This is a genomic window from Oceanobacillus sojae (assembly GCF_900162665.1).
In the GTDB taxonomy this organism is placed as follows: domain Bacteria; phylum Bacillota; class Bacilli; order Bacillales; family Amphibacillaceae; genus Oceanobacillus; species Oceanobacillus sojae_A.
In genome coordinates, this window is the sequence record NZ_LT727813.1 from 179,975 (window position 1) to 237,645 (window position 57,671).

Below are 57,671 nucleotides of genomic sequence, written 5' to 3' on the forward strand. Positions count from 1 at the left end.
AAAGCAGCATCCTGAACAGGAAATTGATTTGCTTCTTTTCTTGCCGCATCCTCCCGGTGATGTGTAATCATATTTAATTGCGGATTAACTTGATGCAGCCGTTTAAAAGCAATATCCATTAATTCAGACGGCTGGATCTCTTTACGTTGAACAAGCTCTGCCAGCCCGGTTGCATCATAGTTTTTATATTCATGAAACTGCACCCTCTCACTCCTTTTTTCCTCTGTAGAAAATACTTTATTTCATCAGCTGCCTGTCTAAGCAGACAGTTGATGGATGACTTCTATACTTCCTTTGTAAGAATTGGTGTTGTCAGCTCATCCACGCCGACAAGACTCAAAATAAATAAGAAATGCTTTTGCACAGCAAGATAAGCATCCGCAGGGTCAAACCATTCTTTTAATGTATGTGTACCGCCTGCTTTTCCTCCTAATCCGGAAGTAACAGCAGGGATGCCGAGACTCATCGGATAGTTCGCGTCTGTACTGACGGGCTCACCATATACTGGTTCCTTCCCTACACCTTTAATTGCTTCAGCAAGTGCCTGAACAATTGGCGCTTCCTTGTCTTGTGATGCCGGAGGACGGTTTCCAAATTTTTCAACCTCAACAGTCATAGAATCCTTGCCCCAGCGCTCATTCTCTTTCTGGCATGCTGCTTCCACAATAGCGAGGAATTTTTTATCAAGTTCTATTAATTCTTCCATGGAGTTAGAACGCAAATCAACCTCCATCGATGCTTTCTCAGAAATTGCATTCACGGAAGAACCGCCTTCAATTGGCCCGACGGAGAAGGTTGTTTTGGGATCTGCCTTTGTTTCTAAATCTGCGATTGCCGCAATTGCTCTGCCCAGGGCATGTGTCGCACTTGGTGTTCCAAAATCACCAAAGCTGTGCCCGCCTTTACCTTGAAAAGTAATACGATACCGGAAGCTGCCTGTCCCCAAATAGATGATTGTCTCTAAATGAGAACCGTCAACAGAAATATAGCCGTCTGCTTTATTTTCTTTAAAATATGCCTTCACACCGCGCAAATCCCCGGCTCCTTCTTCACCGACTGTTCCGCCGATAATTATATCACCGACTGTTTTCAAATCCGAATCCTGCAGTGCCCGGATAACGGCCAACACTTCTGCCAAGCCCCTTGTATCATCTCCGATGCCGGGAGCATGAAGCTTGCCGTCTTTTTCTATTACGGTTGTATCTGTTCCCTCTGGAAAAACCGTATCTAAATGTGCAGAAACAACCAGAACTGGTCCGTCGCCTGTACCGCTTCTTTTTCCAAATACATTTCCCTCTTCATCCATATGTACGTCTTCTAAATCATAATCTTCTAATAACTTTTTAAATGCCTTTGCCCGTTTCTCTTCCTTAAAAGGCGGAGCAGGAATTTCTGTCAGTATTTTCTGCTGATCGATGGTCAGACTGTCTTCCTCCTTAATTTGCTCCAATGCCTTTTGAACTTTTTCATCCGCGAGAATTTTTTTCATCTGTTCTGAAATAGTCATGAGCTTCCCCTCCAATATTTTCATATACTTTTTAATTTATTGAACAAGCCTTATCCAACTTCATTTTAGCGTATTTACAGCATAAACGATACAGTTATAATCTCCTAAGACAGGTTCATATATGGTGCTGCTTCTATTTATAACTTGAAAATCTGTAGACAGCAGCAAAAAATTCAGCCTTACTGGAACGGGCATTTTACTGCCTTCAGATACAGACCTTAATGCCTTAAATAATGTTTTTAATTTGATAAATAGGGCACCCTTTAAACATAACTATGCTTTTTAAACAATCGTTTTTTATCTGCTAAAAGCATGCTTCAATATAGATGAGGAGGTGCATTAATGAATAAGCGTTTAATAGACTGGCCAACTTTTATATTGGCATTAGTTATTTTATTTAGTGTCGTTATTCCGTTAATTTTATTCCCGGAAGCTGGCGCATCTGTCATTAATCAGGCAAATGAATTTGTCACAGGTAATTTTGGGATTTTATACTTATTATTAGGACTTGGTGTCCTTATCTTTTTACTTTATGTGTCATTCAGTAAAAACGGTAACATAAAGCTTGGAGAAAGAAGCACGAAAAAAGAGTTCGGAACATTTTCATGGGCTGCAATGCTTTTCTCAGCGGGGATCGGATCCAGTATTTTATATTGGGGAATGATCGAATGGGCTTACTATTATCAGGGACCGCCATTTGGTATAACACCTGAATCCGAAGAAGCTGTCAATTGGGCTGCGAGCTACGGGATGTTCCATTGGGGACCTGTAGCTTGGGCATTATATACATTACCGGCATTGCCCATCTCCTACTTTTATTATGTCCGGAAGAAACCTGTACTTAAAATTAGTGAAGCTTCCAGACCGGTAATTGGAAAGCATGCGGATGGACCACTTGGTACAATCATTGATGTATTATTTATTTTCGGCTTACTGGGCGGGGCAGGAACAACCCTGGCATTAGGAACACCCATGATTGCGGAAGCTGTTAATCATATCACCGGAATTCCTGTATCGCTTGGAATGCAGGCTGTGATTATGCTTATTTGTACTGCGATTTTTGCAGCCAGCTCTTATTCCGGAATTAATAAAGGGATTAAAGTACTGAGCGATTTGAATATATGGCTTGTCCTGTTTCTATTGACCTTTGTATTTATTTTCGGGCCGACCTTATTTATCAGCGAAATGACCTTCACCAGTATCGGCCGGATTGTCAATAATATTTTCACCATGGCTACCTGGCTTGAACCGCTTGCTTCTATTCCCGGATATGAGGCAACCAAATTCCCGGAAACCTGGACGGTATTTTACTGGGCCTGGTGGGTTGTGTATGCACCATTTGTCGGGCTTTTTGTAGCAAGAATTTCCCGTGGAAGAACGATCAAAGAAATGGTGCTCGGAACATTAATATATGGAACACTCGGCTGTGTGCTGTTTTTTGGAATTTTAGGAAACTACGGGCTTTACCTGCAGCTGTCAACATCCTTTGATGTTATTGGGTTTATGAATGAATATGGAGCTCCAGCTGCGATTATAGCTATTTTGGATCAGCTGCCGATTTCCTGGTTTATTATTCCTATCTTCACCATTCTGGCAATCATATTCCTGGCAACAACCTTTGACTCAGCTTCTTATATCCTGGCAGCCGTTGCTCAAAAAAGACTTGTCGGCGGAGAACCAATGCGCTGGCACCGGATTTTCTGGGCGTTTATATTAATGATTTTACCAATGGCATTAATGTTTATCGGCGGATTGGAGACACTGCAAACTGCCAGTATTGTTGCCGGATTCCCGGTTATCTTTATTATGATTCTGCTGGCATGGTCGTTTATGCGGGCGTCTACAGATGACTTAAAGAAGCAAAGGGATGCAAGAAAACCGACATCTATCACGATTGAAAATGTAAATAGGAAGGATTAATTTTCACTGCCTATAGAGCAGCGTTTATTGAGTATTCAAAAGCAAAAAAAGAAAGTGCAAGGCTGAAGTATTAGGAGCTTCAGCCTTGCACTTTCTTTTTCGTATTTCCGGGGAAATATTACTCACCTCATGAAAACCGTTGGAGCGGTTACTCTCAGCATTTTATACTTTCTTACTCTTTGAAAAAACGCACCTGTGCTTCAGTGAGCTTCTGCTCCACAAGTGCGTTTCGACTATCCATTTATTCTTGCGACTATTTTAATTCTTCTAAAGCGTGCTCTGCCTGAGCCTTTGGCTCTTTCCAGACCATCGCCACAGCAATACCTGCCATGAGCACCATTGCTGCAAAATAATATGGGTAGTTTAAATTTATATCAAATAAAATCCCGCCGACAATTGGTCCAAATACATTTCCGATACTGGTAAACATCGAGTTCATACCGCCTACGAATCCTTGTTCATTTCCTGCCACTCTGGACAAATAGGAAGTAACAGCCGGTCTTAATAAATCAAAACCGATAAAAATAACAATTGTTACAAATAAAATCATTGCATAGCTCTCTACAACTGTCATTGCTGTCACAAGAATAGCAGAGAAAATCAGACAATAACGGATTAGACGGATTTCTCCCCATTTATTTGTCAGCCTGCCAAACAAGGCGACCTGGGCAATTGTTCCAACAATTGCTCCTCCAGTAATAATAATCGCAATATCCTTTGGTGTAAATCCAAATTTATGATCCACAAACAAAGAAAATAACGATTCAAAGGAAGATAAACCGAATGCTGTTATAAATATAACAATGAACGCAATAAAGTACATTGGAACAAAAATTCTTCCTAAGCCGGGCTTTCTCGCTCCAACTTCTTCTTTTTGTTCCTGATGATTTCTTTCTGGTTCGCGTAGTGTAATCGTTGATAGGATCGCAGTAAATAGTGCTAAACCTGCTGCTGCGAAAAATGGAATTCTTGGACCTATTTCTGCCAGTAATCCGCCAAGTCCAGGACCGATAATAAATCCTGTATTAATCGCTGCTGACATATATCCTAACGCTTTCGGTCTGGACTCAAGTGTTGTGATATCTGCAATAAATGCCGTAACTGCGGGCATTATAAAAGCAGCACTCACTCCACCTAAGATTCTGGAAATAAATAAAATTTCTACGGTATTCCCAATAGCGAATAAAAACTCACTAAAACTAAAAATTAATAGTCCGATAACGATCATGCGTTTACGTCCAAACACATCAACCCATCTTCCAGACAGCGGTGAAACAATAAGCTGCGCAACTGCAAAGGCTGCTACCAAATAACCTACAACGGAACCGGATAAATTCATCTCGTTCATAATGGTAGGTAAAACTGGAATAACCAGCCCAATACCTAAAAATGCAATAAACAAATTCATCAGCAAGATAGACAGCGTTATATTTTGTTTTTTCATCATTCATTTCTCCTTAACTATAGATTTCATTTAAAACCTCCCTCAGGAATCTGATACATCATATCATAACTTTTTCATTTCAGATATACTTTTGCTCAAAAATTTTACACCTATTTTTCTATTATTATTTTCTCCTGTATACAAAATGCATATTTCTAAATAAACAGCTGAAAAGCCTTTTGCCATGGCGATATTCCTAATATTTCAAGTTGCATAAAAAAAGATTGCATCGGTTAATCATGCAATCTTTTTCTGAAAATTTTTTTTATAAATACGTGTTAAGAAAAATCAAGAATATCACTTAGTCTTTAAAATACTACTCTTACCCAGCCGCGCAGACTATTCACCAGCCAAACCTCTTCAAAGGATGGAATGTCTTTCTTCCAAATAATTTTTTCTTTTATTTTTCCACGCTCCAGCAGTTCTTCTCTGTAAGTTCCGGCAAGCAATCCCGAAGAAACCGGCGGGGTATAGTATTCTCCTTGCTGTTTAACGACTAAATTGCCGATCGTAAACTCCGTCAGCTGCTCTTCTTCGTTCCATAAAAGAACATCAAATGATGTATTTTCCTGCTCACGAAAAACATTATAAATCTGTCGATTGGTTGTTTTATAATAATAAAATATATCCTTCCGATTAATGGGAGCTGATGCCAAACTAATCTTCCTCACAGAAATCGATTCTTCTGAATGTGGGGTGAACGTTATATCGATCTTTCCATCCTGCTTCAGCAGAAGGCGCACACGGTGTACTCCAGAATATTTTTTCATCTGTTCCTTCAGCTGCTGTTCTATTTTTTTAATCGAATAAGGATATTGAAACTGATTTGCTGCCCGCTCAAGTCTGGCCAGATGCCGGTTCAGACGGGGGATTTGTTTTCCGTCATATTTCATTGTTTCTAAAAGCTGAAATGCGGGGGAAGCTCCTTTTAAAATTGCAGCTTTCGCTAAGACTTCCTCATACTCTGCTTCCGCACTTGAATCCCATGTAATGCCTCCGCCTGCCCCATAGACTGGGGTTTTTCCGTTCCCCATCCAGGCTGTCCGTATGGCAACATTAAATAATGCTTCCTGATCTGGCGTGATAAAACCGATACTTCCGCAGTAAATCTCTCTGGGAGAATCCTCCAGCTGTTTAATAATACGCATTGTACTTTGCTTTGGAGCGCCGGTGATAGAACCACAGGGAAATAATGCTTTAAAAATATCAAAGTCGCTGAGGCTTTCTTTTAATTCTGCCGTAACCGTTGAGGTCATTTGATATACGGTAGGATATTCTTCAATTTCAAACAGCTTTGGAACCTGGACAGAACCCGGTACAGCAATTTTAGATAAATCATTCCGCAGCAGATCGACAATCATTAAATTTTCTGCCCGATCCTTTTCTGATTCAGAAAGCATTCTTTTATTTTGGATATCTTCTTCTGGTGTACGTCCCCGTTTCATAGTTCCTTTCATCGGCTTGGTGCGGATCGACTGCTTTCTACGTTCAAAAAACAGTTCCGGGGATGCTGATACAATTTGATAATTACCCATTTGTAAATGCGCACAGTAATTTGCCTGCTGTGCACCGGATAATTGTTCATATAATAAATCCGCGTCCACTGGTCTATCTGCCTTCATACGTACAGTATAGTTCACCTGATATGTATCTCCTTCAGCTATGGCAGCTTTTATCGATCCGATATCTTGCTGGTACTGCTGCTTTTCTGTCGTCATCTGCCAATTTACAGAAGGATAAGCACGATTGGCTGCCGGGTGCACACTTTCCAGCTCCATTCGCTTAAAAGCACCCATCATGATAAGAGGCAGGCTGCCTTTTCTATGTGTCGTAAGATTTTGATCAAATGCAGCTGCAGCTTCATAGGAAATATAACCAGCCAGATAATAGCCTCTCTGCTGGTATATTTCCATTTGTTCAAATACGTTGCTGACCTCGGCGTGTGTATTTGCAATTAAAATTTCTGCCGGTTTTTCAAAAATACGACGTACACCTGCTTCCTCTTCAAAGGAAAAATCAAAAATCATTTTTGTATTATCCATCATTTTGCAGCTCTCCTGCCTTTTTATATTGCATCAGGAAATTATTTAACAGCGCATAGCCATGCTCTGTACATACAGACTCTGGATGAAATTGGATTCCTTCTATTGGATACGTTTTATGGCGGATACCCATTATTGTTCCATCCTCTGTGGTTGCAGTGACAATAAGGGTGTCCGGTACCGAATCCGGCTGAATGCTTAAGGAATGATACCTTGTCACAGTAAAGGTTTCAGGGAGCTGTGCAAATACACCTTTCTGATCGTTCAAAATACGTGATTGCTTCCCATGAACGGGAGCATCTTTTATCACTTCAGCACCAAAGGCTTGCCCAATCGCCTGATGTCCAAGGCAAATGCCGAGAATTGGAATCTTGTCTTTAAACTGGTCGATGACTTTTAAAGTTATGCCGGCTTCCTGTGGTGAATGCGGCCCCGGTGATAATATAATGAATTCAGGCTTCCACTGTTTAACTTCATCTATGGTCAGCTCATCATTATATCTCACCACAACCTTCTCTCCTAAATGCTCCAGATAATGCACAATATTGTAGGTAAATGAATCATAGTTATCAATCATTAATAGCATCCCTATGCCCTGCCTTATCTGCTAAAATTTTATTCCTCTTCTTCATCCATCGGTTCCCATTTGTCCTTGAACGCCTGAATGACGTGAAGCAATTCATTCTTTCCTTTAATCTCATAATGTTCCTCATGATCATTCATATCAAGATTGCCATCTTTATCAACTGTCATCGTATAGCTTTCTTTAGAGCCTTGGAAGAGAATCAGATACCCCGTGCTGACAAATTCATCTCCTTTTTTGAGCTCCATTGATTCAGAAGCTTCTAAAACCTTATTAATATCATCTTTTTCAGTCAGCGAAATTGCTTCTGGTTTTCCTGTCGGTTGCACTTCATATATCATAATCTCTTTAATTTCATTTGCTTCATTTATATTAGAAGGTAACACCTGTGCAAACAGTTTACTGTCGCCCTCAAATTTTCCGACGAAGAAAAATATTCCCACTGCGATCAGCAATGAAATAATAAGTATCTTTTTCATGCTTATTTCCACCTTTATTTAACTGTTTATTGATTCTCTGTTTTCATTATTAATATAATGAAACATTTTGTCCATCCAGAAGGTCTTGAATTTAAACTATCTCGTTGACGTTGTATAAATAAAAATTTGGTTTGTCAAGCTTTTTATTAAGAAAATAATATTGGATATTTAGAGTTGGAGACAATTATAATAAATTATACATCTTTAAAATAAAGAGTTTGGTATCATGAGTTTATATATCTTTCTTGGTCTACCACGACCAGGAGGTTGTTCTTTACCTATAATCTTCGCAAAACCTGTCACTTCAAGTTGCTTTAATAATCTACTTGCAGATTTCAGGGATACATCGAACGCCTCTGCAAGTTGATGTATGGTTAAATTTTCTTCATTATTTTGTTGTAATAAGAATATTAAACGAGAAATAGTAACGGCACTTAAATTTGTTTTTTTTGATATCTCTTTCAATAGTTCATTGTCAAAGCTCGTTGAAAACGTAAGCGGTACTTGATTTTCAGTTAATAATGGTCCACTTATATCTCCGTTTTGAAACGAGACAAAGGCGCAGGATTTATTTTTTGACTCTGCAAATTTCAATGATTTTTCAGCTGATATTTCTGCATTTGATGTTTCGTTTCCAATCCCAATACCGATAAAAACCTTGTTACCAGTTTTATCCTCAATCTCTTTTGTTAATGAAAAGCTCGTAAAATTATTTGTAAATTCTTTTGCAATAAACATATTCGTATATAAATTAGCTTGATACTCATTTGAAAAGGTTAACGATACATTATGTTTTTCGCAAAAATCAATAATAATTTCTTCAAATTTCAACTTTTGTCTATAGAAATTATAACGGTTTTTGGGACGTCTATCTGTTTCTTTCCACTTTATTAAAAATGCAGTAGTAAGCAATTGATTCTTTATTAAAATGTCAGATTGAGCATAAACCATTTCTAAAGCAACGTTTATAGAAGAATGTGTTGGAACCACCCTTTTTACTGGAACTCCCCGATTTACTAATTCCTCAGCAACACTAGTAAGACAGGTGACTGCATATACGCTATCTCCCTTCTTGTAATATCTTTCATGTATATTTGCCCAATCTTTAGTTGTGTAGGTCGAAGGTCCATCGATTGTAATAAAGTCCTCCATATGTAAATCAACTTCTTTTAATGAATTTAATACCTCGTTTTCCTTTAAAACATCAATGGTAAATGGAGTAAATAAAGTAAGTATTCCTTTTGTTTCCATAGCCAGCTCATAAAGAGATTTATAAAGTGCTGATCCATCATATCCGATATTAATTGAAATAGGGCCTGTTTCGTCATCGATATTTACTGGATTCTCAAGATATATTTCGTAAATCATTTGTCCCGCAAAAAAAAGAATATCACACTTAGCTAAAAAACTCCGGTCAATCTCCCTTGTGTTTTCTACTTTTTTAATAATAAACAGTTTATATTCGATATATTCCATTTTTTCGTGTCTAAATTGATTTAGAATTTTTTCCACTAAATCTTCGGGGCCTATTATTCCTAGTAATAACTTTGACATTAAATCTATCCCCTTCTATGTTGTAGTTTCAAGACTTATTAACTTTAATTATAAGCGATGAAACGGAAATTGGAAAATATAGATTTCTGTTATCTATTTCAAATAAAAGCGTTTACATATTTAAGAATATTTGCTATATTATCTTTAAAATAATTTTTGACTATTTATCAACATGTCAATAATTAATTATAAAGGATGGTGGTTATTATTTAGTAAGTAGCTATTTATTTTACCATGTAGTTAACGTTTAACTTTATTACTTTACCATGTGCAATCTGAATTCATTTCCAACTATTCAAGAATCTATAAAATACAAAATGTGAGGGGTATTTTATGAACAAGGGAATTTTTAAAGAAGATGAAAGATTTAAGCAATGTAATAAGGAAGTCATGTATACAATTATATTTTTCATTTTTAATATTGTGTTAGTTTTTGCCCTAGCTTTTCCTCTTGGATATAACGTTGAAGCAAGTGAAATTAAATTAATAGCGGGATTTCCGGCATGGTACTTTTATGGGGTACTTATTGCAATAGGCTTGTTATGTATTTCTACTTATTTAATGGTTAAGTTTCTTTTTAAAGATATGCCATTGGACGGCTATATAGAGGAGGAGGATGAATGAGATTAGATATTTTAATTCCGATTATCCTTTATTTATTAGCTACTTTATTAGTAGGTAGTTATTTCCACAAACATTTAAAAAATAATAAATCAAGCTTTCATGAAGAATTTTTTGTGGGTGGAAGAAGTTTAGGTCCACTGGTATTAGCTTTTACGATGGTTGCCTCTGCAGCAAGCGCAGGCACATTTATTGGAGCAACCGGTGTTGGGTACGAACAAGGCTTTAGTTGGCCGTTAGTCGTTGCATGCCAAACTGCAATGGGAGTTTATATATTGGGGATTCTAGGAAAAAAGTTTGCTATTATCTCTAGAAGAATTGGAGCAGTAACAATTACGGACTTTTTAAAAGAAAGATATCAAAGCCATGCAGTAATCATTGCAAGTGCACTTGGAATTTTAATATTTATTAGTGCATACATGGTTGCTCAGTTTGCTGGTGGCGCAAGAATACTAGAAGCAGTTACTGGATTTCCTTATCAATGGGGCTTACTTATTTTTGGTGCAGTAGTTGTTTTACTTACTGTATTCGGTGGATATAGAGGAGTTGCAATTACCGATGCAATTCAAGGCTTTGCCATGTTGCTGGGAGGAGTTTTAGTATGGATAATAATTATGATAAAAACCAATGGCTTTGAAGCAATTGTCAGCCAATTAACCATAGACCATCCAGAAATGGTGACGTTACCTGGAGCCAGTGGCATTACCCCAACATTATTATTCTCCTATTTCTTATTATTTGGAATTGCAATGATTGGTTTGCCACACGCTGCTGTACGTGGTATGACTTTTAAAGACTCGAAATCTATGCATAAAGGAATGATTTATGCAGTTATTATTATGGGTCTCTTCTCTATTGGATTTGCTTCAATAGGTCCCTTGGTTCGTATATTATTACCAGGCGTAGAAATACCGGATATGGCACTAATTTTATTGATAGTAGAATTAGTACCAGGTTGGTTAGCTGGATTAATTCTTGCTGCACCACTGGCAGCGATAATATCCACAGTAGACTCCATGTTGCTAGTGACAAGTTCAACAATAGTAAAAGACTTATTTTTGAACTATATAAATCCTAATGCATCCGAAAGAACGGTTACAAAATTATCCTACTTTTCCACTTTATTTATAGGTACTGCAGTTGTTCTCATTGCATTGACTCCACCAGAACTTATTCAGTTTGTTGTAATCTTTGCAATTGGCGGGCTCGAGGCTACCTTATTTGCGGTAATCGTTTTCGGCTTATATTGGAAGCGTGCTAATAAGTTGGGAGCGATTGCTTCAATGACCATTGGATTTGTTTCATATGTTACGGCAACCATGATGTTTGAAAATCCATTTGGAATGGACCCGATTGGAATTTCTCTGTTTTTAAATATTACTAGTATGGTTGTGTTTAGTTATATGACAGAAAAACCAAGTATTGAGATAATCAATAAGTTTTGGGGTGCTGATCCACCGCAAAAAATAAATCAAGTTAATAAAAATATAGCCAAATAAAGGAGTGTTTATATGTTTGATTTAATAATTAAAAATGGACAAGTTTTTGACGGTACTGGAAATCCTGGAACAAAACTTGATATTGGCATTAAGGATGGTAAGATAGGGAAGATAAATAAGCTTGATTATTCTGAAGCAAAAAAAGTTATTGATGCAGAAGGGTTGGCTGTGTCGCCAGGTTTTATTGATACCCATTCTCATAGTGATTTGTTGTGTACTAACCCTGAGACACACAAAATTCGATTGCTACAAGGAATAACAACAGAGTTACATGGACAGGATGGTATCTCCATTGCCCCAGTCAACACAGAAACAAAACCTTTATGGCAAGAACAATTAAAGGGACTAGATGGAGATATAGGAGATTGGCCATGGGAATCAGTAGATGATTATTTAACCCATTTAGAGAACACCCCTATTTCGGGTAACGTTTTACATCTTGTTCCACACGGCAATGTTAGAACGCTTATTATGGGATTTGAAGAAAGAGCTGCAACAGTGGAAGAACTTGAGCAAATCACTAAATTGGTGGAAAAAGGTATGAATGAAGGAGCGGTTGGTGTATCATCTGGTCTAATTTATCCACCGAATGTTTACTCAAATAAAGAAGAATTAATTGCGCTGTGTCAAGGTGCTGCAAAATACGATGGAGTTTTTGTGGTTCATATTAGAAATGAAAGTAATAAATCCTTAGAGGCTTTAGATGAAGTAGTCGACGTAGCCAGGCAAACAGGAATACGATTACACGTCTCCCATTTTAAAGTAGCAGGTCAATATAATCGTGATAAATTCAAAAAATTCTTAGGTAACATTGATAAAGCTAGAGAAGAAGGAATAGAAGTAACCTTTGATCAATATCCATATACAGCAGGATCTACAGTATTTCATAGTATTTTACCGCCATGGATGCACTCAGGTGGTACTAAGAAAATGCTTGAAAGATTACAGAACCCAGATGTTAGAAGAAAAATTCAAGAAGACTTTATAACAAATGATAGTTATGAAAACTGGGTTTTTAATTGTGGCTGGAAAAATATCTTCATTAATACAATAGTGTCGGAAAAAAATAAGAATTTTGAAGGTAAAAACATGGAAGAAATTGCTAAAATCCGTGGACAAAATCCATCTGATGCTGCGCTAGATCTTTTAGTAGAAGAGGCAGGCGCAATCACAATGACGATTCATTGGGGCATGGAAGAGGATTTGATTTATGGTATGAAACATCCTGTACAAATGGTGGGATCTGATGGTATTTTTGGTAGTAAACCACACCCCAGACTTTATGGAACTTTTGCTAGAGTCCTAGGTAAATATGCTAGAGATGAAGGTATTTTTACACTTTCTGAAGGGATAAGAAAAATGACAGGAGCAGCTGCCCAATTATTAAGATTAAAGGATAGAGGATACTTGAGAGAAGGTTATTGGGCGGATATAGTTATTTTCAATCCAAATACAATTAAGGATACAGCTACCTATGAAGATCCAATACAATTACCGATTGGTATATCTTATGTTTTAGTAAATGGAAATCTTACTGTAGAAGAAGGTAAATATACCAACGAAACTGCAGGCCAAGTAATACGAAGAGATTCGAAGATAGTAAAATAACTCTATAGTTTACCTAATATTTAATATATGTCGTATAAAGAATCTTATTAACCTTTTTGTAATTAAGATTCTTTATACGAAAAGGAGAGAACAGAAATTTTCACACAAAAAGAAATTTCCATGTATCAAAAACAATTTCCTTTTATAAGTAATATTCTTAATTTAAAGCCTTTATTATGGATAAATCCTAAATTAACAAAATTTAATCAACTTCCCCCTTTGTTACTAGATAAAGATGATATGTTAAAAGCTGAAGAGTTATGGAATCGGTTTGTACCATTTTTCAAAAAGGAATTTCCAGAAACAGAAAAAACTAATGGAGTTATTGAATCACCCTTAAAAAGAATCAATAATATGAAAGAAATATTATTGAAGCGAACTGGAATTAGAAATGTCGAAAATATGCTATTAAAATGTGATAATGAGTTACCAATTGCTGGATCTATTAAAGCCAGAGGAGGTATTTATGAAGTACTTTATCATGCAGAAAACTTGGCAAAAGAAGCAGATCTGATAGACCGTCATACTGGTAATTACGAAATTTTTTCTAATAAAGTGTTTAAAGAATTATTTAAACAATACACCATTGGGGTTGGATCGACTGGTAATTTAGGGCTTAGTATAGGACTAATGGGTGCAAAATTAGGTTTCAATGTTTCTGTATATATGTCTAGAGATGCAAAACAGTGGAAAAAGGATCTGCTGAGACAAAAAGGAGCTAAAGTTTTTGAGTTCGAGGGTGACTTCACCCAAGCTATAAATACTGGCAGGAAGAAAACACTTGAAAATCCAAATGGCTATTTTATAGATGATGAGAATTCAGAACATCTTTTCTTAGGGTATAGTACAGTCGCTTTTCGTTTAAAAAAACAACTTGAAGATAAAAATATTATTGTTGATCACAATCATCCTCTTTTTGTATATCTTCCTTGTGGCGTTGGAGGGGCACCAGGTGGAATTAGCTTTGGATTGAAGCAAGTATTTGGAGATAATGTTCATTGTTTTTTTGTAGAACCGATAAAATCTCCTTCTATGTTGTTAGGACTACTAACTGGAAAAAAAGATAATGTAAGTTTCAAGATTTTGGAATGGACAATAGAACGGAAGCTGACGGATTAGCTGTGGGGAGGCCCTCTAAATTTGCCAGCAGTTTTTGCGAAAAATTAGTTAGTGGTATATTTACTGTAGAAGATAAAACATTATTTAAGTTAATGACACTTCTTGCAGATATAGAAAAAATTCGCCTTGAACCTTCAGCGGCTGCTGGAATTATCGGTCCTTACAGGATTTCGGAGACGGACTATATTGCTAAAAATCATATAGAACCTATGTCTATCACACATATAGCTTGGGCTACTGGTGGTGGGCTTGTTCCTAAGCATGAGATGGAATATTTTTATCATAAAGGTAAAAATATTTTAGGAAATGATGATACAATTTCACTTGATTGAATCAAAATTCTTTTAATAAACTTACTCCCGATCTAAACCCATTTTGAGGATTTAGCAAATCAAAAAACCAAAAGACTTTTTTCTCTTGCACATAATCCAATCATATTTCTTCAATCCTTTACAAAGTTAATTGCAGATACTTTTGCTGTCAATAAAACAGCAGGAGCAAACAGCTGCTCCTGCATTCTTCTCTACTTCTCAATTATATTGTTATTTTTAATTTCATACACATGATCCGCTGCTTTTTCAATAAAGGCAGCATCATGTGAAACAAAAATAATCGTTCCCGGATACCCTTCAAAAAATGATTCCAATGCTTTCGTTGTCTGGATATCCAAAAAGTTCGTCGGTTCATCTAATAATAATACATGATAGGAGCCAAGAAATAATCTGCACAACTGGAGCCGGATCGCCTCACCGCCGCTTAAATAACGAAGCTGTTTATAAATATCATTCCCCTTAAAATACATGGCGTGAAGAACACTTCGTAAAAAGCCTTCCTCATAATCAGTCGTTTTCTTTAAACTGTTCAATACCGTTTCATCCGACTTTTCCTGATAAGCAAGCTGTTCAAATAGACCAAATTCTACTTTCGGAGAAATCTCCAGCCCTTCCCGCCGCTGATAAATTGCCTGAAGCAGGGTGCTTTTTCCAGAACCGTTCGCTCCTATAATTGCAATTTTTTTGCCCAACGGCAATTGAAAACGGACCTCCTTTAAAAGTATTTTCTCGCCAGCTTTTAAGGTAAGCTGATTTCCCATAACCGGGAAGGAATGATGCAGCTCTAATGCCTTAGAGCGGTGAAAAGAGATTGGCCGTTCATGCTGCACAGCATCGACCTTTTCCATTTGCTCCAGCCGTTTCTCCATTGCTTTGGCACTTTTTTGCATCGATTTTTGCGAAACATCCTTAGGCTTTGTAGCAAACATCCGATTGACGCCCTGCTTTTTTCTTGCATTTGCTTTCTCACCCTTCATCATCTTCGCAGCCTTTTGCATTTTATCCTGTGCTGCTGCTTCTAAACGGGCTTTCTCCTTCAGATATTGTTCATGTGCATCCTGCTGCTGATGCTCCTCTAATAATTTCTGCTCTTCATAGTCCGTGTAGTTCCCGGAATAGACATGAATCTCTCCATCCCGTATTTCCCAAATTGTCGTGACCAGCTGATCTAGGAGTTTACGGTCATGACTGATTAAAACAAGTGTCCCATAATAATTTTCCAATTCTCTGCGCAAATATCGTATTCCCTGCTGATCAAGATGTGTTGTTGGTTCATCAATCAACAATGCTTCGTTATAATCTGCCAGGAGCTGTGCAATTTTTATTTTGGTCTGCTCTCCTCCACTGATGCCTTCTTCTAAATCAGGCACCTGAAGCTTGCCTAAAACCTTTGGATCCGGTGCTTCTTCACCAGGAGTTTCCATTTGCTTTAAATAGGCAAAGCCCGCATGACGGTGAATTTTTCCTTTTGCCGGTTCTAATTCACCAGCCAGCAGGCGGAGCAGGCTTGTTTTCCCTGATCCGTTTGGGCCGACAATTCCAATCCGGTCCATAAAATGAATAGCTAAACGGCCGATGGAAAAGATCTCCCTGTCTAAATACGTTAATTCTACATCTTTTATTTCAAATTGAATGTTTTGCATTTTGCTACCTCCGAGATTTTGAATTTCCCGTATCGATAGCTGTAACTGCTCCGATACGAGCTTGTTTTTTTCTTATGACAAGCCCGTATCAATTAAAAGAACAATAGCATCTGCATAAAAATCTCCCCTCACTTTTATTTTTTTCATCAGAACGAATACCCTGCTTTCCCTTTAAAAGAAATAGAAGTTTTCACTATACCTGTATTTAAACTCATAAAAAAAAGAACAGCAATGGACTGCTGTCCTTTTCATAATGCATTCAGGAAAAAAGATATACCTTATGTATACCTTTTTATTATAATAGCTGAAAAAAGACAGACGGCTCCTATTTCTCTGCAGGCGCAAAAAGCACAGGCAGAGCTTGAACATATTATCAAATTAGTTGTTCAAGTCAAGGAATCGAAATCTCATCTTCAGCACATTTCCCTTCCGTTCTTAAGTTTACTTTTTCATTATAAGACAGTTTGAAGGAATACGTCAAATGGTTCTCTTTTCCAGAAATCAAGTATTTTACAGCTCAATCATTGGCTCCTGTTTATTCTGTTTAGCAGCCTCTTCTTCATAAGAATGTGCACTAAACGGAACGCCAATATCACGGGCGACTGCTTCATCATAGGAAACAAGATCATCCTTTTTCACCTCGGACAAGGCGGTTTTTCCCATAATTCGAATCCCCTCTTCCATTTCTTTTGTGGAAGCATTTATGAAATTAACCAATGCCTTTGTCCCTTCCTGTCTATTAAAATCATCCTTGTATTTGCCGTCATACCAGACAACCTGCGTAGGCGGTTCAAAGGGTACAGCTTTTAAAACCTGTTTATGAGACAGAGTAAATAATATTACGGATCCTAAATAAACAGCATCGGCTCCTAATGCAATTGCTTTTAAAAATTGACCTGCGTTAAACATACCGCCGGAAATAACCAGACTGACATCCTCCCTTGCATTCCTTTTTTTCAGATGCTGATGGGCGCGTTGTAAGCCATGAATAGTCGGGATGCCAAAATCCTCTGATAAGATTGGCGGTGCTCCATGTGTTGCTGCCTGTGCTCCGTCCACAGCAATATAATCTACACCTATTTCTAACAGCGCATCTATATCTTCTTCAATTTTCCCGCCGGCGCCAATCTTCGCTCCGATCGGAACACCATCTGTCATTTCTCTTAGCTCCTGAACAAGATTTTTAAAATCCTCCAGGGTTTGATTCTCAAAGAAATGATTATGGATAATCGCTTCTTCGCCATCGCCTAAATTTAATACCTTCCGTATATCACCCTGCAAGTCTTCGGCAGGTATGACAACACCTGAGCTCATTAAAGCTCCTTGTCCAAATTTTATTTCAATCATGGAAGCTCTCTTAATCAGCTCTTTTTCCTTCGACCAGCTTGTCTTGGAAAATTGCAATATATAATTATCTGTACCGTCAATTTCTTCCTCCATTACTCCGCCTTCTCCGGAATTAAGTGCTGTGCCAAGCTGGTTCACCGCATCAACCAGTGCCAGTCTAACTTCTTTACTTAATGCGATACCATATGCCATTCCGCTGATCATTAATGGAATATCTAATTGCATCGGCTTCTTGGCTTTTGGGCCGATAGTTACTTTCATATTTATTTTCTCCGTGTACTCCGTAGGAAATTTAGCAGCTTGAGCTGGTATAAAGGTCAGCTTTTCAAAATCCGGCCATGTTTTTGCAGAACCAAGTGGACGATGCAGGACATCTCCAGATTCTGCCCGCAGAATATTCTCAAAGGTCCGTTGGAATCCCATATGCTTAAAGCCTGTTACCATTTCAAATATATTCTCCTGATAACGGTCCTCCATCAGAATTTTTCCGAATTTATAAACCATCCTTTTTATCAGACGCCGTCGCATGAGAAACATCAATAACCAGCCAATTATAAACAGGATTAGCAGAATAAGAATAATAATGTCAAGCATCTTCAGTACACTCCTTTACACCTTACTTTCTGGATTGTCATTTTGTATCTTCTGTTTTCTTTCTTTCTTCCATATAGGGTCTGTCGATTCATGATATTTCCGGTTCATCCAGTAAATTGTGATAGGGACAACAATAGATAATATTAGGCCAATTATCGCCAGTGTAGAAATTCTATTTTCAATAAAATTCATCCACATCATTCTTTTTCACCTGCTCTGCATCAATTTGTATTTCCCGGTTCACGGATCATCACATCAATATTCAATGTTACATCGGCATCGGAAAAATAGTTTTTCCCACTGTCCCAATTGTTTTCTACCTGCTTCCAGATATCAGGATGCTTTCTAAACAAAAATTCATGAAATTCCAATATATCTACACCATAGTCGTTCTGTAACTTCGAGATTGTCTTTGACATCACTTTTTCTGCTTCTAGCCTGAACTGTTTTTTTAGATTCTCTATATTCTCTTCCTTGATAAAGTCCAGACCTTCAGAGGCTTCGACAAGTTCTCCAGTTAAAAATACATCAAATTGAAAATGAAGGTTTTCCGGATCATTATTAAGAAGTTTTATTTCGGTCCGTCCATCAGGAATGGTGAATGATGCCTTTTGTCCATTATGATCTACTATCAACGTTTCGCTAAAACTGGGGCGCGTTAATGCTAAACCAGTTATTTCATCTCCTTTTAGTATACCCGCCATTTTTCCGTTCTCTCCTTTAAAAACTGCTACACCTCCTAACTGAATCCCCGTTGTCGAAGGTGTATTTTCTAAATAAGGAAGATAATAGCCTCTATTCTTAATAAAAAAATATTGCATATCTCCTGCAGTTTCCGGTTCTAAATCTGCTAATTTATAATTGGATTTAATGAGCTCTGTAATGTATTGAGAAGGAAGTTTTACATTTTCTGGATCTATATTTAACAGCTCCTCTGAGCTTCCATTGGCTACTGCCAAAATAATATCCCGGTTCATTCTGCTTTCCCGCATAAACACATCTATAATATCTGATATTTTATATTCACTTTTTACCAGCTCATCTGAAATAATTACAATTTCAATATGACTGTTATCAAGATCTCCATCTTCTTTTTCCTCAATGGACGATTTCACTTCAAAAATAGTTTTACCAATACTTGAGACATTACGGAAGCTTTTTTCTCCTCCACTACTGTTATTTGGCAGTGAAACAAGGCCGTTTGGAATAACAACCTGTGTCATCATTTTTAAGTTTTTATCACCATTATCCTTAACTGGATCAATTGCCACTCCAGACACAAAAGCCCTATTCTCTATTTCCAAGCTGTCCCAGCATCCTGCCAATAATAACAATAATGGAACAAAAAATAAGAAAAAAAGATATCTCATGATTTACCCCTCTTTCCTTTTCTGCCTTTTCCCCAATACATTATCCATAAGAAAACTAAGGTGATTATAGTTAAACATTTAGCTGCATATCCGATTATCATACCTAAATCAGACACTTGATAATAATCAGTCGGCAGAAGCGATATAAAATATACAAACGGTAATAAACAAAAAGCTATAAATATCTTATTTGCTTTCGGAAAAATATCTGTAATGATTAACACACTGATATCATAAGCAATGACAGTTGTCATAAATACAGTTGTAATCCAGATAACAAAATATAAGGATTCAATTCTATCCAGAAAACCTATAGATCGCACCATATTTGCCAATTCAACCAGTGGATAAACAGTATTAGCTGTTGATACATTTCCAAGTACAGCGATACACATTAGATAAACGGTGATATAAAATCCTGTCACGGCTATCGCACCAATCACTGCAGATTTTACGCTTTTCGATGGTGTTCTGGTCAGCTTCATATAAAAGAATAGGACGAAGACTCCAGAATAAGATAAAATGCTATTTGGCAGTTCACCTAAATAAGACTTGAAATCAGTAGTAAAGGTCGGGAGCATCCGATTCCAATCCGCGGAAGGGAGAGCCGTAATAACTAAAACAATTGTTGCGACAGCAGTCAAAACAATTATTCCAAAACCAGTCCGAAAAATTGCTACACGCTCTCCGCATACGGCATACAAAACCACAAATAAGAATGCGAGATTGATGGCTTCCGATGGAGTTTTTTCAAACAAATAATGATGTGATATATTGGCAATAAAAGCTGTCTCATAGCTGACAATGGTTATTGTTAATAAAAAAAATAACATACTTAACAGAATCGCAATTGGCTTCGTCAGCATTGAGGAAGTATACGTATAAAAAGACTGTCCGGGAAATAAAGAGGCAATTTTAGCAATCAGAAAAGTAGAACATGCACAAACTGCCCCCCCAATTAATAATGTAATCCAGCCATCTGCTCCCTCCGTCTGGCTAGCTAGTGTACGCGGATAAGTCAAGATCCCGACAGCAATAACAATACTGGGAACAATAGTTAATATGGTTATATTTGATATTTTACCGTCTGCATATCCTACTGTTCGCATCTATTATTCATTCCTTTGTTTGTTGGGATCTTTTAACTCGTCTTGTAAAAAGATATACTGTTCTTCCACTTTCGTTATTGGTCCTCTGATAATATTATCCATCATGTCTTGCTTTACAGCTGGCAAAACCGTAAAGCTGTATGGAACACCAAAACTTTTTAAATTCGTAACGTGAATAATAAGGACTAGTAACGCAAGAATCAGTCCAAATAATCCAAGAAGAGCACAAATCAACATAACACCAAATCGGACAGCTCGAAAGCTGATAGCTACACTGTAATAAGGAGAACAAAAGCTGGCAATGGCAGTTAATGCGGTAATGATGACAATAATGGGACTTGCTATTCCTGCACTGACCGCAGCTTCTCCAATCACAATACCGCCAACAATACCAATTGTTTGTCCAATGATCCGTGGCAATCGGATGGCAGCTTCCTGCAGCATTTCAAAGGTTGCTGCCATTAAAAATATCTCTGCTATCGCAGAAAACGGCATTCCTTCACGACTTGCTGCAATGGAGAACACCAATGTTGTTGGCAGCATTCCTGGGTGAAATAAAACCATCGCTATATAAACCCCTGGCAGGAATAATGCAATCAAGCTCGCAATGACACGGAGAATTCGTAACAGAGAAGCCGTAATCCATCTTTGGTTATAATCTTCCATAGATTTGTTAATATCACTAAGAACAACTGGCCCTATTGCCGAAAAAGGAGTCCCATCTACCAAAACGGCAAAACGCCCATGTAAAACTTCAAAGGCAACTTTATCTGGCCTTTCCGTACCTAACATTTGCGGAAATGGAGAAAGAGAGCTGTCCTCAATCCACTGTTCAATTTGTGAAACATCTGTAATATATTCCAGTTCAATCGATTCCAGACGATAAATGACTTCTTCCAGAATTTGAGGGTTAATCACATCTTCTACATAACAAAGTACGAGCTTCTGCTTTGACCTTGTACCGACTTCATATGCTTTAAAGCGCAGATTGGGATCACGAATATTACGGCGAATCAACGCTAAATTTACTTCTAAACTCTCCACAAATCCTTCTCTTGGCCCCTGGATTAAATTTTCCGATTGCGGCTGCTCAATAGCACGTTTGTCTCCACCAGATGTCCCAATTACTAACGCATTTTCTTCTTCCTCCAGAAAGAATACCGTTTGTCCGTTTAGCACAAGGTTAATGATTTCCTTCATATCATTCAATTCTGCCACGGAGGAAACTGCAATCATTTCGAGCTTTACATTTTCTAAAGGGCTACCTTCCATTTCTTTTAAATTCTGCTGCAAGGTCTGGATAATATCCTGATTAATCATATTTGTATCTGTTATTCCCGATAAATAAGCAATTCCACATTTCTTTTGCAGTTTTCCAATGGAGATATAACGGAGATTTAAATCTTCTGGATTACCAATCGCGTTCTTTAATGTATCGAGGTTATCGCTGACTTTATTCGAAAGCTTCGAACGTACTTTTGGCTGGACAGGATGACTGCCTAGTTGCTTTTCTTCTTCCTTTTTTTCCTGCTGTTTTAATTTTGTAAATACAGATTGGCTCATTCCAGGTTACCTCCTTCCCCAAGAACCGCCTATATTCCAAGTGAAATATAGGGGATAATTTTAACAATAAATAAGCTTATAAAATCCTTATTTACGTTTCCACAAAATCAAATATTTATACTTGGTTCAATCAAAAAATCCCCTTTGCATCTTCCATTGATACAAAGAGGGTTTTAGCTTATATTTGTTATATAGTTATATATTTATTTTTTCAGTATATACGGCATATCCTGATCTTCAGGAAGCAGCGAATCATAATTTTCCGGCCCTGCCTCACGATCACGAAGCTCTTTCGCGGCATCCTCCAGCACCTCTGGATTTTGCAGAATATCAATAATCGTGCTCGCAATCGCTTTTCCTGCAAAAAGCATTCCTTTTTTAGCGTAGGAAGTCTTTCCTTGAGATACAACCTGCCACGTATGGAATGGTGTACCGAAAGTCCATGTTGCTGCCATCAACTGTGCAGTAGGTGTCACCCAGCTGACAGCGCCTACATCGGTAGAGCCTGATCCCTTCACGTATTCCGGTGCCTCGCGGTAAGCATCCACTTCATGAATAAGCGGGCGTCCTGCAAGCTCCTTCGCCTTCTTCTTGCCAACCAGTGATGCAGCAAAAGCGATATCATCTTCATTTAATGTTTGATAGTATTTCTTGCTTAATTCCAGTTCTTCCTCTGTAAAATGCGGGCGTTCTAATGCTTTCATATTTTTATGAAGCAGTTTATCTAATGTCGCATTTTGTACCAGATTAGAGCATACGCCTTCGATGCGGTAATCCATGGAGGTTTCTGTCATTAAAGCAGCGCCTTCCGCAATTTTTATCAGACGTTTAAACAAAGCACGGGCCTGATCTGCATGAGGAGCACGGACAAAATAAGAAACCTCTGCTTCTTTTTGGACCACGTTTGGAGACATTCCTCCAGAGTTAGTGATTGCGTAATGGACACGTGCTTCGTCAATCATGTGCTCCCGCATATAGTTTGCACCGACATTCATTAGTTCCACAGCATCTAATGCGCTCCGCCCCAGTTCTGGAGAAGCAGCTGCGTGCGAGCTTATCCCGTTAAAGGTAAAGGTAGAGTGAATAACCGCCAGCGATGGTCCATGAAATAAGCTGTTTGTATAATACGGATGCCAGGAAAAAGATGCAGCCACATCATCGAACAACCCTGCTTTAACCATATATGTTTTTGCATAACCGCTTTCTTCTGCCGGACAGCCATAATAACGGATCGTTCCTTCTAAATTATTTTTCTCTAAGTATTCTTTTACAGCAACAGCCGCAGACATGGAACCCACGCCGATCAAATTATGACCGCAGCCATGTCCCGGACCATATGGTACTGCCGGATCAAATTCAGTGACACCGGCTTTTTGGCTTAAACCAGGCAGCGCATCATATTCTCCTAAAATCGCAATCACCGGACCATTGCTTCCAAAGGCTGCAGTGAATGCAGTGGGGATATTGGCTACTCCACGCTCTACCTGAAAGCCTTGTTCTTCCATAAAATCGGCTGAGCATTTAAATGACTGTTTTTCTTCATAACGAATTTCTGGTGTTTCCCAAATTTGATCACTTACTTTAAAAAAAGCTTCCCGCTTCTGTTCGATTATTTCTTCGATTTGATTGATAGTATCCTGTTGACTCATTGTTTTCAACATCCCTTTCTGCTATGTCTTCATTATTTATTTTATAGTAAAACAGGAAGGATTGTATAATGTTTGGTGCTTTTAATGTTTTACAGAACATATTACCAATAAATTCAGACAGAGAAATAATGAGATACCTTCTCATCATTATCAATATCTACATAATGATTCCCCTATTTTTCCGGATATCTCTCCTGTAAAAAACGAACAGACTGCTTAATTAATTCCTTTAATACCTCTTCATCAATATCCGCAACTTTATTAATATAAACACAAGACTTACCCGTTGTATGCTTGCCGAATTTAGCAAGTAAGTGTTCGCGTTCTGTATCACCAGTTGCAAAATAAAGACTTATTTTTGCTTTTCTTGGAGAAAAGCCGACCAACGGCGCGTCTCCCTCATGACCTGAATCATATTTATAATGGTACTTGCCAAAGCCGATAATGCTCGGTCCCCACATAGCTGCCTCATAACCGGTTGTCTCTGTGAATATATCCAGCAGGCGGTAGGCATCCTCCCGCTTCTTTGGCTGCTCTGCCTGCTCGATAAATTCAATCACGCTGTTATCTGTTTCTTTTGTTTTTAATTTGTACATTTAATTTACCCCTCATATGCCTTTCGCAATGTTTCTATATCTAATTTTTTCATTGGCATCATTGCCTTATTCACCCTGTCAATTTGTTCCTGCGTTGCCTTCTCACTCATCATTTCATCCATAGCTTTCGGCGAAATTTGCCAGGATACACCATACTTGTCCTTCAGCCAGCCGCACTGCTCTGCTCCAGGAACTGCTGATAGTTTCTCAAAATAATCATCTATTTCTTCCTGGGTATCACAATTCACCAGCAAAGAGACAGCTTCATTAAATTGAAAACCATGATTCAGTGCACTATCCATTGCTGTCAGCCAGACATTTTCAAGCATAAAATCAGAAAACATTACAGTACCTTCCTGATTAGGTTCCATCCCGGCTGAGTATTTAGCTGATACGCCTTCTTTACTATTTTTGAAAACAGACAAGTAAAATTGCACCGCTTCTTCCGCTTTACCGACATTCTCTCCAATAAACATCATGGATGGTAATATTGGCGGTCTTTCTTCCCCTTCCGGATTTGTCAGAATAAGCTGCCAGGAAAGCCCATATTTATCCTGAATCCATCCGTATTTTTCACTGAATGGATAGGTATCCAACGGCATAAGCACCTGCCCGCTATCAGACAGCTTCTCCCAAACCGCTTCCATTTGACTTGACGCATTTTTATCCCGTGCCGGATCAAAGTTTACCATAAAGGAGATTGACGGATTAATTGAAAAATATGGCCCGGCACTAATTGCCATAAAACGCTGTCCCCATAAATCAAAGGAAACCAGATCACAATCTCCTGACGGTGTATCCTTAATAACAATTTCACTGCTTATCTGTGAATCCGGAAAGACGGATGTATAAAATGCTGCAGCTTCCTTTGCCTCCTTATCAAACCAAAGATGCGGAACAATTTTTTGCGTAATCATTGTCATTATTCTAACCTCCTATAGGTATTAAGATACTTTTACTATACCATTTCTCTTTTCAACCTGCTTCTTCTAATTTGCTCTTTTTTTCCCCTTTATTAAACTCCTTTACCTTTGTATCACTTCAATGATTCACACTTTCATTAATCTGAAAATTATTTCTTTCATTTTCTTAAACAGATGCCTAGACACTGAACCTCTCTTCCACTATGATGTTACTATTGTTTTTTTAGATAGAAGGAAAGGAAGTGTTACCTCGTGACTTTGAAATTCTCCCGTAATATGATTTTATCTGTATTTATGATTGGTACATTTGCGATCGGAATGACGGAATATGCAGTTACCGGATTATTAACGCAATTTGCTGCTGATTTGGACGTAGCCGTTTCAACAACAGGATTATTGCTCAGCGTTTATGCCATCAGTGTTGCTATCTGCGGCCCCCTGCTTCGAATATTAACGGTTAAATATTCACCGAAGCCATTACTAATCGCACTTATGTCCATCTTTATAATAAGTAATATTGTTGCAGCTGCTGCACCAAGCTTTGAAATACTGCTTCTCTCCAGACTGCTGTCAGCAACGATGCATGCTCCATTTTTTGGACTATGCATGAGTATGGCAGTTGATATTTCACAGCCTCATAAACGTACCAGCGCAATTGCTGCTGTGCAGGGAGGCCTCACAATTGCAATTATGCTTGGGGTTCCTTTTGGGTCATATATCGGCGGTATGCTGGATTGGAGACTCGTATTCTGGTTTATTGCGTTGATGGGTATTATCAATTTAATTGGACTTATGATCGTTACACCGGATATCAAACAAAAAGAAGTTCCTAAATTAAGAAATGAAATGGCTATATTAAAAAATAAAAATGTCTGGATGCTGATTGCAGTCATTGTCTTTGGCTTTTCCGGTGTATTTACCGCCTATACGTTCACAGAGCCGATGCTCAGAGAAATTGCTGGTTTTGATGTAACGAGTATCACGATTGGATTATTTTTATTTGGACTTGGTGCTGTTATAGGAAATTTTGTTTCAGGAAGTATTCAGCCTGAGGTACTCACAGAGCGTTTAATTGTAGCAATGGCTATTTTAGGCACGGTGCTGATCAGCTTTACTTTCTTCCTTGCAAATCCATTCTTCACTTATGTCGCCTGCTTCTTATTTGGTGCTGGAACATTTGGAACAACACCAATATTAAATGCAAAGATTATTCTCGCTGCCACAGAAGCTCCTGCTTTATCCGGAACAATTGCCGCTTCTGTGTTCAACTTAGCAAACTCTATTGGTGCAACTTTAGGAAGTCTCTTATTGACCAATCATTTTTCATTCAGAGAAATTACTTTTGTCGCTGGGGGCATGATTTTCTTTGGGGTGATTTTGATGTTTGTTACGCATAAAATAGAGGATAAGTCTTTGTTCAGATCTGCTGAACAGGCTTATGATTAAGTTTGTAAAGAAACAGAGAAAAAACGGCTATGTATTTGGCCGTTTTTTTATTCTCTTTAATTTTAGTTTCCATTCTCATATGCTTTATACCAATGAAATGGCTGCAGTTCCTTCAATGTTTTAAATACAAGCTCATTATCCGGATTTGTGACAGCTGCTTTTACATCCTCTCCCCAATAAAAAAGACGCTCCTGACAAACTCCGCATGGCGTTAAAATAAGCAGCGGAGATTTTTCATCCTCTCTGGCAACACAAATGGAATGTGTTACTTTGGTATTTAGCTTATGTGCTTCCAGGATAGCACCTGTTTCCATACATAATTCCGTAGAGGCATTAATTACTTCAGGAGCAACACTTGTTAATATTTGACCTGTTTCTGTATACATCGCTGACGCACCACCCCAGCCAGATGGGTATCTCTCTTTAACTAAATCCACAGCTGCATTGTATAGCTGCTGTTCTATATCCATATGAATCGCTCCAATTTTAACTTTTAATTTATTTGAATAACATTATGCTTCTATCCACCTAAACAGGATAATCTTTTATATGAAACAGTATTTCTGTAACACTGACAAACAAGTCTCTTTGTTCCTTCCGCTTCCAATCCTCTTCCACCTCTGCCATCAGCCACATTACTTCATCCAAAAACACATGCAAAACAGTTTCTTCCCAAGCTGTTATTTCTGCATTTGTTAAAGTCTGATGCTTGAAATAGCCTTCTAAAAACAGTTTCCATTCCTTTGGTGTAAAAGTACGGTTGGGAGCAGAAGAAAATTCATTATGAAATAATAATAATGCCAATGCTAAATCAAACGTACGCGGAATCCATTTGGCATTATCCGGATCAATCAGAACAGGCTTATTTTGAAATACCAGATTATTTGCTTTATAATCATGTGGTGTTTCTACCCATTGTAAAGAAGCGTTTTTTAATTTTTCCTGGTTCTCCACTGCTTTATGTAATAAGTCTTTCAGCTTCTGAACAGGGATGTTGACTTGATAGCTCCTGACAAAATCGCTAATCTTTTTCATATCACGATCTACTTCATGATGATAAAAATCAAAAACATCGTATCCGCTTAAATGAAATGTATTTTCGAAAGTGGAAAGTGCATGTATGCGTCCAAGAAGCTCTCCTGCCTGCATAATTTCTTTCTCTGTCCCCCGATAATTGCTTCCATTTATATACGGGTAACAAACATAGCATGCGTCATCTATTTGTTTTGGATTGCTGCTGTTTATGTTTACTGGTGTAACAATAGATATACCGTTTTCTTTCAGGTACGTAGTATATCTGATGAGATTCCTGGCTCTTTCTATTGGATACTGTGTTTTCTTGATAATATAATTATGAATCTTATAAACTGGTGAGAATGGATAAATGCTTTTCTGTTCTTCAGCTGCATTAAATCCAAATTCTTTTAAAATGGCAATGCTGTTCATACTCGTTCACTCCCTTCTTTAGAAATCTTCTGATATTAATAAATTTATAATTCTCTTTAACACAATGATTATAACCTAAGTTCTCTCAAAATTGAATTAAATCAATATAAATAAAAACACTCTCCTCTGATAATAAGTGAGAGTGCTCTATAGATAAAACTGTTCATTATGAAATGAAAAAGCTTATGATAAACACAACCAGGAACCCGACTCCTCCAATTATCGTTTCCATCACTGTCCATGACTTAAGCGTATCTTTTTCCGACATTGCGAATAGACGATTAACAAGCCAGAATCCGGAATCGTTCACATGAGATAGTACAGTTGATCCAGAAGCAATAGCAATTGTAATCAATGCCAGCATTGGCTGAGAAGGATTGGCCATTTCAAGGATTGGTGAGACTAAGCCTGCCGCTGTAATCATTGCTACGGTTGCTGACCCCTGAGCAACACGGACAAATGTCGCAATAAGAAATGCGAGCAGCACAAGAGGGAAGCCGGAAGCAGCCATTATTTCTCCCATCACATCACCGACACCGCTTTCAATAAGTACCTCTTTGAAAACACCGCCTGCTCCTGTAATCAGAATAACGATTCCTGCAGGTTCAAGTGCTTTCGTTGTCATTGATTGCATTTCATTTTTCGTCATACCTCGTCTTTTACCAAGGAAATACATAGATAAAAGTGTTGCAATGATTAGAGCTACAAATGGGTGTCCAATAAACGTAATTACCTCTTTGAAAACACTATCATCCAGCAAAACGTCACCTGCTGTATTGAATAAAATTAAAACTAACGGCGAAAGAACAAGAAAGCAAATTAAACCAAAGCTGGGGAGAGACCTTTTCTCCCCACCTGCTTCTTTTCTTGTTGCTTCTTCTTCCAGAATGTGTTCAGGAACATCAACATAAACTCTTTTTCCAATATAGCGGCCAAATAATGGTCCTGCTATAACCATTGCTGGAATACCAGCAATGATACCAAATAACATTACCCAGCCTAAGTCTACGCCAAGTACAGATGCAACTGCAATTGGGCCAGGTGTAGGAGGGATAAATGCATGAGCAACTGCCAGGCCGGCTAACAAAGGTACCCCATAATAAAGCAATGACTTTTTTGTACGCATTGACAAACTATAAAGAATAGGAATCAGAATAACAAGCGCAACATCTAAAAATACTGGAATTGCCACGATAAACCCTGTTAAGCCTAGTGCCCACTGTGCACGTTTTTCACCGAACTTATCAACAAGTGTAAAAGCCAGGCGCTCTGCTCCCCCGGATGCTCTGAGCACTTCCCCAAACATCGCACCAAGACCGACCACAATAGCTATAAATCCTAAAGTACCTCCCATTCCATCTTCCATTACTTCTAACAGAAAACTTGGTTCCATTCCTGCAAAAAGACCGATAAGGATACTAACTATTAATAATGCTAGAAATGCCTGCATTTTTGAATGCATAATTAAATATAATAGAACAGCTATACCTAAAATGGTTATTATTATTAATCCCATTGAAGACATTTATTTCCCTCCTTTTGTATTTTCTTTTTACCACTCTGCTACGCTATTATCTTTATGACGCCATACTGGATTTCTCCAATTATGACCTTTTCCTGCCATTTCCCGGACATGCTCCTCATTGATTTCAATTCCTAAACCTGGACGATTTGGAATATCAACATATCCATCTTTATATTTGAATACGCTGTCATCTTTTAAATAATCCAGTAAGTCAGAGCCCTGATTATAATGGATACCTAGGCTTTGCTCCTGTATAAAAGCATTATGGCATGTTGCATCTACCTGCAGACAAGCCGCTAAAGCGATCGGACCTAAAGGACAATGAGGTGCAGCTGCTACGTCAAACGCTTCTGCCATAGATAGGATTTTTTTATTTTCTGTAATTCCGCCAGCATGTGATAAATCAGGTTGGATAATGTCCACATAACCATCCTTTAATTAATTTTTAAAGTCCCATTTAGAATACATTCTTTCTCCTGTTGCTATCGGAATTACCGTATGATTGGCTATATCGCGCAATGCTTCATTATTTTCTGGTAAAACTGGTTCTTCAATAAACATTGGACGGAATTGTTCCAGCTCTTTTGCCAATACCTTTGCCATCGGTTTATGAACACGCCCATGAAAATCAATTCCTATTCCGATATAAGGACCTACTGCATCACGAATAGCTGAAACATTAGCTAATACACGATCTATCTTTTCATAGGAGTCAATGTATTGCAGTTCATCGGTACCGTTCATTTTAATAGCTGTAAATCCTTTATCAACTACTTCTTTAGCAGCTGCTCCAACGTCAGATGGGCGGTCCCCGCCAATCCAGGAGTATACTTTAATAGATTCTCTCGCCTTTCCTCCAAGCAGCTGATGAATTGGAACGTTTAAATATTTCCCTTTAATATCCCAAAGTGCCTGGTCAATACCTGAAATAGCACTCATTAAAATAGGACCGCCACGATAAAATCCGCCACGATACATTACATTCCAATGATCTTCTATCTGCAATGGATCTTTCCCTATTAAATACTCCATCAGTTCAATAACTGCAGCTTTTACGGTAGCAGCTCGCCCTTCAATAACCGGCTCTCCCCATCCAGTTATTCCTTCATCCGTCTCTATTTTTAAAAATAACCATCTTGGTTGTACTTGGAATAATTCATAGTTTGTAATTTTCATAGCTTTTATCATCCTTTTTTATTAAATTCTTAAAATCAGAAGGTATTTATCTATTTAACAGAAACTGCCTGAACAAATGCTTGTGCATTTTCTGTTAATTTTGACAAGTATGCTTCATCTACGTCTTTCTTTATATTTACCAGTGAGCTTCCAATCCCGAACGCTGCCGCTCCAGCCTTTTGGAAGTCAATAATATTATCCAGACCTACTCCCCCTGTTGGAACTAAAGGAATATGAGAAAGAGGTCCACGTATATCCTTAATATAGGATGCTCCGATACTCGCTGGAAAAACCTTTACTAAATCTGCTCCTTCTTCATAAGCTGTCAATATCTCTGTCGGCGTAAAAGCTCCGGGAATACTCACTTTCCCATAGCGTTTTGTTATTTTTATTGTTTCTTTACTTACCGTTGGCGATAAAATAAAATCTGCACCTGCATCTATGGCTGCTTTAGCAGACTCTGGATCTAAAACCGTCCCGGCACCAACCCTCATTTCTTCTCCAAATGCTTCCTTCAACTGTTTAATTCCTTCTATTGCACCTGGAGAATTTAATGTCACCTCAATAAGACGGACACTTCCCTCTTTTAAAGCTGCTCCAATTTCCAGCAAATCTTCTTTCTTCGCTCCACGGATAATCGCAATAATTTTATGCTGATAAATAGCTTCAAGTGTATTCAAAAAAACCCTCCTTATCGATTTACATCATCCTGATTATCTGATTCCATGAATGCCTGTAATTGCTCTTGAGTGGGCAGCCCTTCGATATCGCCATCAACCTGAGTTACTAAAGCTCCCATAGCACAGGCTCGTTTCACAGCATCCTTCCAAGCTAATCCATCCAATAATCCTGATAATAATCCTGCTGCAAAACCATCTCCTGCACCAACAGGGTCCACAACATAAGGAACGGAATAAGCATCTACAAATCCATTTTGATCTTTATTTTCATAGTAAGCTCCCTTTTCCCCAAGCTTGACTACCACTGCCCCAGTTCCAAGATTTCTGCAGTACTTGCTAATTTCTGCTGCATCGGTTGTATCAAATAAAAAATCACCTTCTGACTTTCCCGGAAGCACAATATCAGAGAAGCTGATTATCTTCTTTATCAGTTCTACACCATTGTTTTTATCTAGTAATTTTTTCCTTATATTAGGATCAAAAACAACTGTTACTTTTTCTTTTTTTGCCTTATGCAGAAGTGCAAAAATCATCTCTTCACAGGATTTGCTCAACGCAGGAGTAATCCCTGTTAAATAGAGGTATTTTGTATCGGAAAGATCTATGTTTTTAATATCCTCTGAAGTCATTTTACTGGCAGCAGAGCCTTCTCTATAATAAAAAATCGAATTTGTTTGCGCATTTGTTTTTTCTTTCAGGAAAAGCCCGGTAACTGCTTCCTTATCGTGTTTTACATGTGTTGTATCTACTCCTTCTCCTCTTACAGCGCTTACAATTTTTGCGCCAAGTTCATCGTTACCCACTCTGCTGATCCAGCTGGTCTCGTGCCCAAGCTTTGCTAAGCCTATTAATGTATTCGTTTCTGCACCGGCAATTCTTGCTGAAAAGTCATTTGCATATCGCAATTGTCCATTTATCTTTGGAGAAAATAGAACCATTGTCTCTCCAACACTTAAAACATCCATTTACACACCTTCCTTACTTACATACCCAAGCTTTGCAGATATATCATTTGCTTTTTTCTTTAAATGCTTAATAATAGCGTCTCTCTGTCTTAGCATTCTTTCTTTAGGTCCGGCCACACTAACCGCAGCCTGGATAACGCCATTCATATCAAAGATTGGAGCTGCCAAACAGTAAAGACCATCTTCATTTTCCTCATCATCAATGGAATAGCCTTGCTGTTTATACTGTTGAAGTTCCCTCTCTAATTCTTTCTTATCCGTAATTGTCTGCTTTGTAATCGGTTTTAAGTCAATAGTATTCAAATACTCAGCCTGATCATCCTCATTCATAAATGCCAGATAAGCTTTTCCAAGTCCTGTGCAATATAGAGGCTTCTGTCCCCCTGGGTATGCTGAAGTTCTGATTGAACGGTTACTGTCAATTTTAGCTACATAAACCAGCTCTTGATCTGCCAACACTGCCATAAACACAGTTTCTTCAACTAATTCCATTAATTCTTTTAAAGACGAATATCCTAAAGAAGAAATATCTAAGGATTCCATCGCTGCGTTTCCCACCGGAATAAGTTTCGGACCTAAAATAAAACGATTCTGCTGATTAACTGATAAGTAATTTTCATTAAGCAGAGTTTTTATTAATCCTGATGTACTGCTTTGTGGCAACTGCAAAGTTTCACTAATTTCTTTAATTGTCATCCCATCAATATTTGCACTTAATAATTCAAAAATCCTTAAAACACGTTCTGCGGATTTAACTGACATAAAATCTCCTCCATCACATATGTGATTCAATATCTTGTATATGATTTTATAGTTAGAACTTTAACATGTATTTTTTTAAATGACAACCGTAAAGGGAAAAATAATAAAACAAGTTGTATCTATTTATCGTTCACAACCATCTGTAATAAAATAGATAAGCACTCTCAAAAGCTGCATGGTACCTGAGCTATACAAAGAAACCAGGTGGCTGCGATGTGATGCTGCTATGATTAGTAAAAAAGAATATAAAAAGCGCCATCCTGTTATTTTCAGGAAAGCACCTTGTAAAATGGTAATTATTTATAAAAAATAAGTATTTAAATCTCTTTTTTATGCGCAGCATATGTTTTCCAAATGTCATACCCTAATAAACTATAAAACTCCACCAGCCCCGTCCAGTCAATCACAATACGAGAAATACCACGCTGCCTTAAAAAAGAAATAGCCGCTTCAACTATTGCCAGGCCATATCCTTGTCCACGTTCCCTCTCATCCACCCCTAAAGGTCCGATACCGCCTAAGCTCTCTTTGAACAAAGGCGCCCAGTATACATTTTGAGCAATTAACAATGATTTTTCATCATTCATGCGACAGAAACCAATGATTCTTTCCTCTTTCTTTAAAATAGCAAATTCTCTTCCTGTACCGCCTTTTTGAAAATAATGAATCGCTTCATATTCCCATCTTCCCGGGAAACAGTGATGTAAAAAATCAAGAAATAATTCCTTATCCTTAAGCTCTAAAACGCTAAATTCTACCCCGCCTATTTTTGGGATTTTTACTTCATCATTAACGTTATACTTTCTAATCATGTCATGCTCAGTACCATTATTTTCATATCCTTTATGCGCAAACCAGGCTTTTGTTTCCTCCATTTTATCCGGAATACCAGGGAAATAATGCCATGGATCGCGCCCCAAGAGAATTTGATTTGCACCAGCGGCCTTTAAATATGTTTCAGCGTTTGCTAATAATTTTGAGCCTATGCCCTGGTTTCTGTGCTTCCGGCTGACAAGAAGCACCTGAATCCATCCGGTCGTCCTGCTCATATCAATCTTCTCTATTTCTTGATATATTTTTGCGACAACAAATCCGATAACATGACCTTCATTGTCCACGGCAATCATTGAGGCTGGACTGCATATATTTTCGTCAGTGAAACTATTTTGTTTAAATAACTCTTTTCGCATTGGGAAGCTGGCCCCAATTTCCTGATTCCATAATTGAACAATATCTTCTATCCGTTCTTCATTCCATGGTTCTAACCTCATGATTGATTATCCCTTCTTTTTTTGGATGGGTGTTGATATTAAAATTTATTTGTTCCTCTTATCATAAATAAAATCTAACCGAAAACGCATTCATTATCTTCCTTATTTTTTTATCTTTTCATATCCTTGTTTAAAGAAATCGACAGCAGCCCTTGTTTCATCCAGGTGCTTCACCGTAACAGGATACTGCAATGCTGCCACACTCATAAATAAAATATCCATAACCTGCAGCTGCGCTATCCGGGAGGATGTAGCTCCGCTTCGGAAAATAGGCTCTCTTGTCGTAGACGTATACAGCTTTATGTCTGCATGTTCTGTAACGGGCCATTTCCCGTATTTTGTCAGGCTGATTGTCTTCACTCCTCTTTTTTTAGCAAGGTGAAGCATATTTGCTATTTCAATGGTTTCTCCAGAAAAAGAAATACCCACAACAACATCATTTTCACTCATATTGGCCAATACTAATGCTGCTGTATGCATATCTTCAAAGGCATAGGCATTTTTATTAATCCGGATAAATTTTTGTACTGCGTCCTGAGCAATCATTCCCGACGCGCCAATACCGACAAATAATATTTTTGATGCAGCATTCATCGATTGTATACCTGCCTGCAGCTGATCCATATCAATTAATTGTGCTGTTTCCCGTATGGTTTGTATACTGTTATTCGTCATTTTATCAATAATGGATAAAGAGGTCTCACCGGGATTAATGTCGCGGAAGCCGTATTCTTCTTTGCTTTGCAGATCACCTGCGATGCGGATTTTTAAATCATGGAAGCCTTTCAGATTCAAAGACTTGCATAACCGGATTACTGCTGCTCCGCTTGTTTCACTGCGTTTCCCAAGCTCCTTGGCAGTTAATGAAATGGCTGTTTCCGGATTCTTCAAAATATAATCAGCAATCTTTTTTTCAGATGGCGGGAGACTGGGCAGCATCTCATTCATTCTTGTTATTCCACCGTTCATAAAAGGCAATATGATCAACTCATTTCTTTTTCTCTCATCGAAGCTGTATTTCTTCTAACGATATAAAAGATATTTTTTCCTCATGTTTTTAAATACTTCCAGCTCTCGTTTACTTTCCTCCAAATAGCTTTCCGCTTCCCCGTCTAAAATATATTTTCTTAAGCTTTTTGTTCCCGCCAGTAAATCAAAGAAATACTTTCCATTTTCATTTTTGATAAACTGAAATTGGTTGGGATATAAATTTGCGATGGTTTCAACCAAGGTTACACCTGCCTGCAAGGAATGCAGTTTATCACGGTTTTCAATATGAAGCTGCACGCCGCTGCAGGGTTCACCTTCATATTTTTGATAGGCAGGAACAAAAGAAACAGGACGGGCCAGGACGCCGGGTATTTTTTTATGGTTATATCCCTTCGCCAGCTTCTGCCCATCAATATATGGAGCTCCAATCCATTCAAACGGTTTTGCAGTTCCTCTCCCCTCGGATACATTGGTTCCTTCGATAAGGCAGGTGCCCGGGTATAAAACAGCTGTGTCGATAACAGGTGTATTCGGTGATGGCGGAACCCAAAATAAATCCGTATCGTCAAAATACATACTGCGCTTCCAGCCTTCCATCGGTATGATAGAGAGATCACAAGTGTAAGCAAACTCATTTTTGAATAATAATGCCAATTCCCCTATCGTCATACCGTGGCGATTCGGGATTGGAAGTAAACCGACAAAAGAACGTAATTCCTTTTCTACCAGATTGCCCTCCATATTCAGTCCGGAAACAGGGTTGGGCCGGTCAAGGACAATCAGTTTTTTTCCATATTCCATACAGGCTTCCATAACATAAGCCATTGTATAAATATACGTGTAGTATCTGGAGCCGATATCCTGTAAATCGAATAGGAGGACGTCCACATCTGCCAGCATTTCTTTACTCGGTTTTCTCATTTCTCCATACAAGCTGTAAACAGGTAATCCTGTGGCGTCATCAATTGAAGATGTTACTTTCTGCCCTTCTTTCGCATCTCCGCGAATACCATGTTCAGGACCGTATAAGGCAACAAGGTTAATTCCCGGGTGTTCAGCAAATAAATCAACAGCAGGCTGAAGCCTTCCATTCACACCTGTCATATTGGTAACGAGACCAATCCGCAGACCCTCCACCCGCTTATATCCTTTTTCTAAAAAAATATCCAGACCTGATCGTACCAATCCTGTACACCTCCACATCTATTTCACGCAAGACCTTCTTCCATTTTGGAGAAGGTTAAATGAACACCCCACATGATGATATATGCAAATACACTTCCCCCGAAGAAAAATAACAATGCAGGGATTGTCATAAACGAAAGATATGTTAAAGCAATAATAATTCCAAGCAGAAACACTGTTAATAAAGGATGTCCAATTCCGATGAGTAATGCCCATTTAATATAATCCAATGTCCGTAATTGGAAATGTGCAAAAATCGGAAAGAGAAAAAGAGCAATCACTGATAATAACAAAAACAATCCAACAACCGCAAAACTTGCCACCGTGTATGCGATATGCTCCTGCGTCCGTAAAATTTGAAATTCCATTGTCATCAAATAGCCTGCTCCAGCCAAAATGTATCCTAAAACATTTATTCTCAGAAATTCTTTTTTATAGGACTTCCAAAAAACATTAAATACGGATATATCCTTTTCGCCATTAACCCATTTTCTTACGACCGCAAACATTGCTGCCGTCGCAGGAAATAAACCGAATAAACCAAGACCGAGCAGCGTGAATGCAATCCATAGTAAATTCAGACAGGCAAATCTTGTCACCCATACAGCAAAGCGATAATACCCCTCAACAAAACCACTCATCACCTTTCCCTCCCGTTCTCTCCGGACTCCTTTCATATCTGCCGGCTGCTCTCTTATTCTTTAATAGAACCTATTAAAACGCCCTGGACAAAAAAACGTTGGACAAATGGGTAAACTAATAATAATGGCAATGATGATACAATAATCACTGCATACTTGATCAGACCGGCTGTTTTCACCTGATCTACCAGCGATTCTGCTGATCCGCCCGGGTCATTCAGCTGCATCTGGTTTACCACCAGAATCTCTCTTAAAATTAATTGCAGCGGGTACTTATCTCGATCTGATAAATAAATTAAAGCGTTAAAGTACTGGTTCCATAAATTTACTGCATGAAACAGCGCCATTACCGCAATAATCGGCAGAGACAGCGGTAATACCATCCGGATAAAAATATAGAAATCCGAGGCACCATCAATTTTAGATGCTTCCACTAATTGATCCGGGATACTTTGCTGAAAAAAAGCTCTTGCCACAAGAATGGACCAGGCCCCTACCACGTTCGGAATAATAATCGCCCACATCGTATCCAGCATTCCCATTGATTTCACAACGAGGTAAGTTGGAATTAAACCTCCGTTGAACAGCATTGTAAACAACACAAACCAGAGGATAAGCTTCTTCGCCATTAATTCTTTACGTGATAAAGCATAGGCGCATGGTAATAAAACAAATAAATGAATGGCAGTTCCTACGATGGTATAAATAATGGTATTTCTGTATCCGAGCCAGATGGCATCATTGGCAAATACACGCTCATACCCTTTAAACGTAATATCGACCGGCCAGAGCCACATTTTCCCTGAGCTGACTGCCTGCGGATCACTGATAGAGGCACTTAGAACAAAGATTAATGGGTAGACAATTAATACTAAAATGATGAGAAGAAATATTGTATTTATCAAATCAAAGCCTTTATCCGACAGCGTAAACCTTTTCATCTTCCAAACCTCCTTACCATAGACTGTTGTCACTTACTTTTCTGGCTACAGAGTTAAATAGGACGAGTAGTGCGATGTTGATTGCCGAGTCGAACAGTCCAATTGCCGCTGCAAAGCTGTACTGCCCTTCCAAGAGACCCGTCTGATAGACAAATGTCTGAATCACATCAGATGTTTTGGCATTCAGATTATTTTGCATCAGCAGTACTTTCTCAAAGCCGACTGTCATAAAGCTGCCAATGTTTAGAATAAATAGCACAACAATCGTCGGCAGAATGCTTGGGATATTAATATGGAAAATACGCTGAAGCCGGGATGCGCCATCCACTTTTGCTGCTTCATGCAATTCCGGATTAACACCGGATAATGCTGCCAGATAAATGATGGAGCCCCAACCGAGCGTCTGCCAGACCCCAGACCATGTAAAAACGTGTCTGAACCAGCCCGGGCTTGTCAGGAAATTTACTGGATCTCCGCCAAAGAACAAAATAAGACGGTTCACTAAGCCGGTTGTAGGGTCTAAAAAGATTACAATCATTCCTACTACAACAACGACAGAAATAAAATGCGGAGCATAGGTTAATGTTTGTGCCCATCTCTTAAATATACTATTTTTCACTTCATGCAGAGAGAGTGCCAGAATAATAGGCAATGGGAATAAGATTAATTGATACGCACTTAAAATCAGCGTATTTTTAAGCAGTCTCCAAAAATAGTATGAATTGAAAAAGCGCTCGAAGTGATCAAACCCGACCCAGGGACTGCCCCAGATCCCCAGGTTGGCAAAAAAGTTTTTGAAAGCAATCTGTACGCCATACATCGGGATATAATGTAATAAGATAAAATACGCAACCGCCGGAAGTAAGAAAACATATATTTGCCAATTTCGGGCAAAGTTCTTTCTCACTTGATCGAATTTACTTTGGGCAGGTACAGAAATATCATTTTTTACTCCCTTCATTCTCTAACCTCCTGTTTATCAACGGCTGGGCATAAATCCAGCCGTTGATAAATTCAACTTCTATTCAGGATGAGAAGCTTTTAATTTTCCTTATAGCGTTCATAAGCTGCTTGCTGGATTTCCATGTACTCGTCATAGCCCATGTTCTTAACAGTTTCCACATACGCATCCCATTCAGCGAAATCATTCTCTCCTGTAATAAAACTGGCCTGCATCTCTTCTACATATTTTTGCAAGTCTGTTTCCAATACAGCAATACGGTCATTTTCTTCTGCTGTATACGTAAACGCCGGCCAAATTTCTTCAATTAAATACGGTTCTAATTGCTCTGCAGCTTCTACATCAGTTGGCGCATTCTCTGAGCCGGTGAAGAAGTCATCTGTGATAATAACCGGATGATTTCCGCCCGGATTAATAATATATTCTGCCAGTGCCTGCGTCAGCGTTAGTCCATCCGGATTATCCGTTATTTCCTCTGTCAGCTTCGGACCTTCCTCTGTTTCTTCATAGGTCACACCTTCAATACCCATAAAGAACATTTTTTGTCCTTCCTCGCTCCAGAAATAATCAATCCATCTCAACGCAGCTTCCGGATTTTCATTTTCGCTTGTGATCAGGAAATTCCCCAATGAAAGGACAGGAGAGGTAATTCCTGTATACATTTTCGTACCATCCGGACCTTCAAGTGCATTCCCCGGAATAAACTGGCCGCCTACTTCATTTCCGTATAATTCCATCGGATTATAAAACTGTACCGCTCCATAAAGATCATCTGCTGCATTTGCCAAGTGCTGATCAACCTCTAAGGAATAAATATTCTGCTCAATCAGCTCTTCCTCATAAAGCTTATTCAGATATGTCAACATTTCTTTATATTGGTCATCAATAGGGTAGAACCGGAGATCCCCTGAATCCGGATTACTATCAATTAAGGTATGAAGCTGACCACGATTTTGCACGCCGAATGCTCCTGATATCCAGTGAATAATACGGGACATTTCCGCTACACTGCTTAATGGAATTTCATCATTTTTTCCATTCCCGTTCAAATCTGTTTCTTTCACTGCTTTCAAATACTCATAGAATTCATCTGTCGTCTCCGGATTATCCATGTCGAGCTGCTCTAACCAGTCTCCATTCACCCATCCTTTGGCACCGATTAATAAGGATGAAAAATCTGGTGAGTAGACGGTCGGAATAGAATAAATATTTCCATCCGGGAACGTAATTCCTTTTCGGATATCCGGGTTTTCATCCAGTACTTTTTTGATATTTGGCGCATATTCTTCAATCAAATCATTTAAAGGGATAAATGTGCCCTGACCGCCATACTTTTGAACATCGGAAACTGGCAGGTTGGCAGCGTAAAAAACATCCGGCAAATCCCCGCTTGCAAGTGCAAGGTTTCGTTTTTCTTCTAACCCGTCTGCCGGCACCATATTCCACGTAATATCCATATTTGTCATTTCTTCATATTCATTTAAAAGTAAAACGTCATTCCAATCGTCCGCTGTTGTTGCTGCTTTGCCGGCAAAGATTTCTAGTTCAACTGTATCATCCACAATTGGCATGCCTTCTGTATTTAAATTATTTAAAGCCTCTTCACTGCCGCCGACATCCTCGTTGTTTTCTTTATTACATGCGGCTAATGCGATGAACGGCACCGCCGCCATGATAATAAATTTCTTCTTGATATTCACAAGAAATACCCCCAGGCTTTTTATTCTATTATAAGGCGGAAAAAGGAAGAGTCCTCCTTCTCTCCACCTGCGAGGCTATTACTGACCTTCTTCATAACGTTCCAGTGCTTTCTCCTGAATTTCCATATACTCATCAAGTCCCATTTCTTCCAGTGTCTTCACATAGTTATCCCACTCATTAAACGACGTTTCTCCTGTAACAAATTGCGCTTCCATCTCAGCAACATACTTTTGAATATCTGCTCCCAAAGACTCTAATGTTGCCTGTTCCTCTTCTTCATAGAAGAAAAACGGCCAAGGCTCTTCAATCAGATAAGGAGCCATATTTTCTGCATTTTCAAGATCTTCAGGCTGAAACTCCGGCGCTGTCGAATATTCCGGATTCTCAATAACCGGGTGTCCTCCGCCTGGATTAATGATATACTGTGCCAATGCTTCCTGAACGGTTAAGCCATCAGGATTATTTGTAATTTCCTCTGTCAGCTCCGGTCCGTCCGGTGTTTCTTCATAGGTTTCTCCTTCTAATCCCATAAAGAACATCTTCGCCCCTTCATCACTCCAGAAATAATCAATCCAGCGAATCGTTGCTTCCGGATTCTCATTGACATTTGTAATAGAGAAGTGTCCCAGGCTATTTACAGGTGAAATAACGGAAGTAAACAGTTTATCTCCATTCGGGCCTTCCAGCGCATTCCCCGGAATATACCGGCCTCCCACTTCTTCTCCAAAATAATCTTTCGGATTGAAAAAGTTCATTGCAGCATATTTTCCTTCAGCACCATTTGCGAGAAAATGATCCACTTCAATAGAGTAGATATTTTGTTCAATCAAGCCTTCTGTATACAGTTTGTTCATGTATTCCAGCAATTGTTTGTATTCATCTGCTGCCCGGTAAAAGCGTAATTCCCCAGTTTCCGGATTTTCATCAATCGAACCATGCAGAATTCCTTTATTCGAAACACCAAATGAACCAGTCAGCCAATGAAATAAGCGATCCATAGAGACACTGCTGAACGGGATAACATCATTGCCATCAACGGATAATTCTTTTGCTGCTTTTAAATATTCATAAAATTCATCTGTCGTTTCCGGGTTATCCATCCCTAATTCATCTAAAATTTCTTTGTTAATCCAAGGTTTATCATCCATCAGTGAGGTTGGAGAATCCGGATCTCTCAATCTTGGAATTGCATAAATATTCCCATCTGGAAAGGTGATACCTTTTTTAATTTCCGGATATTTCTCCAGGTATGCTTTAATATTCGGAGCGTACTCATCGATTAAATCATTCAGAGGAATAAAGATACCCTGCTCACCGTACTTATATAAATCTGAATTTGGCATATAAGATCCATAGAAAAGGTCTGGTAAATCACCGCTTGCAAGGGCGAGATTTCTTTTTTCCTGCAACCCGTCAACAGGAACCTGATTCCAGTTCATGTCTATATTCGTCATTTTTTCATACGCATTTAAAACAGGGACATCATTCCAATCTTCCGCAGTTGAAGCCGCATGCCCGGCAAAGACATCCAATGTTATTTCATTCTCTACAATTGGCATGCCTTCCTGATTCAGATTCTCAAGTGCTTCCTCACTTCCGCCCGCCTCCTCTTTTTTATCATTGCTGCATGCAGTAAGCATAAATAAAAAGGAAACGCATAATAGAAACAGGACTTTTTTCTGGAATTTCATTCTAAAATCCCCCCCAAATTTTCTTTATCAGTTTATTAGCCTCTGTTACACATTTTTTCCTCCCTCCCTTTGCAGATGAAAGTAAATCAAATGTTGACCGGTAATGTTCCTTTTGCCTCTTCTTCACCAAAAATTGCACCTGCAGCAATTTGCAAGGCAGGATAGCTGAATTCATATGTGTTGATAAATGCTTGCGCTTTTTGCAGAAAATGAAAATCATACGGATTCCGCATGCCAACTCCAATAATCTTCTTATTTTCTTTCAATAATTGATTAACAAGTGTAATCACTGGACTATGTTCAGTTACGGTCAGAGTGCCTAAGATGATATAATCATAATTTGTGGCCCGGGCAGTAATTCCTTCCACAGCCTTTTCAAGCTTATTCAAATCATATACCTCTACAGGTGCATCTGGAATATATTCTCTTACCGCAGAACCGAGTGATTTATGATTTCCTTTATTATCTTCTACCTGCATCCTTGCTCCCTGCAGCGGCTCCAACACGAAGATTTTCGGTTGTTTCTCTTTGTTCAACGGCAGCAGCTGATGGTTATGAACTATCGTTACACTTTCCCGATAAACTGTTTGTGCCAGTTGATGATGTTTTTGGGATCCGACAACTTGCAGGGCACCTTTTGCTTCCGGAAAACGGGGATCTCCCCAGCTCGTGTATTTTTCTTTCAACAGCTGGATGCGCTGGATGGATTCTTCTATACGTGAAAGTGACAGCTCTCCATTTTCAACGGCACTTGCGATTTCCTGTATAGCTCCTTCCTGAACAGCATGTGTATGAGAAATCATGACAAAATCTGTACCTGCCTGCAGCGCCTTCACAGCTCCTTTTTCAGTTCCAATCGAATTCGATATCGCTTTCATTTCCATACAGTCTGTTGTAATTGCTCCTGTAAATCCAAGCTTTTCACGTAAAAGATCAACATAAACCCGTTTGGATAAAGTCGCCGGTGTATTTTCCTCCGGTTCAATCGCCGGGAAATACACATGAGCAGCCATCACAGAATCTGCACCTGCTTCGATACAAGCTTTAAACGGTACCAGTTCGATATTTTCCAATCGCTCCACCTCATGTGAAATCACCGGCAGATCCAGGTGCGAATCTACATTGGTATCCCCATGGCCGGGAAAATGCTTTAAAGATGTCATCACTCCGGCATCCTGCAGCCCTTTCATCATGGCTTCACCAAATGCAGCAACTTTTTCAGCATCTTCGCCAAAGGAGCGAACACCAATGACAGGATTATCGGAATTATTGTTCACATCTAAAACAGGTGCCAGATTCCAATTAATTCCGAGTGCTTTTAATTCTTTCCCTGTTGCCAAACCTATTTTATAAGCATATTGTGGATTATCTGTTGCTCCCAATGCCATCGATCCGGGAAAAGAAGTTAATCCTTTATGAATTCTGCTGACAACGCCGTTCTCCTGATCCAGACAAATAAGCAATGGTTTTTCATATCCGGCTTTTTTAGCTTCCTTTTGTAAATCAGAAGTTAATTGCAGAACCTCTTCCGGCTCTCCAATATTCCGGCTAAATAAAATAATAGAACCGACATGATAATCATGAATTAATTTTTTTATTTTCGGGCTCACTGTCGTCCCATCAAATCCAGCAACGAGCAGCTGACCAATTTTTCTTTCTAATTCTTTCTTGCTCATGGAGCAGCCTCCTTCACTCTATTTCCTTTTGAATATCCTCTTTAAGATAAATTCCCTGCTGTCACAATACGATGATATAAATTTCTTCCTAAGGAACCTTCCGACATAGGATACGGACCTTCGAAATGCAGCCGCTCCTCTTCAAGCTCCTCGATTTTGCTGATTTCTCCTTCGATATATTGCTGCACACGGTACATCACCGTATCTACCCGTGCCAGCACACCGCCATAACGAATCTCAATAATTTCCCAGCCAAAGGGTTTATTGAATGAAAACCATAGATTGCGATGGACCTTTCTTAATGTATCGACACGATTTTTCACTTCCTCTAAAGCAGGCATCATATTCTCGAGCTTACTTCGATCCTGTTTATCGTATATCTCTTTCATGCGTCTTCCTAATTCAGCTTTCACACTTAGAACATGCGATAGCTGTTTATAGAAATCAAATAATAGATTCCAATTTGTATTTCTTTCCACTGCTTTCTCAAGCTTAGCTGTCAGCTCTGTATAATGTTTGTTCAGCGGCAAATTTTTAATATTCGCATCGTATAAACCAATCAAAATATCTTGCCATAGTAAAAGCTTGGAAGGATTGGAGGTCTGCAGATTATTCTTAGCTACACCAGGTGTTTCATCTAATTGATTGAAAAGCATAAAGTCATTAAAATCGGCTCCTGTACAAAAATGAAAACGCCGGTGCAAGTGTTCTTCTGAGATAGATTTATGATAGGAATGTTCGGCAAATAACTGTAAAACAGGCAAAGCTGTCATCATTGGTGTTTCTGCGCCATTATCTCCCCACATGGTGAAAAAGACCTCTTTAAGCTTCTCTTTTTTACAAGCACGTAAAGCTGCTTCACTCGCTGCAAAGGCTTTTCCATAGTTAGGAGAGATTCCATTCCACGTCCACACACCCCCTGCAAACACAGGATCAGCTTTTAATGCTTTATGCTTTTGAATAAAGCTGCGGTAAAATTCTTCATCGTCATGATAATAATCCCAATAAACAAGCTGTGTTTCCGGAATAGACGCTATGACGGATGCCGGAATCTCAGCATCTAAGTCATAATAACCTCCATGCTTGGAGCCGAGGCGGAAATACATATCACTCCAAATCATCGGCTTTAACTTCTTCTTATCTGTAATGGCTACAACCTCTTTAAGATGTTTGTTCATAATATCGAACCTCTTTTGGTAACCATGTTTATCAAGATATTTTCCTAAGCCAAGCTGATGTGCTTCATCCATTCCGATATGAATCCGCTTCGATTGAAATGGACAGCTTGCAGCTTCAATGAGGTGCTCTAAAAAGGTATATGTTGCCTCTGAGCCAGCCAATAAAATGTCTGCGGTATCCCTTATATCGATTGCATAATTCCATTTTAAAGCTTCTGTTAAATGAGCCAATGTCTGAATACAGGGAATCATTTCAATTCCTAATTCTGCAGCATACTGATCACATTCCTTCAGCTCTTCCTTTGTGTATCTTCCACGCATATAACCGAAATAAGGATATTCTTTTACTTCGTATGTATCCTCTGTATATACCATCAATGTATTGAGTCCCATTAATGCTATTTTACGCAATAAATCCTTTATCCCTTCTACCTTCATTACTGCATTGCGTGAAGCATCCAGCATCGCACCATTCATTGTAAACTTTGGCTTCTCTATAAAATCAAAATCCGTTTCTGCATAAAAATGCTCCAGCCATAATCCAAGTCCCCTGAAAAAATGAATCTTCTCCTGAAATACAATTTCACCTTTTCCATTATGATTTTTCACCAAAAGAGGACCTTCTCTTTGCGTCACATGGATCCGATAACCCTCCTGTACCAATTCAATATCCAATTCGTTCAACAGATGATTCAGTCCTTTTTTCACCTGCGCCAGCTCTCCTGTTAAGTGAAGCTTCATATATTATCTGCCCCCGCTTTTCAGTCATTAGATTTTATCAGCTTTCACATAGTGGGTTTCTCGTATGAGAATTCTGACATGCTTTTGGTTTGTATTAGGATATGCTTCTTAAAATTGAAATAGAATATCAGATTTACATCGGAAAATTTGTTATTATGTTTTATGATTGAATGGAAAGGCAATATAAAAACACCCCAAGTATTAGTTTTTTACTCTAACATTTGGGGTGCGGTACCAATCTTTAAGTTTTTATTTCCACTTTGTAAAGACAATTATAACGTAATTACCTATATTCAAAACGGACGGCGTGAGCCTCTTCCCAAAGAATAACTCCTGCCGCCCGTATAAACTTATTTCAACGGAATTTATTACAATTACTATTTAAACTCTTTTATGCCTGCTCATTTAATTAAATTGTATTTCCTTATTATCAATAGATACAATCGGTTTTTTGATAACACAGTCAATATGTACATTTGCTTCTGTTTCTCCACCAAAGGATTTATTACTGCCAAAAGCTATATGTACGGTCCCAAAAACTTTCTCATCTTCTAAAACATTTCCAATCAGCCGTGCCTTGCTATTTGTTCCAATTCCAAATTCAGCAATTTTTCTCCCGGCTCCATCACCTAATAATTCAAGCAGCTCTTTACCCTTATCCCCACTAGCAGCAATTAATCTGCCATTTTCGATTTCTAAAGTTAAAGGCTCTTTTATCACACCTATGCCGGCAATGGAGCCATCAATAATTATTGTTCCATTAGCTGAGTCTTCTATTGGTGCAATATAGGCTTCACCAGAAGGGAGATTTCCCGCCTCTCCTTTTTCTTTAAAAACACCAGTACTTTCAATTCCAGCTCTGTTTTTTATTGAAAAAGATAAGCAAGTATTTCCTTTTTTTATTTCAACTTGATTACCCTGATTTAGTAATTCACAATATTTTGTTGTGCGTTCAACAACCTCATGATAGTCTGCTGATATAGCGCCATTCTTTAGCATATCCAAGGTAACACCTGGCATCGTTGCAACTCGTGCCCCGGCACTTGAGGCATTTTTTCTTGCATTTGTATGGGTAAGAGAATGTTTTGTGATACATAGTACAACCTCCGCTGCCTTCATTGCTTCACTTATAACCTGTGGAGGTTCTTCTCCTGATTTCAATCTGGGAGTCATTTCCATGAGCACTGTTTCATTTCTTCTTTTTAGACCAGCCTGGTAGAATATATTGGCGATTTCTTTTAACTCTGTATCGGTAATAATTAATATTTGTTCATCCTGCTTCACAAATAAATTATTCGTTAACACACTCTCTGCCACATTTATATAATCTTGCATCCATAAACTTCCTCTCACAAGTATATCTTTTTAATTACTGCTATTTAACTGTAATTGATACTTATCGATTACTTCTGCAACTTCATTTCTTGCTTCTATTAAAAGAGATAAATAATTCATTATTTTTTCATCCTGCATACGATAGACTGGCCCAGATACAGTAATAGAACCGATAATTCCTTTATTGCTGAACAGTGGAACGGCAATCGCAATAATATCTTCCGTATATTCACTCTGGCTTCTCGCCCACCCTTGTTCACGAATCTTATCCAGCTCTGCTCTTAATTCATCCGGCTCGGTCATCGTATCGTTCGTATATTTTATTAATCTTTCAGGTGTTAAAATTCTGTCAATGATTTCTTGATCCAGATACGCCAAAATAGATCGATAGGAAGCACCAACATACAAAGGGGCCCGGCTGCCTACAGAAACGGAAAATTTTACTTTATTTTCCGGCTCAAGCACATCAAGAGTAACAGCCTCTTCTTTGTCTAATAAGGTAAGAAATACAGATTCCCCTGTTTGACGGCTCAGCTCTTTTAAGATTGGCCGTATCAGCTGTTTGACATTAAGCCCTTCGTACATTACCGTTCCCAGCTCCCAAACAGCAAATCCCAATGAATATTTCTTCGTCACTGGATCTTTAAAAAGAAAATTATTGTTTTCCAAGGTTTCTAAAATACGATAGATTTTTGTATGATTTATCTGCATCTCATTAGCAAGCTCTCTGCCGCCCCACTTGGGCTTTTCTCTTGTAAACATTTTAAGCACTTCTAGTGCACTGTTTAACGTTTTTAACATAAGCATCCCCAACTTATCATCTAGAGTCTAAAAGCATTTAGCCCTATCTTAACATATAATTTTTAATAAACAGAGTAATTACATATTTTCACACTTTTTTATTACTCCGCATAAAGAAAATCTATCACAGCTGCTGCATATACCTTTGCACAAGTTATAATTTGTTCAACCTGTACTCTCTCATTGTAGCCATGAATTGTTGGCAGAAATGCCGGGCCATACTGGAGAACAGGAATATTGTAATCTCTGAAATGTCTTGCATCACTGCTGGCCCACTGCATCACTCCATATGCCTCATGCCCGGTTACAGAGGAAATATTATCTACAATCGCTTTACACACTGGATCATTGGAGTCTGTAAAATTGGCGTTGCTTCTGAATCCAAAGGGGCGAATTTTATAATCAATCCCCAGTTCTCCCAGTTTTTCATGTAAAAAGTCAGTTACTTCTTTCTCTGTAATACCAAATGGCAGCCTGCAGTCTACTTTTACTTTACAATTTTCTGGAATCACGTTTGATTTTGTTCCGCCTTCAATTGTTCCTATATTTACTGTAATATGCTCAAGAACCGGCATAAATGCTTCTCTATCCTTTTCAACTTCCCTCATATATTTTTGTGATACATGAATTAATTGCTCCACTTCATCTGGTATTGTGATTTGAATATCCCATAATTTCTGAATTTCTCTTATAGCACGTACTGCATCTGTGATCGCATTTTTTCCGGCTAAAGGGGATAAACTTCCGTGTCCCGGTTCACCAAATACTTCCAGTTCAAACCAATAAGAGCCTTTTTGTCCAACAGTTGGATTGTATGGTGATGATGGTTCAGCAATCAAACAGCCGTCTCCATGTATGATTTCGTTTTTAAGTAACCATGGTACACCATAATCTCCTCCAGTTTCTTCATCTGGGACAATAGCAAGGGAAAGCTTTCCCGGTAATTTAATTTGAAGACGCTTTAATATGGTAAAGGCAAATATGATCCCGGAAAGACCTGCCTTCATGTCACTGGCTCCTCTTCCTAACATCCAGCCATCTTTTACTTCTCCGGAAAACGGATCGAAGTCCCATTTTTCCAGATTTCCTGCTGGGACAACATCTGTATGGCCACAGTAGATTAAGTGCTTCCCTTCTTCCGAACCAATGCTGGAAACGAGATTATACATTTTATCAGCCGATTCATAAAAATCTACCTCTGTTCCGAATTTTTCCAGGTAATTTTCAATGAACCTGCTTATTTCCGTGGAATCTCCGGGAGGATTTTCACTGGGAATCTTAATTAAAGAGCTGCATAAATCAATTAACTCTTCTTTACATGCTTCTACTTCATGAATAACCTTATCTTTTAATTCTTGTTTATTTACCATACTATTTGATTACCTCCTTTTTACCAGGTGTTTGCAGCTGTGTCATTTTTCCATATAAGCTTTCTAAATGAGCAAACTCCTTCTTATCATAAAAAGAGCATTTATTTTCACCAAAAAGCTTTGCCACTTCTATAACAAATCTGACTGCCTGTTCTACATCGATTAAGTGGGTAGCTCCAGTACCACATCCAGCAACTGCTGTTTCCGTTGTGATCGCAATTCCAACAACCGGACTCGATGTAGCAACTGCTGGCTGAAGAATACTATTCACATGATAGACGCCATTACCATATGGAGTGATGTCCTGCGTAGTAATCGGCATGGTTACTGGAAGAATTCCGGCAGACTGGGTATAAATATGTAACAAATCATCGCTTACCTTTAGAATATAGCCTTCCTTTATAGTAGGTGTCAGGGCAAATCCGCGATGATTTGTAATCATATTACCTTTGGTAGTATCTATTGATAGAATTCCATCCATTTCTTTTGCAACTTCATGCTTGTTCATCGTTAAAATATCCACCGGCGAATTCATAAATGGAACGGGATCGTGCGGCAAGGTTGGAGCTGTTGGACAAATATGTGTAGTTAAAATAATATCTCCATTTAAAATATCACCCTTATTTTGCATATCCAGCAATTTAGCAGCCGCCGAAATACAGGATAGTGCACCATCGCCATCGGAAACAAATCCTTTTAGCTCAGGACGTGCCCCAATTCCTCCGAGCCTACCAATAATCCCTAAAGTTGGTGCATTACCTCCTTTTAATTTACCGTTTTCTCCAGGGATGGTTATTTTAACAAAATCAGTAGAGCCTTCATCCCCTTCTACTGTTTTTACTTCTACCTGGCTATCACCGTTTACTTTCCATAAAAATTCTTTCACATCTTCTCCTGTAACATTTAAACTATCCATTAATTCATACACTTCCATAACATATTTTAATGACATTTTAGTTCCTCCTCTTTTTTCTTTGTTGGTATAGCTTCCAATGGATTATTTTCCAATTCTAATAAATGGCAGGATGATTGATGACCATTGCCGACATCAATTAATTTTGGAGATTTTATTTTACAAATTTCCATTGCAAATGGACATCTTTCATGAAAATGACAACCAGATGGCGGATTAATAGGACTTGGAACAGAACCGCTCAAAATAATTCTTTCTTTCACTTCATTCGGGCTCTCTTTCGGAATAGAGGATAAAAGTGCCCTTGTATAAGGGTGCTTGGAATCTTCATAAATTTCTTTATAAGTCCCCATCTCAACAATTTTTCCTAAATACATGACTGCAATCCGGTCACACATATAGCGAACTACATTAAGATCGTGTGAAATAAAAATATAAGTCAGGTTAAAATCTTTTTGTAATTTCTTTAAAAGATTAATAACTTGTGCTTGAACGGATACATCTAACGCTGAAACCGGCTCATCGCAAATAATGACATCCGGGTTCAGTGCAAGTGCCCGGGCAATATTTATCCTTTGTCTTTGACCTCCTGAAAACTCATGCGGGTATCTCCCTGAATGAGAACCTCTCAGTCCGACAACTTCTAATAATTCTTTCACACGTTCTTTTCGGGAAGTTTTATTTCCAATTTTATGAATAACCAACGGCTCTGCAATTAACTCTCCGACTGTTTTTCTTGGGTCTAATGACGCGAATGGATCTTGAAACACCATCTGAATCGTTTTTCTGAAAACTCTTAATCGCTCTTTATTCATATCCACTAAGTTTTCTCCATTCAGCTCTACAGTACCTTTTGTCGGTGCGATCAGTTGGTTAACTAATCGGGCCATTGTTGATTTCCCACATCCCGATTCACCAACAACACCGAGTGTCTCTCCCTGAAATACATCAAAGCTGACTCCATCTACAGCTTTTACACTTTGATCGGACTTTTTAAAAGGGATCGGACTATCAAGATGAAAGTGTTTGGTTAAATTTCTAACTTTTAATATTGCTTCTGTCATCGACCTTCTCCTCCTTTCTATCTAATCGATGTTCCTTCGTCTGAAAATGACAGGCTGTAAAATGTCCTTCCGCTGCTTCTATCATTTCAGGTGTCTTTTTCAAACATATTTCCTCTGCAAATGGACACCTTGCCGCAAAAGGACATCCAGAAATGTCTAAGCTTAAATCTGGAGGACTCCCGGGGATAGTGCTTAATTCTTCCTCGCTGGATACACTTTCTGTAATCTGTGAATCTAATAACCCCCATGTATAAGGGTGCAATGGATTATCATAGATTTCTTGAACAGTTCCTGACTCAACTACATTCCCTGCGTACATAACAAGCACTTTGTCGCAGGTTTCCCAAATCACCCCAAGGTCATGTGTAATCATGATGATAGAAGTATCAATAGAATGCTGTAAATCCTTCATTAAATTTAAAATTTGCGCTTGCACCGTTACATCCAATGCCGTTGTAGGCTCATCGGCAATTAATAGTTTAGGATTACAAGCTAAAGCAATTGCAATCATTACTCGTTGCCGCATTCCTCCCGAAAATTCATGCGGGTACATGCTGAATCTTTTTCTTGCTTCAGGTATGCCAACTAATTCAAGCATATGGACAGCTTTTTCTTTTGCTTCTTTTCTATTCAGATGCTGGTGCGTTTTTATCGATTCTACAATTTGATTTCCAACTGTATAAACTGGGTTTAAGCTTGTAGAAGGATCCTGAAAAATCATTGAAATCTCATTTCCGCGTATCTTTCTCATTGCCTTATCAGACAGCTTCAGCAGATCCTTATCTTCAAAAATTATTTTACCGCCTGTTATTTTTCCTGGAGGATCCGGAATGAGCCGCAGCAATGAAGTTGCTGTTACGCTTTTTCCAGATCCGGATTCACCGACTATTCCAATATTTTCTTTTCTGTTTAATGAAAAACTGACTCCGTTCACAGCCTTTGTTAAAGTTGAGCCTGAACGAAACTGAACCTCTAAGTTTTCCACGGTTAGCAGCATATCTGACATTCAAGTATCCTCCCTTAGTTATACTTTCATTTTAGGATCCAGAGCATCACGTAAACCATCGCCAAATAAATTAATGCTAAGAACGGTTATTAAAATTGACAGGCCTGAAAAGGTGGCCATGTTTGGATTTAATACAAGAAAATCTTTTCCATCCTTCAATATGCTTCCCCACGAAGCTGTCGGCGGCTGCACTCCTAACCCCAGAAAGCTTAAAGCTGCTTCAGAAATAATGGCACCGGCAACGCTCATGGTGGCATAAACAATAATTGGGGCGAGGCTATTTGGTAATACATGCTGAAAAATAATTCTTCTATGTTTAGCTCCTAATGACCGGGTAACTTCTATAAATTCTGATTCTTTCACCCCTAGCACTTGACCACGTACAACCCTTGCAAACCCTGGTACATTCGCAATTCCTATCGCTATAATGACATTGATGAGGCCTTGTCCCAAAACTGTCATTAATGTAATTGCCAGCAGGATAAATGGAAAAGCAAATAATCCATCCATAAATCGCATAATAACAGAGTCTAATTTCCCGCCAAAGTATCCGGCCACTACTCCTAATAAAGACCCAATTACTGCCCCAAATAAAACGGCAGCAATTCCAACAATCAAAGAAATTCTGGAACCATAAACAATTCTGCTGAATATATCTCTCCCAAAGTTATCCGTTCCTAATAAATATCCCTGCTCACCCACACCAAGAAGTGCTTTCGTTACATCCATTGTATTTGGATTATGTGTGGCTATTAACGGTGCAAAAATAGCAGTAATGATTAATAGAAAAATAACGATTAACCCAAACGCAGCAAGTCTATTTTTAATTAGTTTTCTAAATAAAGATTGTTCTTTTTTCCTTTTGTCTTCCATTGTTTTAACAATCTCTTCTTCAGCTTGTATTGAGGTCATTATTTTGTACCTCCTTTATTTGTAGAGTAGCTAATTTTCGGATTGACAACTTTATATAAAATATCTACAACTAAATTGACAATTACAAAAATTAAAGCAATAAATAGTACGGTGCTCTGCACTACTACAAAATCTCTTTTTTCGATGGCATCAATGATTAGAAGCCCCATCCCCGGCCAACTGAATATCGTTTCCGTCAATACAGCTCCTCCAAGTAACGAGGAAATTTGCAGACCTAATACTGTCAACAGAGGGTTAAATGCATTCTTAAAGGCATGCTTAAAAATAACAATAAATTCACTGATTCCTTTCGAACGTGCAGTTTTAATATAATCCTGTGTAATTACCTCCAGCATGCTTGATCGTGTTATCCGTGCAAATGTTGCCGTCGGTATGGTGGCAAGCGTAATACTTGGCAGGATTAAATGCTTTAGATAGCTGATAAATCCGTCTGCCATGGACCCCATCCCGGTTGCAGGAAACCAGCCTAAATTGACACTAAAATATAGAACAAGCATGACCCCCAGCCAAAAAATTGGCATGGATACTCCGATTAAAGAGATAGTAGTAATGGAATAATCGATAAGAGAATTTTGCTTTGAAGCAGAAATTATCCCAGCCGGAACGCCTATCATAAAAGCAATGATTAATGCACTTACCGCTAAAATAACTGTATTGGGGAACCGATTGATAATTAAGTCTGTAATTGGCTGGTTATAAGATAGTGAAACCCCAAAATCTCCTTTCAATAAATTCCCAATGTACTGCATAAATTGAATATGAATTGGTTCATTTAATCCTAAAGCTTCAGTTAGCGCCTCAACATCTTCTCTGCTCGCCTGCGGTCCAAGCATAACGGAAGCGGGGTCTCCAGGAATCATTCTCGTAATTAAAAATACGATAATGGCTACAACAAATAATGTTGGAATCATATTTATCAGTCTGCTGAAAATGTACTTTCCCAATTTTTATCCCTCCAATTTTATTCATTATGTGAATCAATGGTTTGGTATATGAATTAAAAAACAGTTTAGCACTTGAAAATATATTTGTAAATATAAATTTGTCAAATTAATTTATTTAATTAGAATTTACAAAAAACTATTTACATTATATTACTAGTTATGCTAGATTTATTATTAATTCTTTATTCGAATTACTGATTCACATTATGAATCAAATAAACCAAAAAGGAGAGAAAAAATGAAATTGCTCAATTTAAAGTCGTTGCTTTTAGTCTTTGGGTTTATATGTATCCTTTTTACTTTAGGAGCTTGTTCCTCTAATGGGGATGCAGACTCTTCAAAAAATGGCAATGCCGAAGATGAGTCAGGGGAACCGGTAGACGGAGGAACCTTAAACATCGGACTTTCTTCCAATCCTAATACATTAGACCCTGTACGCTATACAGGTGTTTATGAATCTCAAATTATGAGATCAATTGGAGATACACTTATCGTTTATAATAAAGATTTTAGTGATTTTGAACCGTCCATCGCTACAGAATGGGAAACCTCAGAAGATTTGAAATCATACACCTTCAAGTTAAGAGACGATGTCTATTTTCAACCTGGGGAATATCAAGATGGCAGACAGATGACAGCTGAGGATGTGAAATACAGCCTTGAACGATCAGCTAATGAATCTGTTATGAACAGGTTGACTGGAGTAGATAGTGTAGAAGTAAATGATGAATTTGAAATAACCATTCACCTGACAGAACCAAATGCCGCATTACTCGCTATGTTGACAGATAAAGGAAATATTATTGTTCCGAAAGAAGAAGTGGAAGGCTGGGGAGAGCAATTTGGTTCTCATTTAGTGGGCACCGGGCCATTTCAATTGAAAGATTGGCAAACAGATCAGAAAGTTGATCTGGAAAGACACGATAATTATTGGGGAGAAAAACCGCACCTTGATAGTGTTGTTTATACCATCATTTCAGACCCTAATATGATGACAAACGCGCTCCGATCAGGTGATATTGATATTGCTACAGATATTAAAGGACAAAGCAGAGAAGTTATTGAGCAGGATCCAGAACTCGAACTACTTTCTGAGCCAGGCTTGTCAATTACTTATCTTGATCTGAATAACCAGAAAGGGCCGACTGCTGATCCAAAAGTCCGGGAAGCAATCTACAAGGCTACAAATGTAGAAGAGCTTGTTTCCGGAGCAAATCAATATGGAGGTGCTTCAGTTTCCTACGCACCTATCCCTCAAGAATCATGGGGATATACAGAAGAACTGGAGCAATACAAACCGGAATATAATCCTGAAGAAGCGAAAGAAATTTTAGCTGAAACCGAATATGCAGATGGATTTAGTACAGAAATCTATGTTGGTGAAGCCCGTGTTCCAACTGCTACTATTTTCCAGAATCAAATGAAAGAAAATTTAAATATAGATGTAGAAATTAAAGTAGTTGAATGGGGAACACTTAGTGACACAGTTTCCAAGAATAATGCTCCTATGTCTATTGGCGGCTGGTCCTGGTATCCAGACCCGTACTTCTTCCTGAATCAGCTGTTCCATTCTGATCAAATCGGCTCGTTAGGTAATGGAAGAGGATATTCTAATGAAGAAGTAGACAAGTTATTGAATCAGGCACTTACAGAAAGTGTCGATCAGGGTGAAAGAGCAGAGCTCTATCAAGAAGCAATAAAAATTATCATGGGAGACTATTCCCGAATTGAAATTGACAATCAAGATTCAACTGCAGCTATCAGCCCTAAAGTGAAAGGCTTTGAAATATCTGCTGACATGTCCATTAATGTAGTAAGTCCAAATGGCGCAAATGTTTGGCTGGAGGAATAATATTCAAGAATAAAATTACAAAAGAAAAGTAGAGTTTATTTCTCTGCTTTTCTTTCGTATAGTGTGTGTTCAAAAAGGCTGATAAATAGGACCAAGAAGCTCATCAACGAAGAAATTCGCCGTGTCATCTTTATTGGACTTTTTGAACATCCTCTTATATAAAACTTTGAAAGCAGGTGTAAAAAATGACCCAAACAGCTATTACAAATATTAATACTTATTCCTCTGAATCAGGCAGTTTTTCCAAAAAGACACTCATTATAAAAGATGAGAAAATCGATGCTATTTTGCCTGGAAACCATATTCCTAACCATACTACTGTTATTAATGGCTCCGATTTGTTTCTGACTCCCGGTTTTATTGATACTTGTTCGCAAATTGGATTGACAGAAAAAGGAATTCGCTGGGAGGGTAACGACAGCACAGAGCCAGATGAAATTAAAAGCGAAAAACTGCATGTATTGGATGGTATTTATCCATTCGATAAAGCCTTTAACGATGCTGTTTCTTCTGGTGTTACAGCTGCTCACATTGTTTCTTCAGCAGAAAGTATTGTCGGAGCACGCACTGCTGTCATTCATACCAATGGTCCTACCGTTGAAGATATGGTTCTCCATAAAAAACTGGGGTATTCCTATTCCATGGGAGATGTCCCCAAGAAGACATTTTGGGAACGGACCCGTACTCCCTTAACCCGCATGGGGATTGCTCATAAAATCCGGCGATCTTTAACTGATTTACAAAAAGAAAAGAACCTTAAAGAGGAACTCTTATTTATTCGCTGTCATCGCGCAGATGACATTGCCACTGCCTATAGAATTGCAGAGGAATTTGGCATAGATTTTGTATTTATCCATGCTACGGAATACAGAAAATTAAGAAATCCGATATTAAACTATCCTAAAACAATTGTTGCAGGTCCTTATTTTCAGCCAATTGAAAGGGCAGAGCTAAAAACTCTGGATCCGGCTGACT

General features: G+C 38.5%; 47 protein-coding genes and 2 pseudogenes (2 of these 49 running past the window's edge). 8 read left to right on the forward strand and 41 right to left on the reverse strand.

From position 1 onward, the window contains the following. On the reverse strand, nt 1-203 hold the start of the coding sequence (locus BN1068_RS18195; protein ID WP_077604273.1) for an amidase. The gene continues 1,291 nt to the left of window position 1, outside the view; 203 of the gene's 1,494 nt are visible here — the first part of the coding sequence; the start codon lies at nt 201-203; its stop codon lies beyond the left edge, outside the window. Nucleotides 204-283: 80 nt separating this feature from the next. Next, nucleotides 284-1,507 (reverse strand): M20/M25/M40 family metallo-hydrolase, encoded by a 1,224-nt coding sequence (locus tag BN1068_RS18200; protein ID WP_254846830.1) that lies wholly within the window; start codon nt 1,505-1,507, stop codon nt 284-286. A 342-nt stretch (nt 1,508-1,849) separates the two neighbouring features. On the opposite strand from BN1068_RS18200, the gene BN1068_RS18205 reads away from it, so the two are divergent. Then, nucleotides 1,850-3,427 carry a BCCT family transporter gene (locus BN1068_RS18205; protein ID WP_077604275.1) on the forward strand — a complete coding sequence of 526 codons (1,578 nt, stop codon included), beginning with the start codon at nt 1,850-1,852 and terminating at the stop codon, nt 3,425-3,427. A 253-nt stretch (nt 3,428-3,680) separates the two neighbouring features. On the opposite strand, the gene BN1068_RS18210 is transcribed toward BN1068_RS18205, so the two are convergent. The 5 genes from BN1068_RS18210 to BN1068_RS18230 form a co-directional block, all read right to left on the reverse strand. Beyond that, nucleotides 3,681-4,871 carry an MFS transporter gene (locus BN1068_RS18210; protein WP_077604276.1) on the reverse strand — a complete coding sequence of 397 codons (1,191 nt, stop codon included), beginning with the start codon at nt 4,869-4,871 and terminating at the stop codon, nt 3,681-3,683. Nucleotides 4,872-5,179: 308 nt separating this feature from the next. After that, nucleotides 5,180-6,916, reverse strand: coding sequence for an aminodeoxychorismate synthase component I (pabB, locus tag BN1068_RS18215; RefSeq protein ID WP_077604277.1), 1,737 nt, complete (start codon nt 6,914-6,916; stop codon nt 5,180-5,182). Continuing rightward, nucleotides 6,906-7,499 carry an anthranilate synthase component II gene (locus BN1068_RS18220; RefSeq protein ID WP_077604278.1) on the reverse strand — a complete coding sequence of 198 codons (594 nt, stop codon included), beginning with the start codon at nt 7,497-7,499 and terminating at the stop codon, nt 6,906-6,908. Before BN1068_RS18220 ends, pabB begins: the two co-directional genes overlap by 11 nt. A 29-nt stretch (nt 7,500-7,528) precedes the next feature. Then, a complete protein-coding gene (locus BN1068_RS18225; protein ID WP_077604279.1) occupies nt 7,529-7,975 on the reverse strand; it encodes a hypothetical protein in 447 nt (148 codons plus the stop codon). Between the two features lie 204 nt (nt 7,976-8,179). Further along, the gene (locus BN1068_RS18230) at nt 8,180-9,529 is read right to left on the reverse strand and encodes a helix-turn-helix domain-containing protein (protein ID WP_077604280.1); all 1,350 of its coding nucleotides are present in this window, start codon (nt 9,527-9,529) and stop codon (nt 8,180-8,182) included. 333 nt (nt 9,530-9,862) lie between these two features. Here BN1068_RS18230 and BN1068_RS18235 point away from each other — a divergent pair, with 333 nt between their 5' ends. From BN1068_RS18235 to BN1068_RS18250, 4 genes and pseudogenes are all read left to right on the forward strand, one after another. Continuing rightward, complete coding sequence (locus tag BN1068_RS18235; protein ID WP_077604281.1) at nt 9,863-10,153, forward strand: DUF997 family protein; 291 nt, start codon at nt 9,863-9,865, stop codon at nt 10,151-10,153. Beyond that, the gene (panF, locus tag BN1068_RS18240) at nt 10,150-11,649 is read left to right on the forward strand and encodes a sodium/pantothenate symporter (RefSeq protein ID WP_077604282.1); all 1,500 of its coding nucleotides are present in this window, start codon (nt 10,150-10,152) and stop codon (nt 11,647-11,649) included. The genes BN1068_RS18235 and panF overlap by 4 nt, the downstream gene beginning before the upstream one ends. A gap of 12 nt (nt 11,650-11,661) precedes the next feature. Beyond that, nucleotides 11,662-13,257: an N-acyl-D-amino-acid deacylase family protein gene (locus BN1068_RS18245; protein WP_077604283.1), complete on the forward strand. Its 1,596-nt coding sequence runs from the start codon at nt 11,662-11,664 to the stop codon at nt 13,255-13,257. Nucleotides 13,258-13,377: 120 nt separating this feature from the next. Further along, a pseudogene (locus tag BN1068_RS18250) lies at nt 13,378-14,708 on the forward strand (D-serine ammonia-lyase). 191 nt (nt 14,709-14,899) lie between these two features. Here the strand turns inward: BN1068_RS18250 and abc-f are convergent. The 9 genes from abc-f to BN1068_RS18300 all read right to left on the reverse strand — a co-directional run bounded on the left by abc-f (nt 14,900) and on the right by BN1068_RS18300 (nt 25,502). Further along, a complete protein-coding gene (gene abc-f, locus BN1068_RS18255) occupies nt 14,900-16,351 on the reverse strand; it encodes a ribosomal protection-like ABC-F family protein (protein ID WP_077604284.1) in 1,452 nt (483 codons plus the stop codon). A gap of 510 nt (nt 16,352-16,861) precedes the next feature. Continuing rightward, complete coding sequence (locus BN1068_RS18265) at nt 16,862-18,292, reverse strand: FMN-binding glutamate synthase family protein (protein ID WP_077604286.1); 1,431 nt, start codon at nt 18,290-18,292, stop codon at nt 16,862-16,864. Nucleotides 18,293-18,307: 15 nt separating this feature from the next. Beyond that, entirely contained in the window at nt 18,308-18,493 is a 186-nt protein-coding gene (locus tag BN1068_RS18270; RefSeq protein ID WP_077604287.1) for a hypothetical protein, read from the reverse strand. 20 nt (nt 18,494-18,513) lie between these two features. Then, on the reverse strand, nt 18,514-19,662 hold the full coding sequence (locus tag BN1068_RS18275; RefSeq protein ID WP_077604288.1) for a Ger(x)C family spore germination protein: 1,149 nt from the start codon (nt 19,660-19,662) through the stop codon (nt 18,514-18,516). Further along, on the reverse strand, nt 19,659-20,771 hold the full coding sequence (locus BN1068_RS18280; RefSeq protein ID WP_077604289.1) for a GerAB/ArcD/ProY family transporter: 1,113 nt from the start codon (nt 20,769-20,771) through the stop codon (nt 19,659-19,661). The genes BN1068_RS18275 and BN1068_RS18280 overlap by 4 nt, the downstream gene beginning before the upstream one ends. Before the next feature lie 3 nt (nt 20,772-20,774). Continuing rightward, the gene (locus BN1068_RS18285; protein ID WP_077604290.1) at nt 20,775-22,334 is read right to left on the reverse strand and encodes a spore germination protein; all 1,560 of its coding nucleotides are present in this window, start codon (nt 22,332-22,334) and stop codon (nt 20,775-20,777) included. Between the two features lie 203 nt (nt 22,335-22,537). Continuing rightward, a complete protein-coding gene (locus BN1068_RS18290; RefSeq protein WP_077604291.1) occupies nt 22,538-23,983 on the reverse strand; it encodes a M20 family metallopeptidase in 1,446 nt (481 codons plus the stop codon). Nucleotides 23,984-24,156: 173 nt separating this feature from the next. Then, nucleotides 24,157-24,579 carry a DUF1801 domain-containing protein gene (locus BN1068_RS18295; protein ID WP_077604292.1) on the reverse strand — a complete coding sequence of 141 codons (423 nt, stop codon included), beginning with the start codon at nt 24,577-24,579 and terminating at the stop codon, nt 24,157-24,159. 5 nt (nt 24,580-24,584) lie between these two features. After that, nucleotides 24,585-25,502 carry a VOC family protein gene (locus BN1068_RS18300; protein WP_077604293.1) on the reverse strand — a complete coding sequence of 306 codons (918 nt, stop codon included), beginning with the start codon at nt 25,500-25,502 and terminating at the stop codon, nt 24,585-24,587. A gap of 276 nt (nt 25,503-25,778) precedes the next feature. Between BN1068_RS18300 and BN1068_RS18305 the strand changes: the two genes are divergently transcribed. After that, a complete protein-coding gene (locus tag BN1068_RS18305; RefSeq protein ID WP_077605158.1) occupies nt 25,779-26,948 on the forward strand; it encodes an MFS transporter in 1,170 nt (389 codons plus the stop codon). A gap of 62 nt (nt 26,949-27,010) precedes the next feature. Here BN1068_RS18305 and BN1068_RS18310 read toward each other — a convergent pair whose 3' ends face one another. From BN1068_RS18310 to BN1068_RS18430, 25 genes and pseudogenes are all read right to left on the reverse strand, one after another. Then, nucleotides 27,011-27,418 (reverse strand): cytidine deaminase, encoded by a 408-nt coding sequence (locus BN1068_RS18310; RefSeq protein WP_077604294.1) that lies wholly within the window; start codon nt 27,416-27,418, stop codon nt 27,011-27,013. A 58-nt stretch (nt 27,419-27,476) separates the two neighbouring features. After that, nucleotides 27,477-28,394: a phosphotransferase gene (locus BN1068_RS18315; protein ID WP_077604295.1), complete on the reverse strand. Its 918-nt coding sequence runs from the start codon at nt 28,392-28,394 to the stop codon at nt 27,477-27,479. 166 nt (nt 28,395-28,560) lie between these two features. Next, the gene (locus BN1068_RS18320) at nt 28,561-29,919 is read right to left on the reverse strand and encodes a GntP family permease (RefSeq protein WP_077604296.1); all 1,359 of its coding nucleotides are present in this window, start codon (nt 29,917-29,919) and stop codon (nt 28,561-28,563) included. 27 nt (nt 29,920-29,946) lie between these two features. Then, nucleotides 29,947-31,095 (reverse strand): annotated as a pseudogene (gene dgoD / locus BN1068_RS18325) (galactonate dehydratase). Between the two features lie 50 nt (nt 31,096-31,145). Continuing rightward, the gene (locus BN1068_RS18330; protein ID WP_077604297.1) at nt 31,146-31,775 is read right to left on the reverse strand and encodes a bifunctional 4-hydroxy-2-oxoglutarate aldolase/2-dehydro-3-deoxy-phosphogluconate aldolase; all 630 of its coding nucleotides are present in this window, start codon (nt 31,773-31,775) and stop codon (nt 31,146-31,148) included. Nucleotides 31,776-31,786: 11 nt separating this feature from the next. Beyond that, nucleotides 31,787-32,740: a sugar kinase gene (locus BN1068_RS18335; RefSeq protein ID WP_077604298.1), complete on the reverse strand. Its 954-nt coding sequence runs from the start codon at nt 32,738-32,740 to the stop codon at nt 31,787-31,789. Continuing rightward, nucleotides 32,741-33,502, reverse strand: coding sequence for an IclR family transcriptional regulator (locus tag BN1068_RS18340; protein ID WP_077604299.1), 762 nt, complete (start codon nt 33,500-33,502; stop codon nt 32,741-32,743). Between the two features lie 317 nt (nt 33,503-33,819). Next, nucleotides 33,820-34,773 (reverse strand): GNAT family N-acetyltransferase, encoded by a 954-nt coding sequence (locus BN1068_RS18345; protein ID WP_077604300.1) that lies wholly within the window; start codon nt 34,771-34,773, stop codon nt 33,820-33,822. 102 nt (nt 34,774-34,875) lie between these two features. Next, nucleotides 34,876-35,721: a MurR/RpiR family transcriptional regulator gene (locus tag BN1068_RS18350; protein ID WP_254846831.1), complete on the reverse strand. Its 846-nt coding sequence runs from the start codon at nt 35,719-35,721 to the stop codon at nt 34,876-34,878. Nucleotides 35,722-35,796: 75 nt separating this feature from the next. Further along, nucleotides 35,797-36,948, reverse strand: coding sequence for an exo-beta-N-acetylmuramidase NamZ family protein (locus BN1068_RS18355; protein WP_254846832.1), 1,152 nt, complete (start codon nt 36,946-36,948; stop codon nt 35,797-35,799). A 23-nt stretch (nt 36,949-36,971) separates the two neighbouring features. Continuing rightward, the gene (locus BN1068_RS18360; RefSeq protein WP_077604302.1) at nt 36,972-37,589 is read right to left on the reverse strand and encodes a YesL family protein; all 618 of its coding nucleotides are present in this window, start codon (nt 37,587-37,589) and stop codon (nt 36,972-36,974) included. Nucleotides 37,590-37,642: 53 nt separating this feature from the next. After that, entirely contained in the window at nt 37,643-38,530 is an 888-nt protein-coding gene (locus BN1068_RS18365; RefSeq protein ID WP_077604303.1) for a carbohydrate ABC transporter permease, read from the reverse strand. A 13-nt stretch (nt 38,531-38,543) separates the two neighbouring features. Beyond that, the gene (locus BN1068_RS18370; RefSeq protein ID WP_077604304.1) at nt 38,544-39,491 is read right to left on the reverse strand and encodes an ABC transporter permease; all 948 of its coding nucleotides are present in this window, start codon (nt 39,489-39,491) and stop codon (nt 38,544-38,546) included. Nucleotides 39,492-39,571: 80 nt separating this feature from the next. Then, on the reverse strand, nt 39,572-41,191 hold the full coding sequence (locus BN1068_RS18375; protein WP_254846833.1) for an extracellular solute-binding protein: 1,620 nt from the start codon (nt 41,189-41,191) through the stop codon (nt 39,572-39,574). 78 nt (nt 41,192-41,269) lie between these two features. Continuing rightward, entirely contained in the window at nt 41,270-42,883 is a 1,614-nt protein-coding gene (locus BN1068_RS18380) for an extracellular solute-binding protein (protein WP_077604305.1), read from the reverse strand. An 86-nt stretch (nt 42,884-42,969) separates the two neighbouring features. Beyond that, the gene (gene nagZ, locus BN1068_RS18385; protein WP_077604306.1) at nt 42,970-44,559 is read right to left on the reverse strand and encodes a beta-N-acetylhexosaminidase; all 1,590 of its coding nucleotides are present in this window, start codon (nt 44,557-44,559) and stop codon (nt 42,970-42,972) included. Between the two features lie 41 nt (nt 44,560-44,600). Then, the gene (locus BN1068_RS18390; protein ID WP_077604307.1) at nt 44,601-46,478 is read right to left on the reverse strand and encodes a beta-N-acetylhexosaminidase; all 1,878 of its coding nucleotides are present in this window, start codon (nt 46,476-46,478) and stop codon (nt 44,601-44,603) included. Between the two features lie 405 nt (nt 46,479-46,883). Next, nucleotides 46,884-47,813 carry an aminopeptidase gene (locus BN1068_RS18395; RefSeq protein WP_077604308.1) on the reverse strand — a complete coding sequence of 310 codons (930 nt, stop codon included), beginning with the start codon at nt 47,811-47,813 and terminating at the stop codon, nt 46,884-46,886. 30 nt (nt 47,814-47,843) lie between these two features. Continuing rightward, nucleotides 47,844-48,614, reverse strand: a complete 771-nt coding sequence (locus tag BN1068_RS18400) for an IclR family transcriptional regulator (protein ID WP_077604309.1) — start codon at nt 48,612-48,614, stop codon at nt 47,844-47,846. Nucleotides 48,615-48,715: 101 nt separating this feature from the next. After that, nucleotides 48,716-49,984: a M20 family metallopeptidase gene (locus BN1068_RS18405; protein WP_077604310.1), complete on the reverse strand. Its 1,269-nt coding sequence runs from the start codon at nt 49,982-49,984 to the stop codon at nt 48,716-48,718. Between the two features lies 1 nt (nt 49,985). Beyond that, a complete protein-coding gene (locus BN1068_RS18410) occupies nt 49,986-50,936 on the reverse strand; it encodes a DUF1177 domain-containing protein (protein ID WP_077604311.1) in 951 nt (316 codons plus the stop codon). Continuing rightward, a complete protein-coding gene (locus BN1068_RS18415) occupies nt 50,927-51,961 on the reverse strand; it encodes an ABC transporter ATP-binding protein (RefSeq protein ID WP_077604312.1) in 1,035 nt (344 codons plus the stop codon). Before BN1068_RS18415 ends, BN1068_RS18410 begins: the two co-directional genes overlap by 10 nt. After that, nucleotides 51,936-52,967 carry an ABC transporter ATP-binding protein gene (locus BN1068_RS18420; RefSeq protein ID WP_077604313.1) on the reverse strand — a complete coding sequence of 344 codons (1,032 nt, stop codon included), beginning with the start codon at nt 52,965-52,967 and terminating at the stop codon, nt 51,936-51,938. Before BN1068_RS18420 ends, BN1068_RS18415 begins: the two co-directional genes overlap by 26 nt. Before the next feature lie 18 nt (nt 52,968-52,985). Then, nucleotides 52,986-53,840 (reverse strand): ABC transporter permease, encoded by an 855-nt coding sequence (locus BN1068_RS18425; protein WP_397334312.1) that lies wholly within the window; start codon nt 53,838-53,840, stop codon nt 52,986-52,988. Between the two features lie 38 nt (nt 53,841-53,878). Next, nucleotides 53,879-54,844, reverse strand: a complete 966-nt coding sequence (locus tag BN1068_RS18430) for an ABC transporter permease (RefSeq protein WP_077604315.1) — start codon at nt 54,842-54,844, stop codon at nt 53,879-53,881. 238 nt (nt 54,845-55,082) lie between these two features. On the opposite strand from BN1068_RS18430, the gene BN1068_RS18435 reads away from it, so the two are divergent. Continuing rightward, the gene (locus BN1068_RS18435) at nt 55,083-56,696 is read left to right on the forward strand and encodes an ABC transporter substrate-binding protein (RefSeq protein ID WP_077604316.1); all 1,614 of its coding nucleotides are present in this window, start codon (nt 55,083-55,085) and stop codon (nt 56,694-56,696) included. 185 nt (nt 56,697-56,881) lie between these two features. Beyond that, nucleotides 56,882-57,671 carry the 5' portion of an amidohydrolase family protein gene (locus BN1068_RS18440; RefSeq protein ID WP_077604317.1) on the forward strand. It continues 320 nt past the right edge of the window, so 790 of the gene's 1,110 nt are visible here — the first part of the coding sequence; it begins with the start codon at nt 56,882-56,884; the stop codon falls past the right edge of the window.

Excerpts from the sequence above, each read along its gene's own strand:
- BN1068_RS18365 (WP_077604303.1), bottom strand. The coding sequence starts at position 38,530 with ATGAAAAGGTTTACGCTGTCGGATAAAGGCTTTGATTTGATAAATACA.
- BN1068_RS18285 (WP_077604290.1), bottom strand. The coding sequence starts at position 22,334 with ATGAGCCAATCTGTATTTACAAAATTAAAACAGCAGGAAAAAAAGGAA.
- BN1068_RS18280 (WP_077604289.1), bottom strand. The coding sequence starts at position 20,771 with ATGCGAACAGTAGGATATGCAGACGGTAAAATATCAAATATAACCATA.
- BN1068_RS18205 (WP_077604275.1), top strand. The coding sequence starts at position 1,850 with ATGAATAAGCGTTTAATAGACTGGCCAACTTTTATATTGGCATTAGTT.
- BN1068_RS18345 (WP_077604300.1), bottom strand. The coding sequence starts at position 34,773 with ATGAGGTTAGAACCATGGAATGAAGAACGGATAGAAGATATTGTTCAA.
- BN1068_RS18420 (WP_077604313.1), bottom strand. The coding sequence starts at position 52,967 with ATGTCAGATATGCTGCTAACCGTGGAAAACTTAGAGGTTCAGTTTCGT.
- BN1068_RS18395 (WP_077604308.1), bottom strand. The coding sequence starts at position 47,813 with ATGCAAGATTATATAAATGTGGCAGAGAGTGTGTTAACGAATAATTTA.
- BN1068_RS18320 (WP_077604296.1), bottom strand. The coding sequence starts at position 29,919 with ATGTCTTCAATGGGATTAATAATAATAACCATTTTAGGTATAGCTGTT.
- BN1068_RS18235 (WP_077604281.1), top strand. The coding sequence starts at position 9,863 with ATGAACAAGGGAATTTTTAAAGAAGATGAAAGATTTAAGCAATGTAAT.
- abc-f (WP_077604284.1), bottom strand. The coding sequence starts at position 16,351 with ATGCAAAACATTCAATTTGAAATAAAAGATGTAGAATTAACGTATTTA.
- nagZ (WP_077604306.1), bottom strand. The coding sequence starts at position 44,559 with ATGAGCAAGAAAGAATTAGAAAGAAAAATTGGTCAGCTGCTCGTTGCT.
- BN1068_RS18265 (WP_077604286.1), bottom strand. The coding sequence starts at position 18,292 with ATGCTTGACATTATTATTCTTATTCTGCTAATCCTGTTTATAATTGGC.
- pabB (WP_077604277.1), bottom strand. The coding sequence starts at position 6,916 with ATGATGGATAATACAAAAATGATTTTTGATTTTTCCTTTGAAGAGGAA.
- BN1068_RS18310 (WP_077604294.1), bottom strand. The coding sequence starts at position 27,418 with ATGGATATAGAACAGCAGCTATACAATGCAGCTGTGGATTTAGTTAAA.
- BN1068_RS18380 (WP_077604305.1), bottom strand. The coding sequence starts at position 42,883 with ATGAAATTCCAGAAAAAAGTCCTGTTTCTATTATGCGTTTCCTTTTTA.
- BN1068_RS18230 (WP_077604280.1), bottom strand. The coding sequence starts at position 9,529 with ATGTCAAAGTTATTACTAGGAATAATAGGCCCCGAAGATTTAGTGGAA.
- BN1068_RS18360 (WP_077604302.1), bottom strand. The coding sequence starts at position 37,589 with ATGAGTGGTTTTGTTGAGGGGTATTATCGCTTTGCTGTATGGGTGACA.
- BN1068_RS18400 (WP_077604309.1), bottom strand. The coding sequence starts at position 48,614 with ATGTTAAAAACGTTAAACAGTGCACTAGAAGTGCTTAAAATGTTTACA.
- BN1068_RS18275 (WP_077604288.1), bottom strand. The coding sequence starts at position 19,662 with ATGAGATATCTTTTTTTCTTATTTTTTGTTCCATTATTGTTATTATTG.
- BN1068_RS18370 (WP_077604304.1), bottom strand. The coding sequence starts at position 39,491 with ATGAAGGGAGTAAAAAATGATATTTCTGTACCTGCCCAAAGTAAATTC.
- BN1068_RS18300 (WP_077604293.1), bottom strand. The coding sequence starts at position 25,502 with ATGACAATGATTACGCAAAAAATTGTTCCGCATCTTTGGTTTGATAAG.
- BN1068_RS18425 (WP_397334312.1), bottom strand. The coding sequence starts at position 53,840 with ATGGAAGACAAAAGGAAAAAAGAACAATCTTTATTTAGAAAACTAATT.
- BN1068_RS18305 (WP_077605158.1), top strand. The coding sequence starts at position 25,779 with ATGATTTTATCTGTATTTATGATTGGTACATTTGCGATCGGAATGACG.
- BN1068_RS18290 (WP_077604291.1), bottom strand. The coding sequence starts at position 23,983 with ATGAGTCAACAGGATACTATCAATCAAATCGAAGAAATAATCGAACAG.
- BN1068_RS18200 (WP_254846830.1), bottom strand. The coding sequence starts at position 1,507 with ATGACTATTTCAGAACAGATGAAAAAAATTCTCGCGGATGAAAAAGTT.
- BN1068_RS18410 (WP_077604311.1), bottom strand. The coding sequence starts at position 50,936 with ATGTCATTAAAATATGTTATGGAAGTGTATGAATTAATGGATAGTTTA.
- BN1068_RS18415 (WP_077604312.1), bottom strand. The coding sequence starts at position 51,961 with ATGACAGAAGCAATATTAAAAGTTAGAAATTTAACCAAACACTTTCAT.
- BN1068_RS18350 (WP_254846831.1), bottom strand. The coding sequence starts at position 35,721 with ATGAATGAGATGCTGCCCAGTCTCCCGCCATCTGAAAAAAAGATTGCT.
- BN1068_RS18210 (WP_077604276.1), bottom strand. The coding sequence starts at position 4,871 with ATGAAAAAACAAAATATAACGCTGTCTATCTTGCTGATGAATTTGTTT.
- BN1068_RS18390 (WP_077604307.1), bottom strand. The coding sequence starts at position 46,478 with ATGAAGCTTCACTTAACAGGAGAGCTGGCGCAGGTGAAAAAAGGACTG.
- BN1068_RS18295 (WP_077604292.1), bottom strand. The coding sequence starts at position 24,579 with ATGTACAAATTAAAAACAAAAGAAACAGATAACAGCGTGATTGAATTT.
- panF (WP_077604282.1), top strand. The coding sequence starts at position 10,150 with ATGAGATTAGATATTTTAATTCCGATTATCCTTTATTTATTAGCTACT.
- BN1068_RS18270 (WP_077604287.1), bottom strand. The coding sequence starts at position 18,493 with ATGATGTGGATGAATTTTATTGAAAATAGAATTTCTACACTGGCGATA.
- BN1068_RS18225 (WP_077604279.1), bottom strand. The coding sequence starts at position 7,975 with ATGAAAAAGATACTTATTATTTCATTGCTGATCGCAGTGGGAATATTT.
- BN1068_RS18435 (WP_077604316.1), top strand. The coding sequence starts at position 55,083 with ATGAAATTGCTCAATTTAAAGTCGTTGCTTTTAGTCTTTGGGTTTATA.
- BN1068_RS18405 (WP_077604310.1), bottom strand. The coding sequence starts at position 49,984 with ATGGTAAATAAACAAGAATTAAAAGATAAGGTTATTCATGAAGTAGAA.
- BN1068_RS18315 (WP_077604295.1), bottom strand. The coding sequence starts at position 28,394 with ATGAACAGCATTGCCATTTTAAAAGAATTTGGATTTAATGCAGCTGAA.
- BN1068_RS18220 (WP_077604278.1), bottom strand. The coding sequence starts at position 7,499 with ATGCTATTAATGATTGATAACTATGATTCATTTACCTACAATATTGTG.
- BN1068_RS18335 (WP_077604298.1), bottom strand. The coding sequence starts at position 32,740 with ATGGATGTTTTAAGTGTTGGAGAGACAATGGTTCTATTTTCTCCAAAG.
- BN1068_RS18245 (WP_077604283.1), top strand. The coding sequence starts at position 11,662 with ATGTTTGATTTAATAATTAAAAATGGACAAGTTTTTGACGGTACTGGA.
- BN1068_RS18340 (WP_077604299.1), bottom strand. The coding sequence starts at position 33,502 with ATGTCAGTTAAATCCGCAGAACGTGTTTTAAGGATTTTTGAATTATTA.